Annotated in this window: 55 protein-coding genes and 7 tRNA genes (2 of these 62 cut by a window edge); 42 read left to right on the top strand and 20 right to left on the bottom strand. The window is 45.3% G+C overall.

Features of this window, described 5'->3' with window-relative positions; genetic code table 11:
• Window positions 1-377, bottom strand: partial view of a copper chaperone PCu(A)C gene (locus H7R39_RS02735; RefSeq protein ID WP_185897861.1) — the 5' portion only. 118 nt of this gene lie to the left of the window's left edge; 377 of the gene's 495 nt are visible here — the first part of the coding sequence; it begins with the start codon at window positions 375-377; the stop codon falls past the left edge of the window.
• A gap of 133 nt (window positions 378-510) precedes the next feature.
• On the opposite strand from H7R39_RS02735, the gene pgp2 reads away from it, so the two are divergent.
• From pgp2 to H7R39_RS02720, 3 genes are read left to right on the top strand one after another with little or no spacing between them, the layout of a single operon-like run.
• Window positions 511-1,446 (top strand): cell shape-determining L,D-carboxypeptidase Pgp2, encoded by a 936-nt coding sequence (gene pgp2 / locus H7R39_RS02730; protein WP_185897860.1) that lies wholly within the window; start codon window positions 511-513, stop codon window positions 1,444-1,446.
• Entirely contained in the window at window positions 1,447-1,689 is a 243-nt protein-coding gene (gene cmeU / locus H7R39_RS02725) for a CmeU family protein (protein ID WP_185897859.1), read from the top strand.
• Window positions 1,682-2,686, top strand: a complete 1,005-nt coding sequence (locus tag H7R39_RS02720; protein WP_185897858.1) for an alanine racemase — start codon at window positions 1,682-1,684, stop codon at window positions 2,684-2,686. The genes cmeU and H7R39_RS02720 overlap by 8 nt, the downstream gene beginning before the upstream one ends.
• A 509-nt stretch (window positions 2,687-3,195) precedes the next feature.
• Here the strand turns inward: H7R39_RS02720 and H7R39_RS02715 are convergent.
• The 7 genes from H7R39_RS02715 to ribA all read right to left on the bottom strand — a co-directional run bounded on the left by H7R39_RS02715 (window position 3,196) and on the right by ribA (window position 7,121).
• Window positions 3,196-4,032, bottom strand: a complete 837-nt coding sequence (locus tag H7R39_RS02715) for a TIGR01777 family oxidoreductase (protein WP_185897857.1) — start codon at window positions 4,030-4,032, stop codon at window positions 3,196-3,198.
• Between the two features lie 150 nt (window positions 4,033-4,182).
• Entirely contained in the window at window positions 4,183-5,058 is an 876-nt protein-coding gene (gene htpX, locus H7R39_RS02710) for a zinc metalloprotease HtpX (protein WP_185897856.1), read from the bottom strand.
• A gap of 23 nt (window positions 5,059-5,081) precedes the next feature.
• Window positions 5,082-5,417 carry a hypothetical protein gene (locus H7R39_RS02705; RefSeq protein WP_185897855.1) on the bottom strand — a complete coding sequence of 112 codons (336 nt, stop codon included), beginning with the start codon at window positions 5,415-5,417 and terminating at the stop codon, window positions 5,082-5,084.
• Window positions 5,414-5,791, bottom strand: coding sequence for a hypothetical protein (locus H7R39_RS02700; RefSeq protein WP_185897854.1), 378 nt, complete (start codon window positions 5,789-5,791; stop codon window positions 5,414-5,416). Before H7R39_RS02700 ends, H7R39_RS02705 begins: the two co-directional genes overlap by 4 nt.
• A complete protein-coding gene (locus H7R39_RS02695) occupies window positions 5,788-6,012 on the bottom strand; it encodes a PP0621 family protein (protein WP_185897853.1) in 225 nt (74 codons plus the stop codon). Before H7R39_RS02695 ends, H7R39_RS02700 begins: the two co-directional genes overlap by 4 nt.
• A complete protein-coding gene (rsmG, locus tag H7R39_RS02690) occupies window positions 6,002-6,559 on the bottom strand; it encodes a 16S rRNA (guanine(527)-N(7))-methyltransferase RsmG (protein WP_185897852.1) in 558 nt (185 codons plus the stop codon). The genes H7R39_RS02695 and rsmG overlap by 11 nt, the downstream gene beginning before the upstream one ends.
• Entirely contained in the window at window positions 6,549-7,121 is a 573-nt protein-coding gene (ribA, locus tag H7R39_RS02685) for a GTP cyclohydrolase II (protein WP_185897851.1), read from the bottom strand. Before ribA ends, rsmG begins: the two co-directional genes overlap by 11 nt.
• Window positions 7,122-7,182: 61 nt before the next feature.
• On the opposite strand from ribA, the gene hemB reads away from it, so the two are divergent.
• The 32 genes from hemB to H7R39_RS02525 all read left to right on the top strand — a co-directional run bounded on the left by hemB (window position 7,183) and on the right by H7R39_RS02525 (window position 40,704).
• On the top strand, window positions 7,183-8,154 hold the full coding sequence (hemB, locus tag H7R39_RS02680) for a porphobilinogen synthase (protein ID WP_185897850.1): 972 nt from the start codon (window positions 7,183-7,185) through the stop codon (window positions 8,152-8,154).
• Between the two features lie 193 nt (window positions 8,155-8,347).
• A complete protein-coding gene (gene argF, locus H7R39_RS02675; RefSeq protein ID WP_185897849.1) occupies window positions 8,348-9,277 on the top strand; it encodes an ornithine carbamoyltransferase in 930 nt (309 codons plus the stop codon).
• Window positions 9,278-9,290: 13 nt separating this feature from the next.
• A complete protein-coding gene (locus tag H7R39_RS02670) occupies window positions 9,291-9,782 on the top strand; it encodes a DUF2603 domain-containing protein (RefSeq protein ID WP_185897848.1) in 492 nt (163 codons plus the stop codon).
• Window positions 9,779-11,140, top strand: coding sequence for an oxygen-independent coproporphyrinogen III oxidase (gene hemN / locus H7R39_RS02665; protein ID WP_185897847.1), 1,362 nt, complete (start codon window positions 9,779-9,781; stop codon window positions 11,138-11,140). Before H7R39_RS02670 ends, hemN begins: the two co-directional genes overlap by 4 nt.
• A 9-nt stretch (window positions 11,141-11,149) precedes the next feature.
• Window positions 11,150-12,403, top strand: coding sequence for a (Fe-S)-binding protein (locus H7R39_RS02660; RefSeq protein WP_185897846.1), 1,254 nt, complete (start codon window positions 11,150-11,152; stop codon window positions 12,401-12,403).
• Window positions 12,404-12,487: 84 nt separating this feature from the next.
• On the top strand, window positions 12,488-14,230 hold the full coding sequence (locus H7R39_RS02655) for a TolC family protein (protein ID WP_185897845.1): 1,743 nt from the start codon (window positions 12,488-12,490) through the stop codon (window positions 14,228-14,230).
• Between the two features lie 27 nt (window positions 14,231-14,257).
• On the top strand, window positions 14,258-14,923 hold the full coding sequence (locus H7R39_RS02650; protein WP_004322117.1) for a transglutaminase-like cysteine peptidase: 666 nt from the start codon (window positions 14,258-14,260) through the stop codon (window positions 14,921-14,923).
• The gene (locus H7R39_RS02645; protein WP_185897844.1) at window positions 14,924-16,855 is read left to right on the top strand and encodes a bifunctional diguanylate cyclase/phosphodiesterase; all 1,932 of its coding nucleotides are present in this window, start codon (window positions 14,924-14,926) and stop codon (window positions 16,853-16,855) included. It begins immediately after the preceding gene.
• Between the two features lie 3 nt (window positions 16,856-16,858).
• On the top strand, window positions 16,859-18,988 hold the full coding sequence (locus tag H7R39_RS02640) for a type I secretion system permease/ATPase (RefSeq protein WP_122861855.1): 2,130 nt from the start codon (window positions 16,859-16,861) through the stop codon (window positions 18,986-18,988).
• A 5-nt stretch (window positions 18,989-18,993) separates the two neighbouring features.
• Window positions 18,994-20,403 (top strand): HlyD family type I secretion periplasmic adaptor subunit, encoded by a 1,410-nt coding sequence (locus tag H7R39_RS02635; RefSeq protein ID WP_122861856.1) that lies wholly within the window; start codon window positions 18,994-18,996, stop codon window positions 20,401-20,403.
• Between the two features lie 10 nt (window positions 20,404-20,413).
• Complete coding sequence (locus H7R39_RS02630; protein WP_185897843.1) at window positions 20,414-21,022, top strand: response regulator transcription factor; 609 nt, start codon at window positions 20,414-20,416, stop codon at window positions 21,020-21,022.
• Between the two features lie 64 nt (window positions 21,023-21,086).
• A tRNA-Thr gene (locus H7R39_RS02625) sits at window positions 21,087-21,162 on the top strand.
• 56 nt (window positions 21,163-21,218) lie between these two features.
• A tRNA-Tyr gene (locus tag H7R39_RS02620) sits at window positions 21,219-21,303 on the top strand.
• Between the two features lie 8 nt (window positions 21,304-21,311).
• Window positions 21,312-21,388: transfer RNA gene (locus H7R39_RS02615), tRNA-Gly, on the top strand.
• Window positions 21,389-21,521: 133 nt separating this feature from the next.
• Window positions 21,522-21,596: transfer RNA gene (locus tag H7R39_RS02610), tRNA-Thr, on the top strand.
• 63 nt (window positions 21,597-21,659) lie between these two features.
• Window positions 21,660-22,859, top strand: coding sequence for an elongation factor Tu (gene tuf / locus H7R39_RS02605; protein ID WP_002947618.1), 1,200 nt, complete (start codon window positions 21,660-21,662; stop codon window positions 22,857-22,859).
• Between the two features lie 53 nt (window positions 22,860-22,912).
• Complete coding sequence (rpmG, locus tag H7R39_RS02600) at window positions 22,913-23,083, top strand: 50S ribosomal protein L33 (RefSeq protein WP_004322121.1); 171 nt, start codon at window positions 22,913-22,915, stop codon at window positions 23,081-23,083.
• Window positions 23,084-23,091: 8 nt separating this feature from the next.
• A tRNA-Trp gene (locus H7R39_RS02595) sits at window positions 23,092-23,167 on the top strand.
• Between the two features lie 14 nt (window positions 23,168-23,181).
• Window positions 23,182-23,361 (top strand): preprotein translocase subunit SecE, encoded by a 180-nt coding sequence (gene secE / locus H7R39_RS02590; protein WP_185897842.1) that lies wholly within the window; start codon window positions 23,182-23,184, stop codon window positions 23,359-23,361.
• Window positions 23,362-23,367: 6 nt separating this feature from the next.
• Window positions 23,368-23,901, top strand: coding sequence for a transcription termination/antitermination protein NusG (nusG, locus tag H7R39_RS02585; protein WP_100067254.1), 534 nt, complete (start codon window positions 23,368-23,370; stop codon window positions 23,899-23,901).
• Between the two features lie 10 nt (window positions 23,902-23,911).
• Window positions 23,912-24,337, top strand: a complete 426-nt coding sequence (gene rplK, locus H7R39_RS02580; RefSeq protein WP_004322124.1) for a 50S ribosomal protein L11 — start codon at window positions 23,912-23,914, stop codon at window positions 24,335-24,337.
• 122 nt (window positions 24,338-24,459) lie between these two features.
• Entirely contained in the window at window positions 24,460-25,164 is a 705-nt protein-coding gene (gene rplA, locus H7R39_RS02575; RefSeq protein ID WP_185897841.1) for a 50S ribosomal protein L1, read from the top strand.
• 110 nt (window positions 25,165-25,274) lie between these two features.
• Window positions 25,275-25,757: a 50S ribosomal protein L10 gene (gene rplJ, locus H7R39_RS02570; protein WP_185897840.1), complete on the top strand. Its 483-nt coding sequence runs from the start codon at window positions 25,275-25,277 to the stop codon at window positions 25,755-25,757.
• 16 nt (window positions 25,758-25,773) lie between these two features.
• Entirely contained in the window at window positions 25,774-26,151 is a 378-nt protein-coding gene (rplL, locus tag H7R39_RS02565; protein WP_002947609.1) for a 50S ribosomal protein L7/L12, read from the top strand.
• Between the two features lie 109 nt (window positions 26,152-26,260).
• Window positions 26,261-30,397 (top strand): DNA-directed RNA polymerase subunit beta, encoded by a 4,137-nt coding sequence (gene rpoB, locus H7R39_RS02560; protein WP_185897839.1) that lies wholly within the window; start codon window positions 26,261-26,263, stop codon window positions 30,395-30,397.
• Window positions 30,390-34,898, top strand: coding sequence for a DNA-directed RNA polymerase subunit beta' (gene rpoC / locus H7R39_RS02555; protein ID WP_185897838.1), 4,509 nt, complete (start codon window positions 30,390-30,392; stop codon window positions 34,896-34,898). Before rpoB ends, rpoC begins: the two co-directional genes overlap by 8 nt.
• A 106-nt stretch (window positions 34,899-35,004) precedes the next feature.
• The gene (locus H7R39_RS02550; RefSeq protein ID WP_185897837.1) at window positions 35,005-35,394 is read left to right on the top strand and encodes a DoxX family protein; all 390 of its coding nucleotides are present in this window, start codon (window positions 35,005-35,007) and stop codon (window positions 35,392-35,394) included.
• A 99-nt stretch (window positions 35,395-35,493) separates the two neighbouring features.
• Window positions 35,494-35,901, top strand: a complete 408-nt coding sequence (gene rpsL, locus H7R39_RS02545; RefSeq protein WP_004322129.1) for a 30S ribosomal protein S12 — start codon at window positions 35,494-35,496, stop codon at window positions 35,899-35,901.
• Between the two features lie 75 nt (window positions 35,902-35,976).
• Entirely contained in the window at window positions 35,977-36,447 is a 471-nt protein-coding gene (rpsG, locus tag H7R39_RS02540) for a 30S ribosomal protein S7 (RefSeq protein ID WP_002947591.1), read from the top strand.
• Window positions 36,448-36,459: 12 nt separating this feature from the next.
• Entirely contained in the window at window positions 36,460-38,538 is a 2,079-nt protein-coding gene (fusA, locus tag H7R39_RS02535) for an elongation factor G (protein WP_004322130.1), read from the top strand.
• A 102-nt stretch (window positions 38,539-38,640) separates the two neighbouring features.
• Window positions 38,641-38,717, top strand: a tRNA-Arg gene (locus H7R39_RS02530).
• Window positions 38,718-39,147: 430 nt separating this feature from the next.
• Window positions 39,148-40,704, top strand: a complete 1,557-nt coding sequence (locus tag H7R39_RS02525) for a flavocytochrome c (RefSeq protein WP_185897836.1) — start codon at window positions 39,148-39,150, stop codon at window positions 40,702-40,704.
• An 82-nt stretch (window positions 40,705-40,786) separates the two neighbouring features.
• On the opposite strand, the gene H7R39_RS02520 is transcribed toward H7R39_RS02525, so the two are convergent.
• Window positions 40,787-40,954: a hypothetical protein gene (locus H7R39_RS02520; protein WP_185897835.1), complete on the bottom strand. Its 168-nt coding sequence runs from the start codon at window positions 40,952-40,954 to the stop codon at window positions 40,787-40,789.
• A 399-nt stretch (window positions 40,955-41,353) separates the two neighbouring features.
• On the opposite strand from H7R39_RS02520, the gene H7R39_RS02515 reads away from it, so the two are divergent.
• From H7R39_RS02515 to H7R39_RS02500, 4 genes are all read left to right on the top strand, one after another.
• Window positions 41,354-41,794 carry a cytochrome c3 family protein gene (locus H7R39_RS02515; protein ID WP_185897834.1) on the top strand — a complete coding sequence of 147 codons (441 nt, stop codon included), beginning with the start codon at window positions 41,354-41,356 and terminating at the stop codon, window positions 41,792-41,794.
• Window positions 41,791-42,462 (top strand): cytochrome c3 family protein, encoded by a 672-nt coding sequence (locus tag H7R39_RS02510; protein WP_185898476.1) that lies wholly within the window; start codon window positions 41,791-41,793, stop codon window positions 42,460-42,462. The genes H7R39_RS02515 and H7R39_RS02510 overlap by 4 nt, the downstream gene beginning before the upstream one ends.
• Before the next feature lie 236 nt (window positions 42,463-42,698).
• Window positions 42,699-44,093, top strand: coding sequence for a hypothetical protein (locus H7R39_RS02505; protein WP_185897833.1), 1,395 nt, complete (start codon window positions 42,699-42,701; stop codon window positions 44,091-44,093).
• Window position 44,094: 1 nt separating this feature from the next.
• A complete protein-coding gene (locus H7R39_RS02500) occupies window positions 44,095-44,676 on the top strand; it encodes a hypothetical protein (protein WP_185897832.1) in 582 nt (193 codons plus the stop codon).
• Window positions 44,677-44,954: 278 nt separating this feature from the next.
• Here H7R39_RS02500 and ppk2 read toward each other — a convergent pair whose 3' ends face one another.
• Together ppk2 and H7R39_RS02490 are read right to left on the bottom strand one after the other, a co-directional pair.
• Window positions 44,955-45,764 (bottom strand): polyphosphate kinase 2, encoded by an 810-nt coding sequence (gene ppk2, locus H7R39_RS02495; protein WP_185897831.1) that lies wholly within the window; start codon window positions 45,762-45,764, stop codon window positions 44,955-44,957.
• A gap of 8 nt (window positions 45,765-45,772) precedes the next feature.
• The gene (locus H7R39_RS02490; protein WP_185897830.1) at window positions 45,773-47,782 is read right to left on the bottom strand and encodes a DUF4214 domain-containing protein; all 2,010 of its coding nucleotides are present in this window, start codon (window positions 47,780-47,782) and stop codon (window positions 45,773-45,775) included.
• Window positions 47,783-47,945: 163 nt separating this feature from the next.
• Between H7R39_RS02490 and dsbD the strand changes: the two genes are divergently transcribed.
• The gene (dsbD, locus tag H7R39_RS02485; RefSeq protein WP_185897829.1) at window positions 47,946-49,823 is read left to right on the top strand and encodes a protein-disulfide reductase DsbD; all 1,878 of its coding nucleotides are present in this window, start codon (window positions 47,946-47,948) and stop codon (window positions 49,821-49,823) included.
• Window positions 49,824-49,914: 91 nt separating this feature from the next.
• Window positions 49,915-49,988, top strand: a tRNA-Gln gene (locus tag H7R39_RS02480).
• A gap of 140 nt (window positions 49,989-50,128) precedes the next feature.
• Here H7R39_RS02480 and H7R39_RS02475 read toward each other — a convergent pair.
• From H7R39_RS02475 to H7R39_RS02445, 7 genes are all read right to left on the bottom strand, one after another.
• Window positions 50,129-50,494, bottom strand: coding sequence for a nitrous oxide-stimulated promoter family protein (locus H7R39_RS02475; RefSeq protein ID WP_185897828.1), 366 nt, complete (start codon window positions 50,492-50,494; stop codon window positions 50,129-50,131).
• A gap of 46 nt (window positions 50,495-50,540) precedes the next feature.
• Complete coding sequence (gene kdsB / locus H7R39_RS02470; RefSeq protein ID WP_185897827.1) at window positions 50,541-51,260, bottom strand: 3-deoxy-manno-octulosonate cytidylyltransferase; 720 nt, start codon at window positions 51,258-51,260, stop codon at window positions 50,541-50,543.
• Complete coding sequence (gene thrC / locus H7R39_RS02465; protein WP_185897826.1) at window positions 51,257-52,717, bottom strand: threonine synthase; 1,461 nt, start codon at window positions 52,715-52,717, stop codon at window positions 51,257-51,259. The genes kdsB and thrC overlap by 4 nt, the downstream gene beginning before the upstream one ends.
• Entirely contained in the window at window positions 52,714-53,016 is a 303-nt protein-coding gene (cutA, locus tag H7R39_RS02460) for a divalent-cation tolerance protein CutA (RefSeq protein ID WP_122862224.1), read from the bottom strand. The genes thrC and cutA overlap by 4 nt, the downstream gene beginning before the upstream one ends.
• 26 nt (window positions 53,017-53,042) lie before the next feature.
• A complete protein-coding gene (locus H7R39_RS02455; protein ID WP_122862223.1) occupies window positions 53,043-53,957 on the bottom strand; it encodes a tetraacyldisaccharide 4'-kinase in 915 nt (304 codons plus the stop codon).
• Window positions 53,950-55,086 (bottom strand): DegT/DnrJ/EryC1/StrS family aminotransferase, encoded by a 1,137-nt coding sequence (locus H7R39_RS02450; protein WP_185897825.1) that lies wholly within the window; start codon window positions 55,084-55,086, stop codon window positions 53,950-53,952. Before H7R39_RS02450 ends, H7R39_RS02455 begins: the two co-directional genes overlap by 8 nt.
• 200 nt (window positions 55,087-55,286) lie before the next feature.
• The gene (locus H7R39_RS02445; RefSeq protein ID WP_185897824.1) at window positions 55,287-56,042 is read right to left on the bottom strand and encodes an NAD+ synthase; all 756 of its coding nucleotides are present in this window, start codon (window positions 56,040-56,042) and stop codon (window positions 55,287-55,289) included.
• A 118-nt stretch (window positions 56,043-56,160) separates the two neighbouring features.
• Between H7R39_RS02445 and H7R39_RS11180 the strand changes: the two genes are divergently transcribed.
• Window positions 56,161-56,784 (top strand): MBL fold metallo-hydrolase, encoded by a 624-nt coding sequence (locus H7R39_RS11180; protein ID WP_185897823.1) that lies wholly within the window; start codon window positions 56,161-56,163, stop codon window positions 56,782-56,784.
• 189 nt (window positions 56,785-56,973) lie between these two features.
• Here the strand turns inward: H7R39_RS11180 and H7R39_RS02435 are convergent, their stop codons facing one another.
• Entirely contained in the window at window positions 56,974-57,510 is a 537-nt protein-coding gene (locus H7R39_RS02435) for a PaaI family thioesterase (protein WP_185897822.1), read from the bottom strand.
• Between the two features lie 11 nt (window positions 57,511-57,521).
• Window positions 57,522-57,671: the final stretch of a tRNA 5-methoxyuridine(34)/uridine 5-oxyacetic acid(34) synthase CmoB gene (gene cmoB / locus H7R39_RS02430; RefSeq protein ID WP_185897821.1), read on the bottom strand. Its footprint extends 756 nt past the window's final position; the window shows 150 of its 906 coding nt (coding positions 757-906); its start codon lies beyond the right edge, outside the window — the gene reads right to left on this strand; it ends in the stop codon at window positions 57,522-57,524.

The raw sequence follows: 57,671 nt of genomic DNA, 5'->3' as shown, positions 1-57,671 counted from the left end.
TCAAACTCTAACGTAGCGTCTAGTTTGTCGCCCTCTTTGATCGGAGCTTTGATGTTCATCAGCATTACGTGCAGACCGCCCGGTTTTAGGCTCACGGCGCTTTCCGGCGCTACTTCGATGCTATCTATTTGCACCATCTTTTTCATACCGTCTACTTCTTTGTGCGTATGTATCTCGCCCGTAGCTGCCGCCGGAGAGCTAGCGCCGATTAGTTTTATAGGTTTGTTGGTGTAGTTTTTGATCTCAAAAAATAGAGCCGTATTTTTTGCGCCAGGTGGCGTAGCTTTGGCATAGATATCTGAAACCTCGACATCTGCGGCGTTTGCAAAGCCCAAAGAGGCGACTACTAGAGATAAAGCTAAAAATTTGCTTTTCATTTTTTTGCGTCCTTTTACGTGGAATTTTGATATTCGCTATTGTAACACAAAATAAAAGCTTTTTAAAATTTTTAAGAGAAAATGTAATATAATTCGATCCTTTATTACGAAAATACTCAACGTTAGGAAAATTTTGAAAAAACTACTCGGCTTACTTATTTTTTCTATCTTTTTTTCTCAAATTTTATCCACCAATGTTCTAGCGGACTCAAATTTGACGGGTACAAAATACTGGCTGGAAAAGCTAGGCGCAGCCGACGTTAGATACGGCTACTACGAGGCCAAGACTAAAATCATCGTCGTAAATAAAGCGCAAAAAACCCTGCAAAGCTTCGAGTATGCAGGCGGCGTGCTGGAGCAAATTTTTTCGCAAAGCGTGATAACGGGCAAAAGCGGGGATAAATTTAAAGAAGGCGACCTAAAAACGCCGGTCGGTGTTTACGACGTCACGGACAAATTTACGCCGCCCGATCCCTTTTACGGACCGCTTGCGATGTCGTTATCGTACCCAAACGCCCACGATAAGGCCGCACAAAAAACGGGCGGAGGCATCTGGATACACGGACTGCCGATGAAAGGCAAGCGCGAGGACGAAGTAAAAACGCGCGGCTGCGTGGCGTTTAACAACGATGCGCTGGTGAAATTCGGCCAACTGATCGGCAGCGAGGGCGTTGTGATAATCAGCGAAAGCCAGAAGGTAGACGCTAGCAAAGACGACGTCGCGCGCGTACTGGCGCATCTGCACGAGTGGCTGCAGGCGTGGCGAGATAACGAAACTAAAATTTACCTCGGCTTTTATGCGGACGAATTTGTAAAAATAGACGGCAAAAACGCGCTAACGAGAGCCAAATTTGCCGAAAATAAAAAGAGAATTTTCGCGCTAAATGAAAAAAAGAGCATAAAAGCTTCAAATTTTAGCGTGACGCCGTATCCAAACGTCAAAGGGCAAAATCTTTTTAGAGTGGTTTTTGACGAGGATTACGCCGCGCCTAGTCACGAATTTAAGGGACAAAAAGAACTCTACGTACGGCTAGATAAAGATAAATTTAAAATCTTAACGGAGAAGTAAATGCAAGAAAAAAAAGAAATAGTAAAAAATCAAATCGAGGAAATTTTAAAGGCGAGGGGCGAGTTTTTCGCCGAGCTAGACCGCCAAGTACCAAAGGTTGCTGGCACGGACGTGTTTGACTTCGCAGCGGTTAAAGAGGCCGATCTAAAGGCGCTTTACGCTAAATTTTACTCTTACGATTATAGTATTAGGAAGCTACTTCCTAACGTTTACGAGGCGTTTGGCGTAAACTTCAATGTCTGAACTCATTTTAAACAGATCCGCCTACATCCATAATCTAACTAAAATTTGCGCCAAAGTCGGCGGCAAAGATCGCGTGATTTTGGTGCTAAAAGACAATGCCTACGGGCATGGAGCGGCGCTTGTGGGGCGCGAGGCGGCAAGCTACGGTATTAAATTTTGCGCGGTCAAAAACGAAGCCGAGGCGCGCGAGCTAGAGCCCTTTTTCGAGCATATTCTTATCCTTTCGCACATCCCTACGGGCGGCGAAAGCGAGCGATTTATCTACGCGGTAAACGACATTTCGCTGATTGCTAAATTTAAAAAAGGCGCACGCGTGCATATCGCCGTCGATACGCTCATGCACCGAAACGGCGTCTCGGTGGGCGAAGTGCGCGCGGCATGCGAGTCTGCCTTGGCGCACGGACTGCAAATTTGCGGTGCATTTACACATTTTAGAAGCGCCGAGGAGCTTAGTAGCGATTATTTCGTACAGAGGCAAAATTTTGACGCGGTAAAAGCCGTAGTGCGCGAAATTTGCGGCGGTTCGAATTTGACCTTTCACTCGCACAACTCAGCTGCGACAGAGCGCTTCGGCGAACTAGCGGACGAGTGCGTGCGCGTGGGTATTGCAGCCTACGGATACGCGCAGTTTGACGAGAGTTTGGAGCTAAGGCGCGTGGCATCGCTTTGGGCACATAAAGTTAGCGGCAGAGTACTAAAAAAAGGGCAATGCGCTGGCTACGGCGCTAAATTTTGCGCGAGCGAGGATATGCAAATCGCCGTTTACGACCTGGGCTACGGCGACGGACTGCTGCGCTATGCGGGCGAGGGCGAGCTACGGACGGCGGGAGGACAGCGACTGCTTGGCAAAATGTCGATGGATAGCTTTTGCTGCGAAGACGCGGGCGATAAAATTTGCGTATTTGACGACGCTAGCGTTTGGGCGGATTTTTTCGGCACGATCAGTTATGATGTTTTGACTAAGCTCTCGCCTAGCATCTCGAGGCGGTTTGAGTAAAAATTCTTGTAAGTGCGCTTGATGCAGGTAGCAAACTCTGCGTGCAGAACTAGCGGCGAAAGCTAGCTTTCCGAATTTATTAGCTTAGTTTGCGATTTTTAAAAACGTAAATTTGCCGTCTGATTCAAATTTACGCCGAATTTTGCCTAATATCGGCTCGCGGTTTTGTAAATTTGAGACATCGTTCGGCAGTCGTAAAAATTTATCGCTTTTTTCTTGGGCGGATCGTGCTAATTTTGCCTAAGCGTCAGGTTCGCTAAATTTGTTTACTGATTTATAGCCTGCCATATCAGCGGGCAAAGCATTTTATGTTTTAGGGCATTATCGTATTTGCTCTTATGCCTCTACGTCGGTGTTTTTAAAAAATTCGGATTTGCGATAAAAACGGACGAGATTCTAGCCGCGGCTAAATTTTCGTAGATAGGTCAAATTTACACTGGGTTAGCGCGAGCCGCATTTTGCAAAAACCGAAGCGGAGTATTCGGCTAAGCAGGCAAAATTATTTAAATTTACTTCAAAATATCCCGAAGCGCGGTTGTTAGATCGATAAATTTAAAGCTAAATCCGCTCTCCATTAAGGCTTTGGGATAAACTTTTGCGCCCTCAAGCAGCACGACGGATCCCTCGCCCAGCATCAAATTTAGCACAAATTTAGGCACTTTAAAAAACGTCGGTCGCCCTAAAACCTCGCCTAAAATTTGAGTAAATTCGCCGTTTGTGCTAGGAGTCGGCGAAACGAGATTAAAAACGCCGCTTTGACGGTTTTGTAAGACAAATTTAAACGCTTCCATTAAATCCGTTACGCAAATCCAGCAAAACGCCTGCTCGCCGCTACTGATCTTGCCGCCAAGACCGAGCTTAAACGCCGGCAGCATCTTAGCCAGCGCGCCGCCTCGCCCCAACACCACGCCTAGGCGAAATATCGCCGTTTGCGTTCGCGCTTTAGCGGCTTCGCTCTCCCACTCGCATGCCAGCTCGCCCAAAAATCCGCGGTCAAATTTGACCGAGCTCTCGTCGTGACTGAGATTGTTTTCGTAGATGCCGATAGCCGAAGCGCTGATGAAAAATGGCGGATTTTCTAGCTCGTTTATCGCGCCGACTAGCGTGCGAGTCGTCTCTATCCTGCTTACGCGAAGGCGCTTTTTATAAGCCTCGCTCCACCTTGCGGCGATAGAAGCGCCGGCTAAATTTATAACCGCGTCGCAGCCTTTGATGAGGTCTTTGAGCGTGTCTTTGTCGTCGTAGGCGGCCCTTGGGATAGCTACTATCTCGTGCCCCTGGGCTCTAAAAAAGCGGCATAGTTCGCCGCCGATAAATCCGCTTGTGCCGTTTATGGCTATTTTCATATTTTTTGCCTTTTTGATAAAATTACTTTTACGCGGGCGGTCAAATTTGACGCGGCGCGGAGTTAAAATCGGCTTTAACTTAAAGCCCGAAGTCAAGCCGTTTTGCTTAAATTTGACGGCAAGACCTGCGCTTAAATTCGCCCGTCAAATTTACTTTCTAAAATACTCTTTCACGCCGTTTTCGCCTTCTAGTTGCGAGCGTAAATTTTCTAGCGCGGCGATGCGGTCTTGCGTGCTCGGGTGCGTGCGAAACAGCGAGCCTAGCGCGCTTTTTACGCCGCTAAAAGGGTTGATGATAAACATATGCGCGCTTTGTTCGTCGGCGTTTGCCATCACGCGTCCGCGCGCGTAGTCCTCGAGCTTGCGCAGTGCGCCGGCTAGGTGCTGAGGCTTGCCAGTTATCATCGCAGCGCCTCTATCTGCCTCAAACTCCCGCGCCCGAGAGATCGCCATGCGTATGATCGTGGCGGCTAGCGGCATGATGACGGCTAGAGCGATTAGCATCAGAGGATTTTGCTTGCCTTGACGATTCGCCGCGCCAAACTGCGCGAAATTCGCCAGTATCGCGATCGCGCCCGCAAACACCGCCGCGATAGAGCCTGTCAGGATGTCGTAGTGGCGCACGTGGCTTAGCTCGTGAGCGAGCACGCCCTCGATCTCGTCTTTATTTAGCAGATTTAGCAGCCCTTCGGTCACGGCTACTGCGGCGTGGCTCGGGTTACGACCCGTGGCGAAAGCGTTTGGAACGGCTTCGGGGATGATGTAGATCTTTGGCATCGGCAAATTTGCCTTCGCGCAAAGCTCGCGCACGATCTGATAAAGCCCCGTCGCGTGTGCTTCGTCTACGGGCACGGCTCGGTAGTGCTTTAACACGAGCGTATCCGAGAAAAAATATGAAAAGAAATTCATCCCAAGCGCAACTAAAAATGCCGTCAGCATGCCGCTAGTGCCGCCTATCGCGCCGCCCACGGCAATAAAAAGCAACATCAGCGCCGTCATCAAAAACGCGGTTTTAAAAAGTTCCATTTGTTTCCTTTGCTCGTAAAATTTTACGAAAATATTTCGCCGCCGTCTTTTATCTTTTTTATAAAGGCAAAAATATCTCGTTCCGCTAGGCGCATCGGAGCCGAGCCCAGCGCGCCTAGATCGTTAAAATAAATAGCATCGTCCGAGTTTAATTTTATGAAAAATCCAAGGTCGCCGTCTTGGCCTATCATATAAAAATCCGGCTCGTAAAGCGCTACTTCGTAGGTTTCGTTTCGCTCGGCTAGAGACGCGCGCCCGTATAGATAGGCGCCCGCTCCCGCCTCGTTAAAAATGTCTACGCACTCCTCGCCCTCGATACTTTCTAAAAATTTTAGATATAACGGCGGGAAATTTATCATCGTTTATCCTTGCCTATTACGGCGTTTTTAAATATTGCGACGTCCGCGCCAGTCTCGCTAAGCGCGGCTAGCTCGTTTTCACCACCGATAACGACGCAAATTTGAGCGTCAAATAGATAATCTTGCGCTAGCTTCGCCGCCTTGATCGCAAGCTCGCGGGGCACGATGATAAATTTCGCTCCGGCTGCGTTTGCGACGATGACTTCGTTTAGATTTTCAGCTTCGACGCTAAAATTTGCACCTAGCTCCTGCACTTGCTTTATCGCAGCTGCGTCAAATTTAAACAAATTTTGCTTGCCCGCTTCGATCTGCCGAGCACTTTCGCGCCAAAATAGCGGCTCATATGGCACCAGTTCGTGACCGATTAGTTTCATTTTCTATCCTTTATGCAGTCCTCGCAGATATACCCGCCGCCGCTTATTACGGCGTCTTTAGCCTCTATAAAGGTGCCGCATTTTTTGCATTCGACGAAATTTTCGGCATCTTTGTCCTCTTTTTTTGCGCCGCTTTTTACGCCTCTTTTGATGCGGGTTTTAAAAAATATCAAATAAATCGCGATTAAAACCGCCAAAAAAGCCAAAATTTTAAATAACATCGCCGCCCTTTATAAGTACGTAATTTCTATTGCCGCGCCCGTAAATTTGAGCCTTGAGCCCCTCTAGCTCGCTTTGCACGCTGCTTCCTTTGTAGAGTAAAATTTGAGTTTGCGCGTCAAAAAAGCCGTTGCAAATCTCAAGTAAATCTTTCGTTTTCATCAGCGCGCGGCTCGTGATCAGCTGCGCCGTAAATGGTTCGCCGTCCTGGATCTTGCAAGATTTTACGCGGACGTTTGCTAAATTTAGTTCGGCCTTGACGTAGCTTAGAAACGCTGATTTTTTTGGACTGGGCTCAAAGAGATGCCACTCGCACTCCCTTAAAATCATCGCGAGAAATATCGCGGGAAAGCCCGCTCCGCTACCCACATCGATCGCCGTTTTAGCGTCCAAAATTTGCGGGAAAATTTTAAGCGGAGCTATGCTGTCAGCGATCTGCTCGTTTAAATTTTTATAGTTGGTGAGGCTGTGCACGCGGTTAAATTTAGCCAAAATCTCGCTAAATTTCGCCGTTTGTGCGTCAAAATCCCTCGGCAGGTCAATTTTCATCTAGCATATGTCCCATCTGCTCTTTTTTTACGCGCAGGTAGTTTTCGTTAAATTTGTTCGCGTGTATCACGATCGGCACGCGAGAGACGATCTGCACGCATTTTAGCCCGGACAGTTTTTTGGGATTATTGGTTAGCAAATTTATCTTTTCGATGCCGAAGTGCTTCAAGATAAAATCCACGATCTCATACGTTCGCTCGTCGGCCTTAAAGCCTAGCTGGTGGTTTGCCTCGATGGTATCGAGGCCCTCATCTTGCAGGTGGTAGGCGTTTACTTTGTTTAGCAGACCGATATTTCGCCCCTCTTGGCGTAGATAGATCACCATGCCGCCGTGCTCTTCGATGTATTTTAGGCTGGCTTCCAGCTGATCGCGGCAGTCGCATTTTAGGCTGCCGATCGCATCGCCCGTTAGGCACTCGGAGTGGATTCGGACGTTTACGACCTCGCCGAAAGGTTTTTTGTAAATCGTCAAATGTTCCTTCTCGCCCTCCTTAAATGCCTTTATCTCAAATATCCCGAAACGAGAGGGTAAATTTGCCGTATTTGAAAGCTCGATATTCATAAAATTTTAACTCCTATTATGTTACACTAAGCGTAAATTGTAGCGAAGTAAAAGGAAAATTATGTTTAAACGTTTTAGAAGGCTCAGGATAAATCCCGCGATCAGGGAGATGGTGCGCGAAACTAGCGTTTGCGCGAGCGATTTTATCTACCCGCTTTTCGTCGTCGAAGGCAAGGGCGTGAAAAAAGAGATAAGCTCGATGCCGGGCGTCTTTCAGATGAGTTTGGACGAAATTTTAAAAGAGTGCGAAATCGTACAAAATTTGGGCATAAAAGCGGTAATTTTGTTTGGAATCCCTAGCCTAAAAGATAGCGTAGGCAGCGATGCTCTAAGCGACGATGGCATCATAGCGACGGCGCTTCGGGCGATAAAGGATAAATTTGCCGACCTAGTCGTGATAACCGATCTTTGCTTTTGCGAGTACACCGATCACGGCCACTGCGGCATCCTAGATCACGTCCATCAGACCGTCGATAACGACGCGACGCTGGAGATCTCCGCTAAACAAGCGCTGATCCACGCTAGAAACGGAGCCGATATGATCGCTCCAAGCGGCATGATGGACGGCATCATCGCTACCTTGCGCGGAGCGCTGGATTTGAGCGGATACGAAAATTTGCCGATTATGGCGTATTCGACCAAGTTTGCCTCTGCATACTACGGACCGTTTCGCGACGTCGCAGAAAGCGCGCCGAGCTTTGGCGATAGAAAGAGCTATCAGATGGATAGCGCAAACCGCCTAGAAGCCGTGAGCGAGAGCCTGGAGGATGAGGCACAGGGAGCCGATATCTTGATGGTAAAGCCCGCCCTTGCGTATCTAGATATCATCCGCGATCTGCGCGAGGCGACGAGACTGCCGATCTGCGCGTATAACGTGAGCGGCGAATATGCCCTGCTAAAAGCTGCGGCAAAAGCGGGCGTCATCGACTATGAGCGCGTGATGATGGAGACGCTCGTAGGGTTTAAGAGGGCGGGGGCGGATATGATAATAAGCTATCATGCTAAAGAGGCTGCTCAAATTTTAAGGGGATAGCGGCTCGTCTTGTGAGCGTCTTTAAATGAGTTTCTGCTTCACTTGCGTTTCGCAGCTGCAAGCAGAGGAAATTTTAAGTCTGCGATAGGCTACATGCCTTATCTTGACTTAAAATTTCTGCACAACATTTAAATCCATCTCACAATACTTCGCCTTAAAAATTTGTGGGCAAATTTGGGAATAAGGGGGCAAAATGCGGCACTTTTTGACGTTAAACGATTTTAGCAAAGACGAAATCATCGAAATTTTAAATTTGGGTTTGCAGATAAAAAAAGAGGCAAAGGCGCGAGATTTTAAGCCGTACTTAAAAGATCAAAAACTGGCGATGATATTTGAGAAAAGCTCGACCAGAACGCGCGTTAGCTTTGATGTAGGGATGAACGAGCTTGGCGGACACGCGCTGTTTCTTAGCTCGAGCGACATCCAGATCGGGCGCGGCGAGCCTATAAAAGACACCGCGCGCGTGATCTCGCGAATGTGCGATCTCATCATGGCTCGCGTTAATCGCCACGAGACGTTAGAAGAGCTTGCTAAATTTAGCCGCGTACCCGTAATAAACGGCCTTAGCGATAAATTTCACCCCGCACAGCTGATGGCCGATCTCATGACGGCGGTCGAATGCGGGCTAAAAATAGATGAGATAAAAGCGGCGTTCGTGGGCGACGGCAACAACATGGCTCACTCGTGGCTGATGCTAGCTAGCAAGCTAGGTTTTGAGCTAAGGATCGCTATGCCAAAGGGCTACGAACCGGACGCCGAGGTCGTAAATTTAGCGATGAAAAACGCTCAAATTTCGGGAGCTAAAATTTATCTAACTCAGGACGTAAAAGAAGCCGTCTCGGGCGCTAACCTCGTCACTACAGACACTTGGGTCTCGATGGGGCAGGAGGCGGAAAAAGAAAAGCGCCTGAGAGACTTCGCCGGATTTTGCGTGGATGAAAATTTGATGAGTTTAGCCGCGCCCGGCGCTATATTTTTGCACTGCTTACCGGCTTACCGCGGATACGAGGTGAGCGAGGCGGTGTTTGAAGCGCACGCGGATGAGATTTTTGCCGAGGCGGAAAATCGCCTGCACGCGCAAAAAGGCGTGATGGTTTGGCTGGATAGGCAGCGAAACGGGTAAGTTAAGGAACTAAATGAAAGAAAAAAATCTACAAAAAACATACGAAAAAATCAACGAAATTTCGGGCGAGCTCGGGATAAAAGAGGGCGAGAAAACGATATTTGAGATCGTGCCGACGAGCGATCCTAATCAAATGAGCCTTAGCCTAAAAAGCGGCTCGTGGGACGGAGTGGAGCCTTGGTCCGGCATTGACGAAAATCAAAATTTACACACGATGGTTTCGTTAAAATCGCTCTCGCAGCTCATCGAAGCCTACCGCAACGTCCAAAAGGAAAATTTCGAGCTAAGGCTTGAAAAGACGATCTGGCAAAACGTGCCGATAGATTTCGCCGACGTTTGGGTCGTGGCGATGGACGAGATACGCAAGATCGCCGCAAAAAATAAAAATAAAAAAAGCATCGACGTAAATTTGGAAAAACTGGTAAAAGGTATCAAAAAGCAGTATCCGAATTTGTTCGTCGATATGGAAAATATAATGAAAAACGCGAGGAATAAAACGCTATGATAGATTTTGACGCTTACGTGAAGTATTCGCGCCCGGGGCCGCGATACACGAGCTATCCGACCGCACCCGAGTTTAGCGATAAATTTAGCTACGAGGACTACCTGCGGGAGCTAAAAACCCGCGACGCCTCGCGCCCGCTTTCGCTTTATTTGCACTTGCCGTTTTGCCGCAGCGCCTGTTATTTTTGCGGTTGCAACGTGATATATACGAGCAAAGAGGATCGCAAAACGCGCTATATGCAGTATCTGCAAAAAGAGCTCGATCTGCTGGCGGCAAATCTCGACACGAGCGCGCCTGTGCTGCAAATGCACTTTGGCGGCGGCACTCCGACATTCTACGGTGCGGATCAGCTTGATGAAATCATAAAAATGATAAAGGCTAAATTTAAAAATTTCTCGCCCGAGGCTGAAATCAGCTGCGAAATCGACCCGAGATTTTTGACCCGCGAGCAGCTTGACGTGCTCGTCTCTCACGGCTTTAACCGTATCAGCTACGGCGTGCAGGACTTTGACGAGCGCGTGCAAAAAGAGATCCACCGCATCCAGCCCTACGAGATCACCAAAAACGCCGTAGATATGGCGCGCGCTAAGGGCATAAACTCGATAAATACGGACCTGATCTACGGCCTGCCGTATCAGACGCTAGATAGCTTTAAAGCGACGCTGGATAAGTCTCTGACGCTGTCTCCGGACCGCCTAGCGGTGTTTAACTACGCGCACGTGCCGTGGATAAAAAAATCTATGCGTAAATTTGACGAAGCCACGCTACCTAGCCCTAAAACCAAGCTTGAAATTTTAAAATACACGGCCGAGTTTTTCATCAAAAACGGCTACAAAATGATCGGCATGGATCATTTTGCAAAGCCCGGCGACGAGCTTTTCGGCGCGCTTGCTAATGGTACGCTCCATCGCAACTTCCAAGGCTACACGACCAAGGGCGGAGCCGATCTCATCGGCATAGGGCTAACTAGTATCGGCGAGGGGCAAAGATACTACGCGCAAAATTTCAAGGACATGGACGAATACGAAAAGGCCCTAGATAGCGGCGTTTTACCGTATTGCAAGGGTATCTATCTAAACGATGACGATCTAATCAGAAAAGCCGTGATAATGAGCCTGATGAGTAACTTTGCGCTTGATATCAAGGCTGTCGAGGATAAATTTGACATCAAATTTTTCGAGTATTTTAAGGATGATTTAATCGAGCTTGAAAATTTGAGCGAATTCGTAACCGTAACGCCTGAAAAAATCAGCGTAAACGAGACCGGCACGCTGATCATCCGCAATATCGCGATGTGTTTTGACGCGTATTTGAAAAAAATACCAGAAAATTTACGCCGATTTTCAAAAACGGTTTGATGGGCGGACATGTTTAAATTTAGCGAAATTTCAGATAAATGCGTAAAATGCGGCAAATGCATCCAGGTCTGTACGATCCACAAGATAAACTCCGACGAGACGACCTCTCCGCGCGGCTTTTTAGACCTAGTAGGGGCTTACGAGCGCGGCGAGCTAAAGCTTGATAAAAGCGCGAAAAATATCTTTGAGAGCTGCTTTTTGTGCACGAACTGCGTCGATGTCTGTCCAAACTCCTTGCGCGTGGATACGGCGATAGAAAACGTCCGTCGCGACATCGCCGATAAATTTGGCATCGCGTGGTATAAAAAGGCGTTTTTTTGGCTACTGCGCCACCGTGCGGTTATGGACTTTTGCGCGAGGCTAGGCTACGTGTTTCAAAGTTGCGCGTTTAAGATCCGTGAAGGCGCGATGAGTCCGAGGTTTAGCCTGCCGATGGTGAAAAAAGAGCGGCTTTTGCCCACTGCTAGCAAAAAGAGCTTTTTAAACTCGCACGCCGAGTTTATCGATAACGGCGGCGATAAAACTATCGGAGTTTTTATCGGCTGTATGGGAAACTACGCATATACGGGTATTGGCGAGGCTTTGGTTAAGGTCGCGCGCGAGCTTGGGTTAAATTTAAATTTGATGAAAAAGCAGGCCTGTTGCGGCGCGCCAGCGTATTTTACGGGGGATTTTGCGACGGTCGAGGTTTTGGCAAAGCGAAATATCGAGTATTTTGAAAAAATGTTGGGCGAACTAGACGCCATCATCGTGCCCGAGGCGACTTGTTCGGCGATGATAAAGATCGACTACGAGCACTTTTTTCATGGCGACGAACAGTGGCGAGAGCGCGCAAAAGCGGTGAGTAAGAAGATATTTTTAGCGACGGAGTATTTTGAAAAATTTACGAATTTGGCTGAAATTTTGGCAAGAAAGGGCAAAAACTTAGCCTCCGTGACCTATCACGACCCTTGTCACGCTAGAAAAATGCAAGGCGTCTTTAAAGAGCCTCGCAAACTGCTCGCTCAAAACTACGAGATAACAGAGATGAGCGATCCAAACGAGTGCTGCGGTTTTGGCGGAGTGACTATGCAGTCTGAAAAATATCACCTAAGCCGCGCGGCCGGACAAAGAAAATCAGAGATGATAAAAAACTCTGGCGCAAAGATCGTAAGCGCGGAGTGTAGCGCCTGTAAAATGCAGATTTCAAATGCACTACACATCGGTGGTTCTGATGTAAAATTTGAGAACCCGATAGAGTTAATCGCAAAAGCGCTTTTGTAAATTTATAACTTTTTTATTTTTTATAATATATAATCGCGGGTTAATGTATTAGCGTTAATTTAAAATAAATTACAAAGGATTTCTATGAGAAAAGCAGCAGCGATTAGCTTTTTAGTTTGCGGTTTGTTGTTCGCAAATGACGAATATAACGTATTTGTGGGCAGCTTCGGCGACGACGTAAAAGAAGAAGCGATAGAGAACGCCAGAGCTAGCGTAGAGCGCAAGGTGGGCGACTTTGACGGGGTGGAAAAAGTAGTAAGCGGAACTTTCGGTAAATACCGCGCCGTAGCCGTTAGAACCAAGTCTTTAGATAAAGACAGTATTAAAAATTTAACCGCTAAAATCAAGGCGGCAGGATACGTAGACGCTTATAGCGCAGTCGCTAAAGATTCTGTTTCTTCAGGCGATGAAACGCAAAATTTTGGCGAAAGCAAAGATGCCGCTAAAGCTCCAAAGCCGGGTCTAAGAAAAAAACAAGATTTGACGTTTAAAGAAGCGCCGGAGCCGATGGGAGCTGCCTATCTTGAAAACGGTGCGCAAGAGAGCGGTCAAGTGAGCCTAAATACGGCGGTTAAAAATTTGCTTCTTGAAAACCCGGGCCTAAAAGAGACCGAATATGCCTATATGCAAGTCGGAAAAGACCTAAATATCGCTAATAACGCGTACTATCCGACATTTGATATCGGCGGAACTTACGGCTACAGAAAAGAAAAAATAGATAACGGCATAACCGTACAAAAAGGTAGCGGCAAAAGGCTTACGGCAAATGCGACGCTAACGGAAAATTTATACAACGGCGGAGCCGATAAAAATAGAATGATCTCTCAAAGCCATAGGATGGATGCTGCCGCTTACAGCGTAGCGCAAAAAGCCGACAGACTTACGCTTGAGTTTGCAAACGCATATATCACCGTGCTTCAAACTAAAGAGTTGCTAGAGATCGCACAATCAAACGTAAAAACTCACGAGGAAATTTACTCTCAAATCAAAGATAGAACAAGCTCGGGCTTTGCTAGGGGCTCTGAGGAGAGACAGGCCGGCTCTCGCCTCACGCTAGCTCAGGCAAATTTGATCTCTCGCGAAAACAACTACAACGACGCTCTAAGCACCTTTGAGAAACTTTACGGTAAAGGAATCGCGGCGGAAAATTTGGTCGCTCCAAGCTTTGAGTTGCCGCTACCGGGAAGCGAAAGCGCGGTATATAACATCGCTATGAAATGTAACCCGAGCGTTCTTTTGCAAGATGCAAACATAAAAATGAATCAATCGGTCGTTAATGAGAAAAACGCTGCTTTTAGACCGAAGGTGGATCTCGAAGCCAGCGCAAATCACGAGAGAAACGATGTATTTTACGACGATTATAAAGATACCTCTTACGACGTTTTGCTAAGATTAAAATATAATCTTTACAACAAAAACTCAGACAAGCTAGAGAAAGAAAAGGCCGTCCTAGCCGTTACCGAGTCATCTCACGGGCTTGAGAGAGTAAAAAGAGAGCTTTCAGAGAGTCTAAAATTTTCATGGCAGACTTACGTGCTAAATCAAAAAAGGCTTGAGTATCTAAACGAGCACGTAAAATACGCAAAAGAGACGCTTGATGCGTATAGGGACGAGTTTAGGATCGGCAGACGCGATCTTATAAATTTGCTTGACGCCGAGAGCGAATACAACAACGCTTTGGTTGAGATCGTAAATACTCAAAAAGAGCTTTTATACGCTAAATTTAGGCTTCTTGATAATATGGGCATGATCACCGATAGCTTCGAGCCTGGATTTGCTAAAAAATATATCCAAGGCGCGTGCTCGATAGCCGAGGATCTAAGATAGTCTTAGACTAAAATTTAGATAAATTTTATGAAATTTGGCATAAGCGCGGGCAAATACAGGAGGGCGTTTTTAGCGAGCGCCCTTTTTGTGTTCGCGATTTTTGCGGGAGGCGAGTTTATAAAAGCCTCCACCTACGACAAGATCGCTAAAGTTTACGGCCAAAACGCCAAAAAAAGAGTGGTTGCCTTAAACGAGCTCATGGTGAGCTTAAAGGACGCCACGGAGCAAGAAAAGCTCGTAAAAGTAAATGATTTTTTTAACCGCTTACAGTGGAAAGACGACAGGGAAGTTTGGGGACAAAAAGACTACTGGGCTACGAGAATGGAGTTTTTGGGCAAGGGCGCCGGGGATTGCGAGGATTTCGTTACGGCGAAGTACTTCACCCTAAAGCAGCTCGGCGTTTCCACGCAAAAGCTTTATTTCACTTACGTAAAGGCGCTTGATTACAACCAAGCGCACATGGTTTTATCTTATTATGATAGCCCAAAGTCCATACCGCTAGTTTTAGACAATATCAACCCAAACATCAAAATAGCTACGCAAAGAAAAGATTTAGCGCCCGTTTATAGTTTTAACGGCGATTCGCTATTTTTATCAAAACAAGAAGGCTTGGGGCAGGCCATCCCCGGCGGAAACAAAAAACAAAATCCAAAATGGCTAAATTTAGTCGACAGAATGAAAGAGGACGGATAGATGACGCTTTTAAAACAAATAATGCTGGCGATAATTTCCTTTATGTTGGTTATTTTCGTAGCCGTCGGGATTTTAAATTTTACGACGACGAACGACTATATTTCCGCTCAGCTAGGCACTAACGCCAAGCACACGGCAAATTCGCTAGGTCTTGCCATAGCGTCGGTAGCAAATCCAAATGATTTATCCGGCATTGAAACGATGATAAATTCGGTATTTGACAGCGGATACTACTCGATGATAAAGCTAGCCGGAGTAGACGGCGAGACGCTGATAGAAAACTCGCAGCCTCTAGTGGTAAATAGCGTTCCCGAGTGGTTCGTAAAAAACGTAAAACTAGAAGCTCCGGTGGCGCAAAGCGAGATAATGCTCGGCTGGAGTAAATTCGGCACTATTTACGTGCAAAGCAACACCGGTATCGCTTATTACGAGCTTTACAACATAGTTAAAAAAGTTTTTTTTGTACTTTTCGTGATGTCGCTATCGGCTCTGCTTATTAGCTATTTTGGCGTAAAGATAATTTTTATCCCGCTCAAAAAGGTTCAAAAGCAAGCCGAGGCCATACTGCAAAATAGTTTTATTTTGCAGGAAAAAATTCCTTTTACGCTAGATATTAGGCAGGTCGTCCTTGCGATGAACGTGATGATAACGCGCGTTAAGGACGTGTTTGAGCAAAGCGCCAAGACGCTAAGCAAATATGAAGAGCTACTTTATAAAGACGAAGAAACCGTACTTTTTAACAGAAGATATTTGCAAAATAACTTTAAAGATTACATCTCGAGCGAGGAGTATTCAAGCGGCGCCGCATCGATGATAACTTGCAAAGATTTGCGAGATCTAAAACAAGAGATCGGCTTTAATGCGCAGCAAAAGCTTATAAAAACCATCGCGTCTATAATATCCCAAAACGCCATAGGTATGCTGAGGGCTAGGCTAAACGACGATGACTTTATGATCGTAGCCGCAAATTTAACTACGCAAAACGTCAAAGCCATAACCGATAAAATTTTACTAACGATACAAGAAGAATTTATCAAATTTAACGTAGATATGGACAAGCATCCGGTCTTTGCCGCGATCGTGCCTTACGGACCGAAAACTCCGCTAAAAGACGTGCTCATAACGGCCGACATCACGCTAGCAAGAGCTAAAGAGGGCTCAAATTTCTCCTCCCTGATCTATAAGAGCGACAAAGAGATCATGCTAGGAAAAGAGGAGTATAAAGAGCTCATCGAAACCTCTCTTAAAAACCGTATGTTTAAATTTGCGGGACAAAAAGTGGCGTCAAATTTTGCTGAGATAGCGCACTGCGAGCTGTTTATCAGGCTCGTCGACGGCGATGGTAGATGGCAGACGGCGAGCTACTTTATGCCGATGGTAAACGAGCTAAAGATGGCGGTAGATATCGACCTTTACGTTTTAAACAAATTTGCCGATATGCTAAGAGACGGTAAGCTTAAAACTATGCAATACGCGCTAAATTTGGGCAAGGATATCTTAAACTCTACTCAGCACTTTACCGAGCTTGAAAATGCGCTCAAAAAGATAAGACGATACGCGCCCGCTAAAATTTTCATCGAGATCCCGAACAAAGACGACATCGACGTGGCGGTTCTTGACGGACTTCACCAGAGATTGCGCGCTCTTGGTTTTGGCTTTGGACTAGATCACTTCGGATTTGACGCGAAAAGTATCGAAAGGCTTAATGCCGTTAGTCCTGATTACGTCAAAATCCCGGTGGCAAATTTAATAGACTTTTTAGGCGAGAGAACGTCCGAGCAAAGAAGCTCGTTTGAAGCGATGATGAGAAGCAAGGGCGTAAAAATCATAGCCATGGGCGTAGAAAACGAAGAGCAAGAAAAGAGACTGCATACCCTAGAAATCGACTATTTGCAGGGTATTTTCATATCTCAAATAGAAAATATCGGATAAAAAATGCAAGAAAAGAAAAACGACGAACTGCTTGATTGTTTGGTGATATTTACCAAGCTGCACAACAACCCATACACCGCCGATGCGCTGGTGGCCGGGCTACCGACGAACGAAAACGAAGATATCGAGCTTTTTTCGCTTAGTGGCTCGAAATCGCTTTTTACCAGAGCGGCGGCTAGAGCGGGGTTTGTTTCAAGTTTGGTAAATAAACGGGTCGAGGATATCTCGCCCTTGGTGCTGCCTTGCATCCTGCTTTTGCGCGGCAAAAAGGCTTGTATATTAGAGAGTTTTGAAGGCAAAACGCACGCTAAAATCATAACTCCCGATATGCCAAACGGCTCAAATTTGATAGAAATCGAAAAGCTAAAAGAGGAGTATCTGGGCTATAGCTACCTGCTAAAGCGCGAATTTATCCCCGAGGATAACAAGCCGAATTTGATAGATACCAAAACTAGCCACTGGTTTTGGGGTACGCTAAAGCGCTCGAGAAAAATTTACATCGACGTTATCGTAGCTAGTATAGTGATAAATTTATTCGTTTTAGCCAGTCCGCTTTTTACGATGAACGTTTACGACCGAGTCGTGCCGAATAACGCCGTAGAGACGCTTTGGGTGCTAGCTCTTGGCGTGGGCGTGGTTTATCTTATCGATCTGTTTTTAAAATTTATACGCACGTATTTTTTAGACGTCGCTGGCAAGAAAAGCGACATCATCATGAGCTCGTTACTTTTTGAGCGCGTGATGGATATAAAGCTCTCCGTTAAGCCAAAATCGGTCGGCTCGTTTGCTAATAACCTTCGCGAATTCGACACGGTTAGAAATTTTTTCACTTCAAGCACTTTGGCCGTTCTCATCGACCTTCCGTTTGCGATTCTGTTTTTGCTGATTACTTATTTTATCGCGAGCTATTTGGTGGTTGTGCCGCTGTTTTTTATGGCGGCCGTGCTTTGCTACACGCTTTTTATTAAAAATCCGCTCCAAACCAGCATAAAAAGTACTTTTGAGGCTAGCGCGAAGAAAAACGGAATTTTGATCGAGACACTAAACGGCCTTGAGACGATAAAAACCATGGGCGCGACCGGAAACGTACAGTGGAACTGGGAAGAGGCCACCGGCGAGATAGCAAACAAAAGCATAAAATCAAAGCTAATCTCGGCGTCGATAAATACGGTTACGTCGTTTTTCGTGCAGTTAAATACGGTCGGAATCATCGTCTTTGGCGTCTATATGATACAAGACACTAAGCTCACGATGGGCGGACTCATCGCGGCCGTGATGCTTAGCTCGCGCGCTATCGCTCCGATGGGGCAGTTTGCGAGCCTGCTGGCAAACTACGAGCAGACGAAAACCGCCTACGAAAGCCTAAAAAAGATAATGGAGATGCCCGTCGAGCGTCCAGAGGGTAAAAAATTCGTCCGCAGAAATACCTTTAACGGCAAGATCGAGTTTAAAAACGTATGCTTTACTTATCCTGAAAGCACCAAAGCCTCGCTAGATAGGGTAAATTTTACTATAAACGCAGGCGAAAAGGTGGGCATCATCGGCAGAAACGGCTCTGGAAAAACAACTATCGAAAAGCTTATTTTGGGGCTTTATTCGCCGACTGAGGGCTCGATCCTGATAGACGGCATCGATATAAATCAAATCGATCCGGCCGACTTGCGCCGAAATATCGGCTACGTCCCGCAAGACGTGGTTTTATTTAAAGGCACGGTAAGAGGCAACATCGTCTACAAAGCCCCGCACGTCGATGATATGCAGATTATCCGCGCGGCAAAGGTTAGCGGCGTAGACGAATACGTAGACGCGCATCCGCTAGGCTTTGATATGCCGGTACATGAACGTGGCGAGGGCATAAGCGGCGGACAGCGCCAAGCTATCGCCGTAGCGCGCGCATTTTTGCTGGATAGTCCGATTATATTGCTCGACGAGCCGACTAATTCCCTTGATAGCAGCGTGGAAAATAAGCTAAAAAACAATCTCAAATTTAACACGAAAGATAAAACTATGCTGCTTATCACGCACAAAACGTCTCTGCTCGAGCTAGTAGATAGACTCATCGTCGTCGATAACGGCAAGATATTGCTAGATGGGCCGAGAGATGAAATTTTAGCTAAGCTTGGCGGAAAGTAGCGAGCATGGATAAGAAAAATTTAGAAATACAAGAAAATATCGGGCAAAATTTAGAAGCTTCGACTCAAAATATAAAAAAGATCATCCAGTCTAAAAACTACGACGCAAACGATCTTCGCTTTATGTCGAGCTTGTCGGAGGCGGTGCTGGCTAAGGCGCCGTCGGGATCTAGGAAAATTTTATACATCGTCGCCATAACCGTTTTTTGGCTAGTGGTTTGGGCGTCGTTTGCGCAGATAGACGAGATCACCCGCGGCAACGGCAAGATAATCCCGTCCGGCAAAAATCAGATCGTGCAAAATTTAGAAGGCGGCATAATCGAGGAAATTTACGTCCGCGCGGGCGATGAAGTAAAGAAAAATCAAATTTTGTTAAAAATCGACGACAAGAGCTTTTCTAGCGTCTACGGCGAGTCCAAATTTAGACTAAACGAGCTTCAGGCAAAATACTTGCGCCTTTACGCCGAGTCAAACGACGAGGAATTTGATGCTAAAGAGACGGGAGATAAGGACTACGACCGATTCGTCGGATTTGAAAAGAGTCTTTACGATACGAACAAAGCAAGGCTAAGGGAGCAAATCGGCATCCTAGAGGAGCAAATAAAACAGCGCCAAAGCGAGCTAAGGGAGCTTGAGAGCAAGATCGACCAGACTCAAAGCAGCTACAATCTACTACAAAAAGAGAAGCAGATAACCGAGCCGTTATTTAGAAAAGGGCTTGTGAGCGAGGTTGAGTACTTGCAACTCCAAAGACGCGTAAACGATCTAAGGGGCGAGCTAAGCGCAGCGAAACTCTCTATCCCTAGAGTACAGTCCACGATAAAAGAGGTGGAAAATAAAATAACCGAAGCCAAGCTTGCCTTTCAAAATAGCGCAAAGAAAGAATTTAACGAAGTTTCGGCTGAAATTTCTAGGCTAAATGAAAGCCAGGTAAATTTGAGCGACAAAGTAGAAAGAACGCTCGTACGCTCGCCGGTGGACGGCATAGTGAGCAAACTGATGGTAAATACCGTCTCTGGCGTCATAAAGCCCGGCATGGATATCGCCGAGATCGTCCCTGTCGAGGATAGCTTGATAGCCGAGGTAAAGGTAAAGCCTGCGGACGTGGCGTTTTTGCGACAAGGACTAAAAGCGATGGTTAAGCTTACCGCTTACGACTTTGCGATATACGGCGGACTAGAGGGCGAAGTGACGCAAATTTCGGCCGACACGGAAACAAACGAAAAAACTGGCGAGAGCTACTATCTAGTCAGGATAACGACCGAGAAAAACTACCTAGGAAGCGAAGATAGACCGCTTCGCATCAAGGTGGGCATGATAGCTAGCGCCGACATTATAACCGGTAAAAAAACGGTACTTGATTATTTACTAAAACCGATATTAAAAGCTAAACAAAACGCTTTGAGAGAACGATAGGAGCGCGGATATGAGAATTTTGGCGTATTCAGGAAATGCAGCCGTAATAAACGAAATAAAAGATAAGCTGGTCGGACGCGACGTCGTGGTCACGCAGGAAAAAGATAAATTTTTAGAGCTTGCTTACGATAAGAACCACGACGTAGTTTGCGTGGATATTTGGGATGCCGACAAAGAAGCAAGAGAGCTTTTGAGCGCTGAGGAGGGCATTAAAATTTTGATACTTTCTCATGAGCCTAAATTTAACGAAGGTAGAGAGTTTTTGCACCTTGGTGCAAAGGGCTATGCAAACGCGCGTATGCTTGAGGTGCATTTTCAAGATGCACTCGAAGCGATCAAAAGGGGCGAGGTTTGGCTCTATCCGGAATTTATACAAAATATGATACAAATGATGACGAAGGAAATTTTGCCATCAAATTCGTCAAATTTACTAGAAAAGCTAACAAGTAAGGAAAAAGAGATAGCGGAACTAGTCTATAAAGGGCTAACAAATCAAGAAATCGCTGAGATTTTGCAAATAACCGTAAGGACGGTAAAAGCGCATGTAGGCACTATTTTTGAAAAAACGGGAGCGAAAGATAGGATAAATTTGATTTTATTGATGCAAAAAATGGAATAATTTTCTTAAAAACCTTGACTTTGAAAAGAAATTGGGCTATAATCCAACTTTCATAAATCAGGATGCTGGTGTAGCTCAGTTGGTAGAGCTACTGCCTTGTAAGCAGTGGGTCGGCGGTTCAAGTCCGTTCACCAGCTCCATTTCATAACAGTGTTTGACCAGAAATACCATTGCAAAGCATTTATTTTTAAAATAGGGTGAGATACTCAAGTGGCCAACGAGGGCAGACTGTAAATCTGCTGACTATGTCTTCCGTGGTTCGAATCCACGTCTCACCACCATGCTACGCGCGGGAGTAGCTCAGTTGGCTAGAGCATCAGCCTTCCAAGCTGAGGGTCGCGGGTTCGAGCCCCGTTTCCCGCTCCAGATTTTGGAACTAAACTGGGAGCTGTAAGATGATAAAAATATTAAATTTTATACATTTTCTACGGCACACCTTTTTAATTTCATTTAGTTGTTTATGCTTTTCAAAAATTCTCTAACGCCAAGCGTTTATAGCGCTCATATGGCTCAGAGGTAGAGCACTTCCTTGGTAAGGAAGAGGTCGCGGGTTCAAGTCCCGCTATGAGCTCCACGGATTTTAGAGAAGTAAAATTAAGCATAAATTTGAATTGCAAATATCATTACGGAGGAAGAGATGGCAAAAGAAAAATTTTCACGTAACAAGCCACACGTAAACATCGGTACTATCGGTCACGTTGACCATGGTAAAACAACTTTGACAGCTGCAATTTCTGCTGTTCTTTCAAGAAAAGGTCTTGCTGAGTTAAAAGACTATGATAATATCGACAATGCTCCAGAGGAAAAAGAGCGCGGTATTACCATCGCTACTTCTCACATCGAGTACGAGACTGAAAATCGCCACTATGCTCACGTTGACTGCCCAGGCCACGCCGACTATGTTAAAAACATGATTACCGGTGCGGCTCAAATGGACGGTGCTATCCTGGTTGTTTCTGCTGCTGACGGCCCAATGCCTCAAACCAGAGAGCACATCTTGCTATCTCGCCAAGTAGGCGTTCCATATATCGTTGTTTTCATGAACAAAGCTGATATGGTTGACGATGCTGAGCTTCTTGAACTAGTTGAGATGGAAATTCGCGAGCTTCTAAACGAGTACGACTTCCCTGGTGACGATACTCCAATCGTAGCAGGCTCGGCTCTACAAGCTCTTAATGAGGCTAAGGCTGGAACAGACGGCGAATGGTCTGCAAAGGTTCTTGAGCTTATGGCTAGAGTTGATGAGTATATTCCAACTCCAGTACGCGCAACAGATAAAGATTTCTTGATGCCTATTGAGGACGTTTTCTCTATTTCTGGTCGCGGTACGGTTGTTACCGGTAGAATTGAAAAAGGTGTGGTAAAAGTCGGCGATACCATCGAAATCGTAGGTATTAGACCAACTCAAACTACTACAGTTACCGGCGTCGAGATGTTTAGAAAAGAAATGGACCAAGGTGAAGCAGGCGATAACGTAGGCGTTCTTCTAAGAGGCACAAAAAAAGAAGATGTTGAGCGCGGTATGGTTCTTTGCAAACCTAAATCAATTACTCCTCACACTAAATTTGAGGGCGAAGTTTATATTTTAACAAAAGAAGAAGGTGGACGCCACACTCCATTCTTTAATAACTATAGACCGCAATTCTATGTAAGAACGACTGATGTTACAGGTTCTATCACTCTTCCAGAAGGAACAGAGATGGTTATGCCTGGTGACAACTTAAAGATAACTGTTGAGCTTATTGCGCCAGTTGCTCTTGAAGAGGGAACTCGCTTTGCGATCCGCGAAGGCGGCAGAACTGTTGGTTCAGGCGTTGTTTCTAAGATTCTAGCATAAACTAATTTGTAATTTTTAGCGGAGATTCTTCTCCGCTTTTTTGAAGGGAATTTATGGCAAAAGGTAATAGAATAAAAGTCGGTCTTAAATGTTCTGAATCAGGTGATATAAATTACACTACAGTAAAAAACAGCAAGACAACAACTGAAAAATTAGAACTAAAAAAATATTGCCCAAGATTAAAAAAACATACTGTTCATAAAGAAGTTAAGTTAAAGAGCTAAGGCTTTCTAGGGCAATAGCTCCAACGGTAGAGCGCTGGATTCCAAATCCAATGGTTGGGGGTTCGAATCCCTCTTGCCCTGCCATCAAAAGGTTAAAAATGGAAAAAATAATAAATTATATAAAGCTTTCTCGCGCTGAGATTGGAAAGGTAATTTTTCCCGTCAAAGAGCAAATAAGAAATGCTTTTATAACAGTTTTTGCCGTAGTGGCTATTGTTTCGCTCTTTTTAGCTCTTGTTGATGCAATTATGTCTTTTTCTCTTTCAAAGCTGATTTAAGGTTGAATTATGGCACATAAATGGTATGCAATTCAAACTTATGCCGGTAGTGAAATGAGTGTAAAAAGAGCTATTGAAAATCTGGTTAGAGATAATCACATTGAAGAACAACTAAAAGAGATAATAGTTCCTACTGAAGATGTAATAGAAATCAAAAACGGTAAGAAAAAAATAAACGAAAGAAGTCTTTATCCGGGATATGCTTTTGCGCATCTTGATTTGGATACAGCTCTTTGGCACAAAATTCAGTCTCTTCCTAAGGTCGGTAGATTTATAGGCGAGGCAAAAAAACCTACGCCGTTAAGCGAAAAAGATATAAATTTAATTTTAGAAAAAGTCCAAAAGCGAGCTGCTCCTAAACCAAAAATTTTCTTTGATAATGGAGAAAATGTTCGTATTACAGAAGGACCTTTCGCGAATTTTACCGGTATAGTAGAAGAGTACGATATGATACATGGAAAACTAAGACTAAATGTTTCGATATTTGGCAGAAGTACTCCAGTTGAGATTTTATATTCACAAGTCGAGAAGATAGTATAAGGAGAAGTTTATGGCTAAAAAAGTTATAGGCGAAATTAAATTACATATTGCTGCCGCAAAAGCAAACCCAAGCCCTCCGGTAGGTCCGGCACTTGGTCAGCAAGGCGTTAATATTATGGAATTTTGTAAAGCATTTAACGAAAGAACAAAAGATATGGCTGGCTTTAGGGTTCCAGTTGTTATTACTGTTTATGCAGATAGAAGCTTTACATTTATCACAAAACAGCCGCCTGCTACGGATTTGATTAAAAAAGCTGCAGGCATAGAAAAAGGTTCGGATAATCCGTTAAAAAACAAAGTAGCTAAGCTTACAAAAGCTCAGGTGCTTGAAATAGTTGAGAAAAAAATTGCCGACTTAAATACTAAAGATAGAGAGCAAGCAGCTAAAATTATTGCTGGCTCAGCTCGTTCAATAGGAATTACGGTAGTAGATTAATCCTTTTACCACATAAGGATTTTTTTAAAGTTAAATTTATAAACACGCGTTAATATTTTATGACGCGTGTGTTTTAAATTTGGCAATGTGGAAGCATAAAATTTAAAAATGCGGAGAAATTAATGTCAAAAAAAACTACAAAAAGATTTGGTAAGCTACTTGAAAAAGTTGATACCACTAAAACTTACTCTTTAGCAGAAGCTATCGATACTGTAAAATTACTAAAAAGCGCTAAATTTGACGAAACAGTCGAAATAGCATTAAAACTTAACGTCGATCCAAGACATGCAGATCAAATGGTTAGAGGCTCAGTTGTCCTTCCTGCGGGAACCGGCAAAACCGTTCGCGTAGCAGTTATAGCAAAGGATGCGAAAGCCGACGAAGCAAAAGCTGCCGGTGCTGATATAGTCGGTAGCGATGAACTTGTCGAAGATATCCAAAAGGGAATTATGAATTTTGACGTTCTTATTGCCACTCCAAATTTAATGGGCTTGGTTGGTAAAGTAGGACGAATTTTGGGGCCAAAAGGTCTTATGCCAAACCCAAAAACAGGCACTGTTACTATGGATGTAGCTCAGGCGGTTAATAACGCAAAAAGTGGTCAAGTTAATTTCCGCGTAGATAAGCAAGGAAATATACACGCCGGCCTTGGTAAAGTTAGCTTTTCAAAAGAGCAGTTAAACGATAATATTTCAACCCTTATCAAGGCAGTAAATAGACAAAAACCTGCGGCAGCAAAAGGTAGATATATTAAGAGCGCCGCTTTATCATTAACTATGAGCCCTTCTGTTCTGCTTGAGACTCAAGAGCTTATGGATCTACGCTAATTTTTAGCTAATAAATTTTTATCTTAGATTGGAGATAGCAGAGGCTTTTGCTTAATCGTGCTTTTATGCCGCTCTGCTTGAAATCACTAGTCGGAAAGGAGAAAAACTAGATGACGAGAAACGAAAAATCTGAAATAATCAGCAAACTTGAAGCCGAATTTAAAGAAAATGAAGCGATTATAGTTTGCGATTATCGCGGTCTTAGCACTAAAAAGCTAGAGGCTTTGAGAGATGCGGCTAGAATTTTAAACGTAAAAGTTCAAATCGTAAAAAATACTCTTGCAAACATCGCTCTTAATAATATCGAAAAATCCGGTATGGTTTTGAAAGATACGAATATATTTATCTGGGGCGATCAGCTTTCAGCTACTAAAGTTGCGGCTAAATTTGAAGAAACAAATAGCGAGCTATTTAAAATCAAAACCGCTCATATCGATGGCGAGGTTGCAAGCGTCGAGAAGGTCAAGGCTCTATCTAAGATGCCTAGCCGTGATGAGTTGCTTGCGATGCTTTTGCAAGTTTGGAACGCGCCTATCCAAAATTTCACTATTGGACTAAATGCGCTTAAAGAAAAAAAAGAAAAATCAGCATAATATAAAAGGATAAAAAATGGCAATTACTAAAGAGGACGTATTAGAATTTATCTCTAATCTTTCAGTATTAGAGCTAAGCGAACTAGTAAAAGAATTTGAAGAGAAATTCGGCGTAAGCGCTGCTCCGGTAATGGTAGCAGGCGGCGCAGCAGCAGGCGGCGCAGCCGATGCGGCTGAAGAGAAAACAGAATTTAACGTTGTTCTAGTCGACGGCGGCGACAAGAAAATTAACGTTATTAAAGTTGTTCGCGCTCTTACAGGCCTTGGCCTCAAAGAGGCTAAAGACGCAGTTGAGCAAACTCCTTCTGTTATCAAAGAGGGCGTTAGCAAAGACGAGGCTGAAGCAGCTAAAAAAGAGCTTGAAGAAGCTGGCGCTAAAGTCGAACTTAAATAATTTCACTTATTTTTACAAAGGAGGCGACGCCTCCTTATTTAATTTTTACAAAGATGCCGCAGACGTGCGGTTATTTACTTTCTTTCAAACTTATACCATGAGGTAGAATATGCTAAATAGTTTATACTCAGGAAATCGTCTTAGAGTTGATTTTTCAAATGTTACCAAAGAGATTGATGTTCCTAACCTGCTACAATTACAAAAAAAGAGTTTTGACCAGTTTTTAAACGTAGATAAAAATCAAGGCGAAAGCGGTATAGAAAAAGTTTTCAAATCAATATTTCCTATACATGATCCGCAAAACCGCTTAAGCTTGGAATACGTAAGCTCTGAAATCGGAAAACCAAAATATACGATCAGAGAGTGCATGGAGCGCGGGCTTACTTATTCTGTAAATTTAAAAATGAAAATAAGGTTGATCGTTCACGAAAGAGATGAAAAAACAGGTGAGAAGATCGGCATAAAAGATATAAAAGAGCAAGAAATTTTCGTTCGCGAAATTCCTTTGATGACGGATAGAATTTCGTTTATTATTAACGGCGTCGAGCGCGTCGTGGTTAATCAGCTTCACAGAAGTCCCGGCGTTATCTTTAAAGAAGAAGAAAGCCCGACGGTCGTAAATAAGCTTATTTATACGGCTCAAATCATTCCTGATCGCGGTAGCTGGCTATATTTTGAGTACGACACAAAAGACGTACTTTACGTACGTATAAACAAGCGCAGAAAAGTACCTGTAACTATCCTATTCAGAGCGCTTGGATACAAAAAACAAGATATTATTAAACTATTTTATCCGATACAAACGCTAACGATAAAAAATAACAAATTTTTGACTCCGTTTAATCCGGATGACTATCAGGGTAGAGTCGAATACGACATAAAAGACGAAGAGGGCAACGTTTTGCACGAGGCCGGCAAAAGACTAACCAAGAAAAAGGCCGACAAGATTATTGCCGACGGCGTCAAATTTGTCGAGTATCCGACTGAAATTTTGGTAAATAGGTTTTTGGCTCACCCGGTTATTGACAAAAACAGCGGCGAGGTGCTTTATGATACTCTTGCACAGCTTGATGAAAATAAATTGGTTAAAATTTTGGCTGATCAAGAGAGTATCGAGATAGCAAACGACCTAGCTGCAGGCGTGGATGATGCGATCATAAATTCGTTTATCGCCGATAACGAGACGCTAAAACTACTACGTCAAACCGAAAACGTCGACGATGAAAACGATCTTGCAGCAATAAGAATTTATAAAGTTATGCGTCCAGGCGAACCGGTTGTTAAAGACGCTGCTCGCGCTTTCGTAAACGATCTATTTTTTAACCCTGAAAGATATGATTTGACGGGTGTCGGTCGTATGAAAATGAACCACAAGCTAGCGCTTGAGGTGCCTGAATACGTAACGGTTTTGACCAATGAAGACATTATAAAAACGGCAAAATATTTGATAAAGGTCAAAAACGGGCAAGGACATATTGACGATCGCGATCATCTCGGCAACCGTCGTATACGCTCTATCGGCGAGCTTTTGGCAAACGAGCTTCACCTGGGCTTTGTAAAAATGCAAAAGGCTATCAGGGATAAATTTACGACACTGGGTAATACCGAAGAGATTATGCCTTACGATTTGGTTAATCCAAAAATGATAACCACGACGATAATGGAATTTTTCACCGGCGGTCAGTTGAGCCAGTTTATGGATCAGACCAACCCGCTTAGCGAAGTTACTCATAAACGCAGACTTTCGGCACTTGGCGAAGGTGGTCTTGTTAAAGATAGAGCCGGCTTTGAGGTGCGCGACGTTCACCCGACTCACTACGGTAGAATTTGTCCGGTAGAGACTCCGGAGGGTCAAAATATCGGTCTTATCAACACCCTTTCTACTTATGCAAAGGTAAATAATCTAGGCTTTGTTGAAGCTCCGTATAAAAAAGTCGTAGATGGCAAGGTAACCGATGAGATCGTTTATCTAACGGCGACTCAAGAGGAAAATTTGGTCATCGCTCCAGCTTCGACGGTGCTTGACGAGAGCGGCTATATAGTAGAGGATTTGATCGAAGCTAGACAAGACGGCGAGATGATACTAGCTAAACGCGAGGACGTTAAACTCATCGACCTTTGCTCCGGCATGATAGCTGGAGTTGCGGCATCGCTTATTCCGTTTTTGGAACACGACGACGCAAACCGCGCCCTAATGGGATCAAACATGCAACGCCAAGCGGTACCGCTACTTCGCTCATCCGCTCCTATCGTAGGTACGGGTATGGAGAGCACCGTAGCTCGCGACGCATGGGAGGCGATCAAGGCCAGACGCGCGGGAGTGGTTGAAAAGGTGGACAATAAAAATATCTTTATCCTCGGCGAAGACGAGGCTGGTCCGTATATCGATCACTACTCTATGGAGAAAAATTTAAGAACCAACCAAAATACGACCTTTTCTCAGCATCCTATCGTTAAAAAAGGTGAAAGCGTAGCGGCTGGACAGATCATAGCCGACGGTCCGTCTATGGAGCGCGGCGAGCTGGCTATCGGTAAAAACGCCCTTATAGCTTTCATGCCGTGGAACGGTTATAACTACGAGGACGCGATAGTAATTAGCGAAAAAATGATCCGAGAGGATGCATTTACGAGCGTGCACATTTACGAAAAAGAGATCGAAGCGCGCGAGCTAAAAGACGGCGTTGAGGAGATTACTAAAGACATCCCGAATATCAAAGAGGAAGATCTGCTTCATCTTGATGATAGCGGTATAATAAAAATCGGCACGCAGGTAAAACCCGGCATGATTCTAGTCGGTAAGGTTTCTCCAAAAGGCGAGGTTAAGCCGACGCCTGAGGAGCGCTTGCTTCGCGCGATTTTTGGAGAAAAAGCCGGTCACGTGGTAAATAAATCCCTTTACGCGACGGCCTCTATGGAAGGCGTCGTCGTAGACGTTAAAATTTTTACTAAAAAAGGCCACGAAAAAGATAATCGCTCAAATAAAGTTTATGAAGAAGAAAAAGCGGCTTTTGAAAAAGAACACCATGATAGACTCTTGATGCTAGACCGCGAAGAGATGCTAAAAGTGGGCGCTCTGCTTTGCAAAACGCCTTTAAGCTCGGCTCAAACTATCGGTAAAAAAACCTATAAAAAAGGCGAAAAGATCGATAAAGAGGAGTTTGAAAACATCAACCGCTTTACTCTAAGCGCGATCGTTAAAGGCTTTTCAAAAGACGTTCAAAAATCATACGATGACATAAAAAATCATTTCCAAAACGAGAAGAAAAAGCTCAAAGAAGAGCATGACGCGAAGATGGAAATTTTAGAAAAAGACGACATCTTGCCAAGCGGCGTAGTTAAGCTCGTCAAAGTCTACATTGCGACCAAGCGCAAGCTAAAAGTAGGCGATAAGATGGCGGGCCGCCACGGAAACAAAGGTATCGTCTCAAACATCGTCCCAGAAGTCGATATGCCGTATCTACCGAGCGGTCAGCCGGTCGATATCGTGTTAAATCCGTTAGGCGTTCCTAGTCGTATGAATATCGGTCAAATTTTAGAAAGCCACTTGGGGCTTGTCGGCTACCGCTTGGGCGAGCAGATAAATCAAATTTTCCAAGAGAAAAAAGGCGAGTGGATAAAAGAGCTACGAGCTAAAATGATCGAGATAGCTTCGGCATCTAAATTTATGGATGCTAAAAAGACTCTAGGCAAAATGAGCGAAGAGCAGCTTTTGGATTACGCTAGAGATTGGGCTAACGGCGTCAAATTTGCCACGCCTATATTTGAGGGCGTAAGGGTTGATGAGCTAATGAAACTATTTGAGCTAGCTAAGATCGATATGGACGGCAAGACCGAGCTTTACGACGGACGCACGGGCTCAAAGATCAAAGAACGCGTAAACGTCGGATGTATGTATATGCTAAAGCTTCACCACCTAGTCGACGAAAAAGTCCACGCTAGAAGTACGGGACCGTACAGCCTTGTTACTCAGCAGCCGGTCGGCGGTAAGGCGCTATTTGGCGGACAAAGATTCGGAGAGATGGAGGTTTGGGCGCTTGAGGCATACGGCGCGGCTCATACGCTTCGCGAGATGCTAACGGTCAAATCAGACGACGTCGAGGGACGCTTGTCTGCGTATAAAGCCCTAACTAGAGGCGAGAATGTGCCTGAAACTGGTATTCCTGAGACATTTTTCGTTCTAACAAACGAGCTAAAATCATTGGCGCTTGATGTCGAGATATACGATGAGGATGAAAATAATGAGTGAGTTAAAACCTATTGAGATAAAAGAAGAACGCAGACCGCGCGATTTTGAAGCGTTTCAGCTTCGTTTGGCTAGCCCTGAGAGGATAAAGTCATGGAGCCATGGCGAGGTTAAAAAACCCGAAACCATAAACTACCGCACGCTAAAACCTGAGCGCGACGGTCTATTTTGCGCTAAGATTTTCGGTCCGATCCGCGACTACGAGTGCCTTTGCGGTAAGTATAAAAAAATGCGTTACAAAGGCATCAAGTGCGAAAAATGCGGCGTCGAGGTAACTAGCTCAAAGGTGCGCCGCTCTAGAATGGGCCACATCGAGCTCGTGACTCCGGTTGCGCATATCTGGTACGTAAATTCGCTCCCAAGCCGCATAGGAACGCTACTTGGCATAAAGATGAAAGATCTTGAGCGCGTGCTTTACTACGAGGCGTATATCGTCGAGAGCGTAGGCGACGCCTTTTACGATACCGAAAGTAGCAAAAAGGTAGAAATTTTCGACGTTTTAAACGAAGAGCAATATGTCTCTTTGGCTTCTCGCTTTGAAGAGAGCGGATTTAGAGCTAGGATGGGCGGCGAAGTTATCCGCGATTTACTAGCAAATATCGATTTGGTCGAGCTTTTAAATACCCTAAAAGATGAGATCAGCGCGACAAATTCTGAAGCCAAGAAAAAAACCATAGTAAAAAGACTAAAAGTCGTTGAGAGCTTTTTAAATTCCGGTAACCGTCCTGAGTGGATGATGATTACGAATTTGCCGGTCCTTCCACCGGATCTTCGCCCGCTTGTCAGCCTTGACGGCGGCAAATTTGCGGTTTCTGACGTAAATGATTTGTATCGCCGCGTTATAAATAGAAACGCGCGTTTAAAACGCCTTATGGAGCTTGACGCGCCTGAGATTATTATAAGAAACGAAAAGCGTATGCTTCAAGAATCCGTCGATGCGTTATTTGACAACGGACGACGCGCAAATGCTGTAAAAGGCGCAAACAAACGCCCTCTAAAATCGCTTTCTGAGATCATTAAAGGTAAGCAAGGTCGCTTCCGCCAAAATTTGCTCGGTAAGCGCGTGGATTTTTCCGGTCGTTCCGTTATCGTCGTCGGACCAAAACTACGCATGGATCAGTGCGGACTACCGAAAAGAATGGCTCTTGAGCTGTTTAAGCCGCATTTGCTAGCTCGCCTCGAGGAGAAGGGCTATGCTACGACGGTAAAACAAGCTAAGAAAATGATCGAGGATAAGACGAACGAGGTTTGGGAGTGCCTAGAGGAGGTCGTTAAAGATCACCCGGTCATGCTAAACCGCGCTCCGACGCTTCACAAACTATCTATCCAGGCGTTTCACCCGGTGCTTGTCGAAGGCAAGGCTATCCAGCTACATCCACTAGTTTGCGCCGCATTTAACGCGGACTTCGACGGCGACCAGATGGCCGTTCACGTTCCGCTATCTCAGGAAGCTATCGCAGAGTGCAAAATTTTGATGCTTAGCTCGATGAATATCTTGCTTCCTGCAAGCGGTAAGGCTATCACGGTTCCTAGCCAGGATATGGTTTTGGGAATTTACTACCTAAGCCTAGAAAAGACCGATAGCAAGGGAGCGAACAAAATTTTCGCATCCGTAGATGAAGTAATGATTGCCGAGGAAGCGCACTGCCTAGAAGTGCACTCGAAAATCAAAACGATGATCGACGGCAAGACGCTGTTTACGACTGCGGGTCGCTTGATCATTCGCTCGATTCTGCCTGATTTTGTTCCTGAAAATATGTGGAACAGGGTTATGAAGAAAAAAGATATCGCAAATTTGGTTGATTACGTTTATAAAAACGGCGGCCTTGAGGTAACGGCGGGATTTTTGGATAAGCTCAAAAATTTGGGCTTCCGCTATGCGACAAAAGCCGGCATCTCGATCTCTATTGCTGACATCATCGTGCCTGACAGCAAACAAAAATATATCAACGAAGCCAAGAAAAAAGTCCGCGAGATACAAAATCAGTACGGCGCGGGCTTGTTAACAGACTCCGAGAGATACAATAAAATCATTGACATTTGGACAGATACGAATAACGTCGTCGCGGGTGAGATGATGAAGCTTATCCAGGGGGACAAGGGCGGGTTTAACTCGATTTATATGATGGCCGATAGCGGCGCGAGAGGTTCTGCGGCGCAAATTCGCCAGCTAGCCGGTATGCGCGGTCTTATGGCGAAGCCTGATGGCTCGATCATCGAGACGCCGATCATATCAAACTTCCGCGAAGGTCTAAACGTTCTTGAGTACTTTAACTCAACCCACGGTGCCAGAAAAGGTCTTGCGGATACCGCGCTAAAAACGGCGAATGCCGGATACCTAACCAGGAAGCTAATCGACGTCGCGCAAAACGTGAAAGTCACTATGCACGACTGCGGTACTCACGAGGGCGTTGAGATCACCGAGATCACCGATAACGGCGAGCTTATCGAGAGCTTGGAAGAGAGAATTTTAGGCCGAGTGCTAGCCGACGACGTGATCGATCCGATAGCAAACGAGGTGCTATTTAGCGAAGGTACGCTAATAGACGAAGAAAAAGCCAAAGCGATAACCGAAGCGGGTATAAAATCGGTAAGCATCAGGACTCCAATAACTTGTAAAGCCGCAAAAGGCGTTTGCGCGAAATGCTACGGCGTGAATTTGGGCGAAGGAAAGCTGGTAAAACCGGGCGAAGCCGTCGGCATCATCTCGGCTCAGTCTATCGGCGAACCTGGCACTCAGCTAACGCTAAGAACCTTCCACATCGGCGGTACGGCATCGACTGAGCAGCAAGACTACCAAGTCGTCGCGCAAAAAGAGGGCTTTATAAGATACTACAATCTAAACGTTTACGAAAACGGCGGCAAGAGAATCGTAGCAAATCGCAGAAACTCGGCCGTCTTGCTCGTCGAGCCTAAGATCAAAGCTCCGTTTGACGGAAAGATCGAGATCGAGATCGCTCACGAGGACGTAAACATCATCGTAAAAGGTAAAAAAGAAGAGGTAAAATATACTCTAAGAAGAGGCGATCTGGCCAAACCTAACGAGCTAGCTGGCGTTAGCGGTAAGGTTGAGGGTAAAATTTACATCCCTTATGCCGATGGCGACATTGTTAAAGAGAATGAAAGTATCGCAGAAGTCATCAAAGAGGGCTGGAACGTACCGAAACGTATCCCGTTTGCTAGCGAGATAAAGGTAGAAGACGGCGAGCCGATCGCTAAGAAAATCCTTGCGGGCGCAAACGGCGTGCTTAAATTTTATATCCTAAAGGGCGATTATTTAGAGCGCTTAAGAAATATCAAAAAGGGTCACGTCGTAACTGAAAAAGGATTATTTGTCGTAGTTGCCGATGAGGACGACAGAGAAGCGGTTCGCTACTATATCCCGCGAAACTCTATCATCAAAGCAAACGATAGCGACATCGTGGATAGCAAAGCGGTCATCTCTGAGCCTGAGAGCCAAGAAAAAACCGTCATAGCAGAGTGGGATCCGTACTCTACGCCGATCATCGCCGAGGCTGCAGGTAGAGTGACATATGAGGATATCGAGCCTGGTTATAGCGCCGCAGAGCAGTATGACGAGGCGACCGGCCAGAGCCGTTTGGTTATCAACGAGTATCTGCCTTCTGGCATCAAGCCTACGATCGTGATCAGTACCGATGAAGGCAAAATGATCCGCTATCAGCTAGAGCCAAAAACCGCGATATTCGTAGCCAACGACGAAGTAGTGAAGCAAGCCGACATCCTGGCCAAGACGCCTAAAGCCGTCGCGAAGTCGAAAGACATCACGGGCGGTTTGCCGCGCGTTTCCGAGCTATTTGAGGCTAGACGTCCGAAAAATACGGCTATCATCGCTGAAATCGACGGCACCGTAAGGTTTGAAAAGCCGCTTCGATCTAAAGAGCGCATCGTGATCGAGGCTGACGACGGCGCAACTGCCGAGTATTTGATAGACAAAACTCGTCAAATTCAAGTTCGCGACGGCGAATTTATCCATGCGGGCGAAAAACTAACCGACGGTTTAATTTCCAGCCATGACGTTTTAAGGGTTCTGGGCGAAAAGGCATTACATTACTATTTGATTAGCGAAATCCAACAAGTTTATCGCTCTCAGGGCGTCGCAATTGCGGACAAACACATTGAGATTATCGTTTCTCAGATGCTTCGTCAAGTAAAAATCGTAGATAGCGGCGATACGAATTTCATTACCGGAGATATGATTTCTCGCGCTAGATTTAAAGAAGAGAACGAAAGAATTATGAAAATAGGCGGACAACCAGCGATTGCCGAACCTATTTTGCTAGGCGTTACTCGCGCGGCTATCGGAAGCGACAGCGTAATCTCTGCCGCATCGTTCCAAGAGACGACCAAGGTTCTAACCGAGGCTTCTATCGCAGCCAAGATCGACCACCTCGAGGATTTAAAAGAAAACGTCATTCTGGGACGCATGATCCCTGTCGGAACGGGTCTTTATCAAGATCAAAAGATCAAGCTAAAACAAAACTAAAATTTAACTCCGCAAGCCTCGCCAAATTCGGCGGGGCTTAAATTTGCCTCGCTTTAAAACTAATCAGATAAAATCCATCCTTTAAATTTGAAAATTCGGAGTAAAAATGAAAAATTTCGATTTGGGAATTTTATTTGCGAGGCTAGGGCTTGGCGTCTGCCTTTTTATGCACGGCTTTGCAAAAATTTTATACGGCATAGGCGGCGTAAAAAGTATTTTAACAAAAGCCGGCTTATCTGAGATTGTGGCTTACGGCTCCTATATAGGCGAGGTTGTTGCGCCGCTAATGATAATTCTAGGGATATTTTCAAGGATCGGAGCATTGCTCGTTATCGGTACGAGCCTAACGATAATGTACGCCTACCACGGACTTGGAAATTTACTTGAGCTTACAAACGTCGGCGGCTTTAAGGCCGAAATTTTATATCTTTACATCGCTTTATCGCTTTGCATTATCTTTAGCGGAAGCGGAAAGTACGCGATTAGAAAAGATTAGCAGGATAAAACTCGGCCTTAAAGATGAAATTTACCTTATATTAAGGCAAATTTAAATAAAATCAAGTCTTTTTAATAAATTTAGTCGAAAGGAATTACTGTGCCAACCATTAATCAATTGGTCAGAAAAGAGCGCAAGAAAGTGACTTTTAAGTCAAAATCTCCAGCGCTAAAAGAGTGTCCTCAAAGAAGAGGAGTTTGCACCAGGGTCTATACTACGACTCCTAAAAAACCAAACTCGGCTTTGAGAAAAGTTGCCAAAGTGAGGCTTACAAGCGGATTTGAAGTGATCAGCTATATCGGCGGTGAAGGCCACAACCTACAAGAACACAGCATCGTGCTAGTGCGCGGCGGTCGTGTTAAGGATTTACCGGGCGTTAAATACCACATCGTACGCGGCGCTCTTGATACGGCAGGCGTTGCGAAAAGAACCGTTTCTCGCTCAAAATACGGCGCTAAACGTCCAAAACCTGGTCAAGCGGCAGCCGCAGCAGGTAAAAAGAAATAAAAATTTAGGTTCGCAGACCATGCCATTAGCGGCATAGGTTTGAGTAAAATTTATAAAATTTGAAGGAATAATCAAATGAGAAGAAGAAAAGCTCCCGTCAGGGAAGTAATGCCGGATCCAATTTACGGCAATAAGGTAATCACTAAATTTATTAACTCTCTTATGTACGACGGCAAAAAAAGCGTCGCTACCGAGATCATGTACGGCGCTATCAAAGCTATCGAGAAAAAAAGCGGCGACGTAAAAGGTATAGATGTATTTAACGATGCTATCGAAAACATTAAACCTCTTATGGAGGTTAAATCTCGTCGCGTCGGCGGCGCTACCTACCAAGTACCGGTAGAGGTTCGCCCGGCTCGCCAACAAGCTCTTGCTATCCGCTGGATCATCGGTTTTGCTAGAAAAAGAAGCGAAAGAACCATGATCGATAAGCTAGCTAACGAGCTACTTGATGCGGCAAATTCAAAAGGCGCGTCTTTCAAGAAGAAGGAAGACACCTACAAAATGGCAGAAGCTAACAAAGCGTTTGCTCACTACCGCTGGTAAGAGGAGGCTAGTATGGCAGATAGAAAAACCCCTTTACATATGGTTAGAAACATCGGTATAGCTGCTCACATCGATGCCGGTAAAACTACGACCAGCGAAAGAATTTTGTTCTTTACGGGTATGAGCCACAAGATAGGCGAGGTTCACGACGGCGCTGCTACGATGGACTGGATGGAGCAAGAAAAAGAGCGCGGCATCACGATTACGTCTGCGGCGACAACTTGCTTTTGGAAAGATCACCAGATAAATTTGATCGACACTCCGGGCCACGTCGACTTTACTATCGAAGTCGAGCGTTCTATGCGCGTTCTTGACGGTGCTGTTTCGGTATTTTGCTCAGTCGGCGGCGTCCAGCCTCAGTCTGAGACCGTTTGGAGACAGGCAAATAAATATCACGTTCCAAGAATCGTTTTTGTAAATAAAATGGACAGAATCGGCGCAAATTTCTTTAACGTCGAGTCTCAAATCAGAAACCGCCTAAAAGCAAATCCTGTGCCTATTCAAATTCCTATCGGTGCAGAGGATAACTTTAGAGGCGTGGTCGATCTTGTTAAGATGAAAGCTTACGTTTGGGAAGACGACAAAAAGCCGACTGACTATAAAGAGATAGAAATCCCTGCAGAGGTAAAAGAAAAAGCTGAAGAGTACCGCACTAAGTTAATCGAAGCGGTTTCTGAAACCGATGATAGCTTGATGGAGAAATTTTTCTCAGGCGAGGAGCTAAGCGAAGAAGAGATCAAAAAAGGTATCAAAGCGGGTTGCTTAAGAATGACGATAACTCCTATGCTTTGCGGAACGGCATTTAAAAATAAAGGCATCCAGCCCCTACTTGACGCGGTCGTAGCATATTTGCCTGCACCGGATGAGATCGAGGCGATTAAGGGCGTTTATGAAGACGGTAGCGAAGTAACGGTAGAAAGCACCGATAACGGCGAATTTGCAGCTCTTGCGTTTAAGATTATGACCGACCCGTTTGTCGGACAGCTTACATTTATCCGTGTTTATCGCGGTAGCCTTGAGAGCGGTAGCTATGCTTACAATACTGTTCAGGATAATAAAGAAAGAATCGGTCGCTTGCTAAAAATGCACTCAAACAAACGCGAGGAAATTTCGGTTCTTCACGCGGGCGAGATCGGCGCGGTCGTAGGTCTAAAAAATACCCTAACCGGCGATACGCTCGCGAGCGAAAAAGACAAGGTTATCCTTGAGAAGATGGACTTCCCTGAGCCGGTTATCAGCGTTGCCGTCGAACCAAAAACTAAAGCCGACCAAGAAAAAATGGCTATCGCGCTTCAAAAACTAGCTCAAGAAGACCCAAGCTTTAGAGTGGGCACCGACGAAGAGAGCGGTCAAACCATCATCAGCGGTATGGGCGAGCTTCATCTTGAGATCATCGTAGATAGAATGCTACGCGAGTTTAAAGTCGATGCCGAAGTAGGTCAACCGCAAGTCGCATACCGCGAGACTATCCGCAAAACAGTCGAACAAGAGTATAAATACGCCAAGCAATCAGGCGGTCGCGGTCAGTACGGACACGTATTCTTGCGCCTTGAGCCGCTACCTGCGGCTAGCGGATTTGAGTTCGTTAACGATATTAAAGGCGGCGTGGTTCCTAAAGAATATATCCCTGCAGTTGAAAAAGGCTGCAAAGAAGCGCTTCAAAACGGCGTGCTTGCCGGCTATCCGGTCGAGGACGTTAAAGTTACCCTATTTGACGGTAGCTACCACGAAGTCGACTCATCTGAAATGGCGTTTAAACTCGCTGCTTCTATGGGCTTCAAAGAGGGCGCTAGAAAGGCGGGTGCGGTTATCCTTGAGCCTATGATGAAGGTCGAGGTTGAGACGCCTGAGGATTATATGGGCGACGTTATCGGCGACTTAAACAAACGCCGCGGACAAGTAAACTCTATGGACGAGCGAAACGGAAGCAAGATCATCACGGCTTTCTGCCCGCTAGCTCAAATGTTTGGTTACTCTACGGATCTTCGCTCTATGACGCAAGGTCGCGCGACTTATTCTATGGAATTTGACCACTATGAGGAAGTTCCAAAGAACGTCAGCGAAGAGATTATAAAGAAAAGAAACGGCTAAGCCGAATTTGGCGGGGATGTAAATCCTCGCCTTTAAATTTAATTCCCATTTTATCCTTTGTGCTTAAAATGGCTTTCATTTTACAAATTTAACGTATTTTGTGTCCTCATAGCTCAGCTGGATAGAGCGCAGAATTCCTAATTCTGAGGCCACAGGTTCAAATCCTGTTGGGGACACCACCGAAAAATATTCTCAAATTTTTACTTTCTTTTTTTCTGATAAAATATTCGGCGCCCTCAAATTCCACCTACCCATTTCCAAAAAATTATAATTTATCCCAATCCCGCCAAAAAACACTCTTCTATCTCTAAATTCCCACGCCCCACCCCAAATTTAACCACATAAATTCGATTTTATTTTTGTTCTATCCCTATCGCGATATAGTCACGTTTTTAGGCTAAATAAATCTTTAAATATTACTAATAAATTATAAATTACACCTTCATTTAAGCTTATTCTTTAAAGTTAAGTCCTATAATAACACTAGATAAAATAAATTTAATCTAAGGAGGACGCCCGAAGACGCCAATAGTAATAAAAGGTATTTAGAGTATAGTCGTAAATTAAAGATTTACAGGTAGATAGCTAACGTAAATTTAAGGAGAAGCTATGAAAAACTCAAACGTTTCAAGAAGAGATTTTGTTAAGTTAAGTATGGTAGGCGCAGGAGCCTTGGCTCTAGGTGCGGTAAATGCGCAAGCAGCTGTTAACGCTAAAGACGTCAAATTTGACGAGGAGTGGGACGTAGTTATCGTGGGCTCTGGTTTTGCAGGACTTGCGGCCGGTATCACCGCAGCCGAAAAGGGCAACAAAGTCCTAATCCTAGAAAAGATGGGACGAGTCGGCGGTAACTCCGTAATTAACGGCGGCATATTTGCCGTTCCAAACAGCGACAAGCAAAAAGCCGAAGGCATCAAAGATAGTAACGAGCTATTTATCAAAGACTGCCTAAAAGCCGGCCGCGGCCTAAACCACGTAGATCTAATCGACACCATCGCTACTCGCGCGCAAGACGCATATAAACTAACTCTAAAATGCGGCGCTAAATACATAGATAAAGTTACCCACGCAGGCGGGCACAGCGTACCTAGATCGCTTCAGACCGCTAACGGCTCGGGATCTGGTATCGTTCAGCCGATGGTAGAACACTTTAAAAACCTACAAGGCTGCGAGCTAAGACAAAGAGCTAAATTTGACGAATTCGTCCTAGGCGAAGACGGCGGCGTAGACGGAGTGATCATTAGAGAGGATTATAAATTTGATCCAAAGAGCCAAAAAGACGACGCCGAAAACACTACGGGAACTAAAAAAGTTATAAAAGCTAAAAAAGGCGTAGTACTAGCCGCAGGAGGATTCTGCCGCGACGTATTCTTTAGACAAGTCCAAGATCCATCTATCCTACCTAGCACAGATAGCACCAACCACCCGGGCGCAACCGCAGGCGCTATGAAAGAGGCGTTTAGGATCGGCGCTACCCCTGTTCAGCTAAGCTGGATACAGTTTGGTCCATGGGCATGCCCTGACGAAAAAGGCTTTGGCGTTGGCTCTATGTTTAACGTAAACGGAAGCTTCCGCTATGGTATCTCAGTCGATCCAAGAACCGGCAAGCGCTATATGAACGAGCTAGCAGACCGCCGCACCCGCTCTCAAGCTATGTTTAAAGTAATCGACGCAAAAGCCGATATCTATCCTATCAACTTCTGCGATAGCGAGGGCGTAAAAAATATGGTCATACCTGAGCACTACACTAAACCGCTAGAATCTGGCGTACTAAAGAAATTTGAAACCCTAGACGAGCTAGCTGCGGCTTATAAAATCCCTGCCGCAGAGCTTAAAAAGACCGTCGAGAGATATAATAGCTTCGTTAAATCAGGCAAAGACGAGGATTTCGGTAAACCTATGGATAAAACCACTACAAACGGCGTAGATATCTCTAAACCGCCTTTCTACGCTATGCGCGGTACGCCAAAACTTCACCACACTATGGGCGGTATCGATATCAATACCAAAGCTCAGGTTATATCTCTACAAACAGAGATGCCGATCCCAAGATTATTTGCCGCAGGCGAGATCACCGGCGGCGTACACGGAGCTAGCCGCTTAGGTAGCGTAGCGATAGCTGACTGCTTAACGTTTGGTATGATTGCGGGAGAGAATATAGGCTAACCATAAAACGAAGTTCTCGCGAGTTTATACATCGTTTGATCTAAATTTTATCGCTAGATGAACGAAATGTTCTATCTGCGCTCTAAAATTTAGATCCGCCTCGCCCAAAGCTCGCGATAACTTGTTTTAAATTTGCATTTTTTGAGCGCTTTTCAGCTGCGCTTTGCTTACTGCTTTGCAAGAAACGAAGTTTGTCAAATTTAAACTTCTTCTGCTTGCAGCTGCGAGCTTGCGAAGCAGAAAACCCCAAAAATCGCCTCAAAATACTTGCAAATCTTATTTCGTATCGCAAGCCAAATTTAAGATTCAATTCGAGAATTCGGCTTGCGGTACTTTTAAATTTGATGGTAAATTTATAAAATTTACTTCCCAAACTGCGACGCTTTGCGTCAGCAAAGCAGTGTCGCCACCTTAAAAGCGTCGTAGGGGGAGGGGGATTAAAGGGGGTGGGGAGCGACTTCGCGTCTGCTTGCAGTTGCGAGCATGGCGAAGCAAAATTTAAGCCCCCACCCCCTTTACAACAAAGTAAAAAACAACCGTTTGAGGTTGTTTTTTACTTAAAGAGTTAAATTTAAAAACCAAATTTGCCCCTCAAATTTAACGACAAAGAGAACGCGTCTCTTTAAATCCACATAGAAAGGAAATTCGCATGAAACATAAAGCGTTTCTCGCCTTGTGCGCGTCTATGCTACTATGCTCTTTTGCATTTAGCGCAGAAGCCTTAGGTGCAAAGATAACGTCTTTAACTGATCTTAACGTCACCGACGAGCTGCGAGCCAAACACCCTTTAAAGCCTCACCACGAAAAGCTAAGCTTCACCTGTCTTGATTGTCACGAAGGACAAGGAAACGACGCTAGTAAATTTAAATCTATTGGCGATAAAGGCTGTATATCCTGTCACGGCGACAAGAAAAAGATAGCTAAAAGACTAGAATACATGGATCTGCTAAAAGCAAATCCCCACAACTCGGTTCACGACGGCCCTACGCTATACTGCGACGAGTGCCACAACGAGCATAAAAAATCAACCAATATGTGCACGGAGTGCCACGAACACGAAGTTCCGCAATGGATGGGGGTAACGCCATGAAAATTTCAAAGAAAGTACTAGCGCTTATTATATTAGTAAGCGGCATTATAGGATTTTTAGTCGTACTTCCCGTGCATTACGCCCTAGAAGAAACTAGCGGAGAGAAGTTTTGCGTAGTGTGCCACGAGATGGATCCTATGGTTATAGCTTATAGTAACGACGTTCACAGCGGCAAAGGCAAAAGCGGAGTAAGGGCTAAATGCGTAGACTGCCACATACCTCATGATAACCTAGCTAAATACGTCTTAGTTAAAGCCAGAAACGGACTAATGGAGGGATATATTCATTTCTTTAAAGATCCGGAGGCTATAGACTGGCATAAAAACAGAGAGAAAAGAGAGCACTTCGTATTTGATAACGGTTGCGTTAGCTGCCATACGAATTTGGTGGATAATAAGCTAACCTCAGCCCAAGCCCAAAAGATGCACGCTCACTATCAAAGCTTGCTAAATACGGATAAGCAACTAACCTGCGCTAGCTGTCACGCCGAGGTAGGCCACAGCGGGCTAAACAATATGCTAAACTACTGGAAGCCTGAATACAAAATCTACGAAAAGAAAGCCGCAATCAAAAAAGAAGAGATAAAGAAGGCATATTTTGGGGAGGATTATGTAGCACCTAAAGAGGTGAAGGGTGAAGATAAAGCGGACAAAAACGCGACTAAGTAAACTTTCCTAAATTTGATAGTCCAAGTAAATTTGGGCTATCAAATTTAACTCTACAGTGTATAAATTTAACTTCCAATACCTCTATACTGTCTAAATTTGATGCTTACAACACAGTAAATTTAATAACCGTTTAAAACAAATTTATGTATATTTTCTCTTTTACTAGCCGTCAAATTTGACGAAAATTTGAGCGTCAAATTTTGCAAATTTAAAACCAAAACCGCCGAAAGAGAAAAATGGATAGAAATTTTAATAAAGCAAGAAACCAAGGCATCCTCGGCGCAGTTTGCATCCTGTGTGCGAGCGCGAGTTTTCTAGCGAGCGATCAGAGCCTGTTTTGGATCGTTCGCACGCTAGCATGGCTGTTTGCACTGACGTTTTTCCACTACGCGCTCATCCGCGCGCAGGAGCTATCAAACTCAAACGTCTTTACCATCTTCAAATACGCCTACAACGGCTTTTTAGCAGTGATCCTCTGCACGGTCGCGCTCTACGTTTTTGACGAAAATTATCTCAGGCTCATCTCCCGCGTCATCATCCCGCTTGCAGTATTTGCTGTCTTGGTCGCGTGGGTCGTCATAAATCTCAAACTCGCAAAGGCCTCGGGCTACGCGCTTTTTGGCATTTACGCGTGGATGCTTGCCGCTAGCCTGGGCGCAAACTTCACCTACGGCATGCTAGAGGTCCTCTCGCCAGCTCTCATTGCCTCTATCGTCAAATTTGAACCTCTCGCAAATGCGCTCTTTGATCTAGCGACTTCGGGCGTATTGCTCGCGGCGTGGATCAGTGTGGAAAATTTCTCAAACGAGCAAAATGAAATCGAGATAAATTTGACCAACCAGTGCGGCGATAGGCTAAATTTAAACACGCAAAACGCAAACGAACCAAATTTTAGCAGCCGTAACGAGCTAGCAACGGAGCTCAAATTTGACGCCGATCAAAGCCAAGCAAATAAAATTCCGCCCCAAAAAGAAAACGCGCATGAAAATTCTAACGAACGAGAAACGCTAAAAGCAGCCAAAAGGCAGGGTATCATCTCGTGTCAGCTTATGCTAGCGACCGTTGCTGTATCGTTTTTTGCCAAGCTTTATCTGATATTTACGCAGCCGCACGACGAGTCGCAAGAGCAGCTAATAAAACTGCTTGAAGGCTCGGTAAATTTCGTGCTTTTTCTCGCCGCGGCCGTTTATATGTGGTACGCGCTTAAAAAACTAGAGGAAATTTACGACGCCGACGTGCTTAGCATCTATAAACAGATGATTTTTGGATCTATCGTATTTGCGGCAGTTGGTATAGCGTTTGGCTTTATACGCGGCATAGAGGACCGACCTACTACTGCTGGTACTGGGCTGGCGGGACTTTTTATACTAGCTATCACCATCTATCTTGCCGTCCTTTGGGCTAAGTTAAATTTCAGCCTTGCAAAGATTACGGAAAACAATCTTTTTAAGACTTACGTATTTTTCGCTATCACTAGCTTTATTATCGCCTTTGCGCTGCAGATAATGCTATCTATGGGCTATTTTACGGCGGTCTTTTCCATACTGCTTGCAGCGCTAGCCATCGCGATACTCTACGTGCTGCCGACTGCATTTTATCTATACGCCTGGACTATGATAAAGGAGGAGTAAAGTGGACGAAAACGAACAAAATTTCACCGAAGACAAAACTCAAATCATCGAAAAAGCAAAGCAGGAGGGGATAATTTCGGCTTGTTTTATGTCCTTTACGATTTTGGTGACTTATGTTGCGGACTTTTTCCCGGAACTTCAAGAAAAGCATAGCTGGACGGCGCTAAGCATACTTGCGCTCGTTTATCTTTATAAGGCGCTTAAAAAGCTCCAGCCCATGTGCGAGACTAATCTCATGCGGCCGTTTCACGCGTATTGGGTGCTAGGGATTGTTACGGCGGCAGCTCTGCTAGCCGGGATACTTTACAATCCTATTTTTACGCTTTTATTCCTCGTTTTGCTTGTAGTTACGCTGATTTTTTGGATGATTTTAAACTTTAGACTAGCGCGTATCACGCAAAATCCGCTGTTTAAATTTCACTCCATCATACTCATAGTCTCTGTCGCATCTAGCCTCACGGTACTTTTTCTAAAAGCAAATCCAGGCTCCGTGCTTTACTACGCGGATGCGGCTATAACGGCGACAGCTCAGGCTTTGCTAGTTGGCGCATGGTACGGCGTGGATGACCTGGAAGATATTTAGTCAAATTTGGCGCAAAATGCGCGAGTAACGTCTCTGCGCGGTTTAAATTTGATCTACCTAGTGGTGATGAATTTTGGCAAATTTGAGTTAAATTTTCATCCTGCTCGGCTTTGTTAAATTTGCAAAAGCGACCAGTAAATTTAAACAGATGAGTGCCTATTCCGCCATTCGTATCAAAAATGCGCGGGTTTGACCGCCTGCGTATAAATTTAACGGCCGAGTCAAATTTTAGCGAGGCCGTTTGCCGCGCCGCGCGTCAAATTTGACCCAAACTCGCCCTACCCGTTCATCTTGGATAGCTTCTCGTTTTTGAGATTTGCCTCCATCTGGCGTATCTCCTCCTCGCCGCTCCTTACGATACCTTCATCGCACTCAAAGTTTTTGGCGTCTATTTTTTTCGGGTAATCGACGTTTGCAAGGATATGCCTAAAAAGGTTTATGCGAGCCTGCTTTTTGCTATCTGAAACGATGATCGTCCACGGACAAAACGGCGTGTTTGAGGCTAGCAACATTGAGTATTTGGCGATGGTGTACTGATCCCAGAGCTCCTGGCTTTTCTCGTCTACGGGCGAAATTTTAAACTGCTTGAGCGGGTCGGTGAGGCGCTCTTTAAAGCGCTTTTTTTGCTCCTCTTTTGAAACCGAGAGGTAAAATTTAAAGAAAATAATGCCCGAGTTTTTGATCATCTCCTCAAATTTAGGCACCTCGCGCAAAAACTCCTTGTGCTCTTCTTGCGTGCAAAAGCCCATCACAGGCTCGACGCCAGCGCGGTTGTACCACGAGCGGTCAAAGATCACGATCTCGCCCGCACTCGGTAAATGCGCGACGTAACGCTGGAAATACCACTGCGAGCGCTCGACGTCGCTTGGCTTTTCAAGCGCCACGATACGGCATCCGCGCGGATTTAGGTGTTCGGTTAGACGCTTTATCGAGCCGCCCTTGCCCGCCGCGTCGCGCCCCTCGATGATGATGAGTACGCGCAGGCCCTGCTCTTTTACGTGGTTTTGAAATTTTAAAAGCTCGATTTGCAGCTTTCGAAGCTCGTGCTCGTAGTCGCATTCTCCGTTGTTTTTTTTATCTTTTGACATATTTTTCCCTAGTCTATTAAGATATTTTGTTCATTCAACTCGGCACCAATGCTTGCTCCATCTTTTTCGGCGGTTATCACTCCTATCAGCGAGATCTCGCTGCTTTCTAGTGTGCCGTTACCGTCCGCTACGATCTTATAAAGCTGGGTTATATCCTTGCCCTGTACGGCGACCACAGCCTTGGTGTCTTCTTGATTTGAAGTTGTATTTTTAAAAGCCTTTCCGCTTTCAGCGATAAGCTCTGCAAAATCTTTCCCGCCGTAGTCCTTGCCGGCTATATTTTCATCCATTTTTACACTGTAAATGTTACCGTTTTTGATCTCCTTGCCGGCATTTGCGGCGAGGCCTAAATTTTGCGCCTCTACCTTTTCGTTGATGCCTAAATTTTTAAAATTTATCTTATCATCGTTTGAAAAATCAGAAATCGTCAAATTTGAAGCATTTGCAGACAGACTAAAAATATCCTTAGCCTTGCTTGCAGCTACTGCTCCGGTGACGTCCAGCACCTGTAAACTATCGTTTGTATCGCTAAATTTATCTTTCAGAAGCGAATACTGAACCAAGCTCAAGTCTAAAACACCTTGCTCGTCGGTAATGTCGATACTATTTGCAGCTTTTAAGGTATTTAAGTCGCTTGAGTTTTCCAAAGCTGCTTTAAAATTTGCAATACTATCTTTCAGTAAAACATTCTCTTTTAACGCCAATGAATCTTTAAACATACCGAAATTTGCGATAGCCTTAGTTTCATCGCTAGCGCTCGTAAATTTACTTTTTAGACTCTTAAACTGTGAAATATTAATCTCAAATAAGCTATTTTCTTGATTTACATCTACGCTTTTTATACGCTCGCCTAAAAGCGCTAACACCTCTGCGACGCCTTTTTGCTGTAAATTTGCCGGCGTATCCAAGACTCTAAAATTTACGTTTTCAGGCAAGCCAAATTCATAAATTTTACTCGAATAATACGCCGTTACGAGCGTTTTCATATCCGTTAGCAGCTCGGAAATATTTTTATCGGCACCAAAGAGCATCGAGCTTTTATCTATCGTTAGCACGTCGCCTTCTTTTTTCTCTTTTAGGATACTCTGTACCGTGTACGATTTTAGCACTTCTTCACTCTTGGTAACGGGCTTTTTAAATGTATAAATTTCATTCGTAGGCAGTTTGACGCTTGAAATTTTAAGTTTTGCTAGACTTATATCGGCGACAACCTTTTTGCCGCCCTCGTCTTTGTAATATTTTCCATCGATGCCCTTATAAACAGCATAGTCTACGCCCTCAGCTTTCACGCCAACGTCACTACCGCTAACTAGCTTCATAAAGCCGTCATTATCGGTTATCTCGCGGTACATGAAATTTCCGTTTTTACCTAAATCTTCAAGCACTCGCTCGATTTGTTCTTGCGTCGTGCCTTCAAAGGCTCCGGCTATGATTTTGGCAAATTCCTGATTTTCAACAGTTTTGACATTATTTACTAGAGCTTGAGTCTTTATGGCGGTTGCCACCTCTGCAGCCGTACTGGTGTCGGTTATCTCTTTTAAGATATTGCTAAATGCTGCCAATTTCTGCTCTTGCGTACCTTTTTCGGGCAGTTTTTGCATTATCTTGGCGCCGACTTCGGCGACTTTTAGTTTGTTGAGGTATAAATTTTGCGCTCTAACCGCATCGGTATCGCTGTAGTTTCCATGTTCTGCAGCCTTTAAAAGCTCGCTTACGACAACCTCCCTAGAGTTGCCATTATACAAGCTTTTAGCCCAAAACGCTACACCTTCGGGATCTTTACTCTTATCTTTTGAAAATAAATTTGTATAAATGTGATTTATAAAATCCTCATTGCTCTCTTTGCCGCTAAAATACTCTTTTGAAGGTCCGGTAGCCAACATAGCTGCGGCCACATCCTTGATCTCAAGATTACTTTTATTAGCTACGTTTAGCCAATACTGCTGCCCATCCCCCTCGGCGATTCTATTAAAAAGCGTGATATATAGGGCATTTATGTCCTTACTAGTCAAAGCCATATCTTATCCTTTTTTTCGTTTATATTCAGCGCTATTATATATAATTTTAGTTGATTTTCCGATTTATTTTGTGAAAGTTAAGGCTGCAAGCGTGACAAATTTGCAATTTACTTAAACTTTATACTTTTTTTGTAAAATAAGACATAAATTTTTAAGGATTTTTATGTTTTTAAGATTAGTCACGCTTCTGCTTTTTTTAATAAATTTCGCCTTTGCCGAACCGCTTTCGGTCAAAGAAGCCTTCGGTCTCACCGCGCACGCCGACGAGCAAAACGTCGAGTTTAGATTTGCCCCGGCGCCAAATATCCATGTCTATAAAGACAGCCTAGCAGCGAGCCTAGGCGATAAAATTTTAAACTCGCATCTAAACTTCCCAAAAGGCGAAATTTACGACGAACGCGAAGTTTATACGGGTAAATTTAGCCTTTTCGTGCCGATAAATTTGCTAAAAGGGCTTAGCGGCGGCGAAAATTTCACTCTAAAGCTCGAATACCAAGGCTGCGCCAAAGACGGCATCTGCTACCAACCGCAAGTGCTCAAATTTAGCGTCAAAAAGGGTCTTGGCAGCTACTCCGTCGCGCAGATCATAGAGGCCGCCGAGCCTGATTTTGCAAGCTTGCAAGACCCGCTCTCCGAGCAAGACTCCATCGCCGCAAGCCTTAGCAGCGCAAATTTCCTCCTCTCGCTCGCCACGTTTTTTAGCTACGGACTGCTATTATCGCTCACGCCTTGCATCTTTCCGATGATTCCGATCCTCTCATCTATCATCGTCTCAAAACAAGCTAGCAGCTCGCAAGGCGGCAAAAACGGCGCCGTAAATTTAAGCGCGTCAGACGAAACCTCGGTCAAATTTGATAGCAGTAACCCGCACGCTAAAAACGTCAAAAGCAAAAACTCGCGCGCTACGAGCGGCTTTTTCCTCTCTCTTATCTACGTTTTTGCGATGGCGTGCGCCTACGCGGTCGCGGGAGTGGCGGCTAGCGTTTTTGGCTCGGGCGTACAAAGCGCACTGCAAACACCGGCCGTACTGATCGGCTTTAGCCTCGTTTTCGTCGCGCTCGCGCTTTCGATGTTCGGACTTTACGAGCTTCAGATGCCCCTTGCCATGCAAAACGCGCTTAGCAAAAAAGCCCAAAGCAAAGGTGGCATAATCGGCGTTTTTGCGATGGGATTTTTATCCGCGCTCATCGCTAGCCCTTGCGTCGCCGCACCGCTTGCGGGCGCGCTGCTTTATATCGCGCAGAGCGGAAACGCGCTTTTTGGCGGGCTTGCATTATTTACGATGGGGCTTGGCATGGGCGTGCCGCTATTGCTGATTGGTGCGAGCTCGGGTAAAATTTTGCCGCGACCGGGCGCATGGATGGATAAAATCAAGACGCTCTTTGGCTTTATCATGCTGATAATGGCGGTTTGGCTTAGCGCGCGCGTACTGGGTGCTATGGCAGAGCTGCTGCTTTACGGCGTCATCGGCGTGTTTGCGAGCGTATTTTTCGGAGCTTTTGATGCGACAAGTAGCGAGCTAAGCGGCGGCAAAAAACTACTAAAAGGTACGGCATTGCTAGCCTTTATCTACTCTGTTTTGCTCATCGTGGGCTCATTTTCGGGCGCCAAATCGGCGCTAAATCCACTCGAAGGCTTTAAAAGCACAAGCCCTGGCGTAAATTTAAGTAAAAATGAGCCAAATTTTATCGCCGTCTCAAATTTGACCGAACTAGAAAATGCGGTAAAAAGCTCGTCTAAGCCCGTGCTTATCGATTTTTACGCGACTTGGTGCGCTAGCTGCAACGAGCTTGACGAGATCACTTTTAAAGACGAAGCCGTGCTAAAAAAGCTAGAAAATTTCACTCTTTTGCGAGTGGATGTAACGAAAAATAGCAGTGACGACGCGCGGATAATGAAAAAATTCGGACTCATCGGACCGCCGGCGATCCTATTTTTTCGTGCAGGTAGCCACATGCAAGACGAGCTAAAAAACGCGCGCCTCATCGGCTTTTACCCGCCCGAAAAGTTTTTAGCGCATCTTGAAAAATTCGGGCTGTGAAATTTGAGCGGAGATTTTTACGGTTTTATTCTTAAAATTTGAGATAATTAAAGCTGATTTAAATTTCGCTCGCTATAATTTCGCCTATCGTTACCCTGTAGTTTAGTGGTAGAACTGCTGACTCTGGATCAGCTAACAGAGGTTCGAATCCTTTCAGGGTAACCACTTAATCCTTTTAAACCCCAAAATACGGCACTTTTGATAAATTTGTTATACGCTTATTGATTTTGTTAAAACTATACCGCTTGGCATAGTTAGGTTATTGCAGTATTAAAGCTCGGTGCGGCCCGAATCACCTATCAGACCTACTCCGGCGTTTTTGAAAATGTAAATATCTTTTTAAGTTTTACGAGTCCGAGCTTCACGCCGCTATACCTCATTATCTTTGCCATCTGCGTCCATCTAGGCTTTTCATAGCACGGATGCGGACACTTGCGGCAGCTTGGCTTAACATCGTGCGAACAGGCCAAAAGCCGCTCGTGAGCGTAGAAAAACAGCTGTTCACACTCGGTGCAAAGCTGCGTTCGTACGCTATTATTTAAATTTTCGCCCTTATATGTTAGCTCCAAATCTATCTCTCGCTTCGGCTCTAGTGCGTGTTTATCAGTGCAATAAGTCTGCAAAAATTTCGCCAAAGTCGTGACCTGTTCGGTAAATTTCTCATTCGTCATGCATTTTTCCTTTGGGCAAATTTACCAAATTTCTGGGGTTTCGGCGTTAATCTAACTCAATGCCAAATTTCGCTCGCGCCCTTTGCAGATCCTCCTCGCAGTCGATGCCTATACTCCCGCTTTGCACTTCGAGCATGAGAATTTTTTCTCCGTTTGATAGAGCGCGCAGTTGCTCGAGCTTTTCGGTATTTTCGAGCGTCGACGGTGCAAATGAGCAAAATCTTTTCAAATTTGCCGCGCTATAGCCGTAGATGCCCAGATGCGCCTTGTACGCGTCAAACGGTGCGCGGTCAAACGGGATGCGCGAGCGCGAAAAATAAAGCGCGTATCCCGCGTCGTCGGTCACTACCTTGACCAGGTTTTTATCGTCCGCTAGCTCGCTGCCGACAAATTTAAAACACGAAAACATAAACGCTCTCTCCGCGTTTTTCTCGCAAAATTCTCTAAATTTGACGATATTTTCAGGCTCGATAAAGGGCTCATCGGCCTGCACGTTTATGATGATCTCGCTATCTTTGACGCCGAGTATCGCTGCTGCTTCGTTGATGCGGTCGGTTCCGCTTTGATGCGCCTGGCTCGTCATCACGGCTTTAAAGCCGAATTTTTGCGCGATTTGCACTACACCCTCGTCGTCTGCGGCGATCACGACCTCGTCAGCCGCGCTCACCCTGCGCGCCGTAGCGACAAACATCGGCACGCCGTTTATTTCGCGTAAAATTTTATTAGGCATTCGCGTCGAAGCGAGCCTTGCAGGGATGATAATCATCGCTCGATCCAAGCTAAAATTTTAGCTTCTATATCGCTTTTTGCGGCGATTTCGTTATGCACGGCGGCTTTTGCAAATAGCGATCTTATCGCGACGGGCACTTCGTCGTCAAACTCCGCCGCCAAGGCCTCAAGCCCGCTTTTTTCGTCTTTTAGCGTTTCGTTTTTTAGCGCCTTAAACATACTCGGAGCAAATTTGACCCAGTGCGCGGTCGACGTTATCACGGCCGGGCGCGTTAAATTTGTCGCCGCTTTAAAACAAGTGGCCGTATGCGGATCGACTGCGACGCCTTTTGCCGCCCACTCTTTTATAAATTTCTCGCACTCCTCGTCGCTACAGAAATCAGCGTCAAAGTCCTCTTTTAGCGCGTTTAGTTCGCTGCTTGAAAGCTCGTAAAAACCATCGCTCGCGAGACTATCCATCAGCTCTTTGGTTCTCACGGCGCCGAATTTATCAAAAAGCAACCTCTCGACGTTTGATGAGACCAGGATATCCATCGCAGGGCTGATCGTCTTAACCAAACTTTTGCCGCGCAGATCGTATCGCCCCTGCGTAAAAAACTCGGTCAGGATGTTGTTTGCGTTTGAGACGATTTTGATTTTGCCGATTTTCGCGCCCATTTTTTTGGCGTAGTATGCGCCTAGTGCGTTGCCGAAGTTGCCGCTAGGCACGACGATGTCAAACTCGCCCTTTAGCTCGCCCGTTTTTAGCAGATAAACGTAGGCATAAACGTGATAGATGATCTGAAATAAAATTCGGCCGAAATTTACCGAATTTGCCGCCGAGAGCGATAGTCCGGCAGCGCTTAGGCGCTCTTTAAATTTCTCGCTAGCCAGCAGGCTTTTTAGCGCGCGCTGCGCATCGTCGAAGTTGCCCTCGATGCCGATTACTTTGAGGTTTTCGGCGTCAGCGTTTATCATTTGTAGGCGCTGTACCTCGCTCGTGCCGTCTTTTGGGTAGAGGCAGACGACTTTGACGCCCGGCGCGTTCGCGAATGTCTCTAGCGTCGCAGGTCCCGTGTCGCCGCTAGTCGCGCACATTATGAGGTATTTTTCGCCTCTTTTTGCGGCCAGCTCGCTAAGTAGCGCGCCAAACGGCTGTAGCGCCATATCCTTAAACGCGCGGGTAGGCCCGTGATAAAGCTCGTTTATGTAGAGGTTTTCGCCGATTTTTCGCACCTGCACGGGATTTTGCGGATCGTCAAATCTCTCGTACCGCTTCACCGCCCGCTCAAACATCGCCGCATCCGCGTCAAATCCAAATTTCTCTATGATCTTTAGAGCGATTTGCGCGTATGTTAAATTTACCGCCTCTGCAAAGAAATTTGCGTCCAGCTGCGGTAGCTGCGTCGGTGCGTATAGCCCGCCGTGAGCGGAGCTGGGGCTCAGTAGCGCCTGGCTAAATTCCACACTTTTTAGGCTCTCGCCCTCGCTTGCTCTAGTTTGAAATAGCTTCATTTACTTTCCTTTTTTATCCATTTTTTGTATTTTTTGCTAGCTTTATCCGCCTTAAAAGCGACTATCTCAGGCAGATCGTAGTCGTGATGTTTCGCGATAAATTTAGCGACTTTTTTAAATTTGACCGCGGTTTTTACGAGCAAAACCCGCTCCTTTTCATCCTTTATCTCGCCGTCCCAAAAATAAACGCTATTTGCCTTAAAAACGCTGATGCAAGCGGCAAATTTAGCTTTTACGAGCTTTTTGGCTAGAGTTTTAGCCGCGGCCTTATCGGCGCAAGAAGTTAGTACGAATTTCATTAAAGCGTCCTAAAATTTTTAGGAGATTATAGAATTTTCTCTTTGATAATTCGTTTAAATTTATCCGCCAGCGTCGTTTTTAGCGCGATAACGGAGAGCGGCAGGCCAAACTCCTCCATCTTTACGGCATCTTTTCGCGTAACCAAAAGGGAGGTCGCGCCGTAGCGGGTTAGGATTTCTACCAGCTCATCCCGCGAAAACGCGTAGTGATCGGGATATATCTCGCACCCGATGCAAAGGCTAAAATAAGGCTCCAGGCGCTGCGGATTTGCGATAGCGGTGACCAAAACCATCTTTGGAGTCGGGTTTAAAATTTCGCTTGTGCGAGTAAAATCCTCGCCCTCTTTTACGACGTAGTCGGCTTTGGCGTAAAATTTGCTCGGGTAGCGATACGCGCCGCTAGGTAGGACGAAATCAAAATAAGGCTTTGAGGACGGGCGGATTAGGACGTTAAATTTTTTGATGTGAAATTTGCCAAAGCCATCATCGAGCAACACGTACTTTGTGCCTAAATTTAGGGCTTCTTTTATCGCGACGTCGCGGTTTTCGCTCACGATGACGTTTGCGTTTTTTACGCTTTTTGCGTACTCCATCGCCTCGTCGCCGCTAGCCGTGACGCCTACCAAAATTTCGCCCGAGATCGCGACCTTGACGAGGCCGCTTGAAGCTCTGCCGTAGCCTCGCAAAATAACGCAACCGCCCTCAAATTCGTTTAAGATAGCAATACCAAGCGGCGTCTTTCCGCTACCGCCTAGGGTTAAATTCCCGATGCTGATAATCGGGATGCCAAAATCTAAAGCTTTGCTAAATTTCGCCTTTAAAATCACGCCCGCGCAGTAAAGCACGCTCAAGGGCAAAAGCGCTATAGCTAGGCACTTTTGCCACAGATTCGGAGCGTAAAAATACTCCTGCGCGAAGGCGTAAATTTTCCTTTTAAACACGCGTTTTGGCTATCTCTCGCACGCTCTCGCAGATATAGGCGACCTCTTCGTCGCTAAGCGCGTTGTAAACCGGCAGCGAAAGCACCTGCTGATATGTTTTTAGCGCATTCGGGAAGGAATTTACCTTAAGCCCGTATTTGCTTTTATAGTAGCTCAAAAGGTGCATCGGCTTATAGTGAAGCGCCGTGTGGATGCCGCGCTCTAGTAGTTCTTTGGCGAACCCGTCGCGGTTTTTATCGATCTTGATGATGTACTGGATGTAGACGTGATCGCGCTTTTTGATCGGTAGCGAGACGTGCGGGCAGTCTGCGAGCTCTTTGTCGTAGATGGCTGCGATCTGTCTGCGCCTAGCGATAAATTTATCCGTTTTTTCAAACTGAGCCACCGCATACGCCGCGCAAAGCCCGGTTAGATCATACTTCACGCCGATATCGACGACATCGTAGACGTAGCCTAGGTTGCCGTCTTTGTCTATGCCGCCTTTTATGATCGCGTGGTTTCGCAGTAGCCTAGCGCGCTCGGCGACCGCGTCGTCGTCGGTCAGCATAAAGCCGGCCGTCGCGATCGGGTTAGTTAGCTGCGAATGCACGTTAAAACAAGAGATGAGCGAGCGGCTATCGGAGCCGATTTTAACGCCGTTATAGGTTAAACCGATGGACTTGCCGGCGTCGTCTAGTACCTTTACGTCGTACTCCTGCGCGATAGCGTAAATCTCGTCCATATCAGAAGCCTGTCCCGCTACGTGGTTTACGAATATACCTTTTAGCTTTTTATGATTGTGCACTTTTAGCGTATTTCGTAGCGACTCGGCGTTCATGTTAAAGTCGTCTTCGTTGATGTCGACGAATATCGGCTCGGCATCAAAGTGTCTAATCGCCTGCGCCACGCTCGGAGTGGAGTTTACCGAGCAGATAATCTTGTCGCCGCGTTTTAGATCCATCGAGCAAAGCGCCAAATGATGGGCGGCGCTGTTGTTATTTGTAGTGATGGCGTGCTTTACGCCAAAATACTCCGTAAGCTCGGACTCAAGCCTCTCCACGATCGCCGATCCGTGGTCTTTTAGAGCCTCTTTGATGAGCGTGGTTTCGGCCTCGTCGATGGACGGTCGATAAAACGCTATCTCTTCCATTGTGCCTCCTTGTTTTTTATTTTTATCTTACCTTTTAAATTTCGTTTTTTAAATTTTACTTTAGAGCCGAATTTGCGGCAGTTTTATCTATTTTTTTACTTTCAGCAAAATCATCGCGACTCTACCGTCAAATTTCACCGTTTTTGACTTTCAAAACCTCAGCCAAATTTATCGCCGTAGCCGTAAATTTAGCTCAAATTTTACTCGCCGTTCACGCTAGCAATCGGCGGCAGCGAGAGTTTAAATTTATTTGCTCTCATTCTTGAAAACACCGTCGCAACGAGCTTTGGGTCAAATTCGCTCGCTAGCTCGGCCTCGCTTTTACTCTGCGCCAGACGCAAGACCTCATCCAGCCGCTCGTAGCTATAGCCTATATCAGCCTCGTCGCTTTGTCCTTGCCAAAGATCGGCGGACGGGGCTTTTACGATGATTTTTTCATCGATACCAAGCTCTTTAGCCAGCTCGTAAATTTCAGTCTTAAAGAGCTCGCCAATCGGATTTAGCGCGCACGCCATATCGCCGTAGATCGTGCCGTATCCAAGAAGGCGCTCACTTTTGTTGCTAGTGCCCACGACTAACGCATTTACCTTTGCCGAATAGTCGTAAAGCAGGCACATCCTCGCTCTTGCGCTTAGATTTCCCATGCGCAAATTTGACAGCGGCTCGCCGATTTGCGCGGTAAAGCTATCCAAAATCGGCTGGATTTCGATGATTTTATGCGTTATTTTTAGATCTTCGCAAAGCTTTAGCGCGTCGCTTAAATTTCGCTCGTTCGAGTACTTCGTCGGCATCAAAAGCGCATGCGTTTCAAAGCCCGTGCGCGCGCAAAGAGCGGCTACGACGGCAGAGTCTAGACCGCCGCTAACGCCCAAAACAAAGCCTTTTGCGCCGCTTTTTTCGAGGTAGCTCGCCAAAAACTCGGTTAGCTTTAGGCTGATTTGCGAATAATTTTTCATAACGATTATCACCGATAAATTTAAATTCCAAAATATTATACAATTTTTTTATAAAATTTAACTTTTAAGCTTAAAAAATATACAATTTATTTTAATTAAATTTTATAAAAGGACAAACGTGAAAATTTTTTCAAAACCATGCGGAGATTATCAAACCAACTGCTACGTAGTATCCAAAAATGGGCGCGAGATTATTATTGATCCAGGTCAAGATTCATATGACTTTGTCGTAAAAAATTCACACGCGCCGCTCACTATTTTAAACACTCACGGACACTCCGATCACGTTCTTGACAATGTTAGCTTAAAAAATTTTTTTAATATCCCGGTATATATCCATAATAGCGATAATTTCATGCTTCACGAAGACCTTTGGGACGCCGGACAGCAGCCGATGTATGATGCGATCTGCGTAGGCGGAGCGAAATTTGAGGACGTTAAATTTAACATAGAGGACTTTGAGATCGAGTTTATGCACTTTCCTGGGCATACGCCGGGATGCTGTATGGTGCGTGTTGACGACGTCATTTTTAGCGGAGATTTTTTATTTAGAGGCTCGATCGGACGCTATGATTTTCCGTTTTCAAATGCCGAGGATATGCGCCAAAGCTTGCTAAAATGCAAAAAAATGCAGGGAGATTTTATACTGTATCCAGGCCACGGCGACAAAACGACGCTAAAGGCCGAGCAGGCGAATTTGGACTTTTGGATAGATATGATAGGCAAAGAGATGAGATTTTAGCGGGTTAAATTTGAGCTTTTAAAGTTTCAAAATAACCGCGCCAAATTTTAAAAGGCAAATTTGACAGCAGTAAATTTATGCAGGTTTTGCCAAAATACCGCCGAAAAAGACGGCGATAAATAAAATTCAAACGCAAAAGCGGCGCTAAATTTACCGCGCCGCCCGGCGTGCTTTTAAATTTGATCGTTTTTATGCGTTTTGCTTTGCCTCTTCTTTGCGTTTTTCTTCGTTTCGTCTTTGCGCGGCTTGTTTTTGCAGGTTGGTTTTGTAAATTTTAAAGATATGATCCTCTAAAATCACGACCTGAAAAGTCCCCTCAAACACCTTTATGTCGTTCGTCGTACCAGTTACTCGCACCTCGCGCTTCTTGCTCTCGTTAAAGTGTGAGCGTGCGTCGAATTCGATCGCTTCGTTTAGCTTGGTTGGAGCGAAAAAATGTATCTTGGCGCCGATAACGACGCTAAAAGTCTCATTGACCGCCGCCATCGCCGCGTAGCTAGCCGCAGAGAAAACAAACCCGCTGTGTATAAGCCCCTCGCTATCGGCAACCATGTCGCTAGTGGCGAAAAAGCGCGTTTTAGCGTGATTTGGCTCGAGCTGCGTCACGGCGCCGCTAAGACCGATTTTTATATTCGGCGAGGTTTTTAGTTCGTTGCGAAACGGATTTTCGTCCTCTGGCAGAACAACCCCGTCGCTACTGTTGTCGTCGTAGATATTTTCGTCCATTTTTCACCTTTTTATACGCTTAGTTTTAGATAGACCCGTTTTGGCGCGGGATAGCCCTCGACCGTGCGCGCAGGGTCTGCGGGATCGAGGAAATCGCCCAAACTCTGACCCAAGATCCACTCGGTTTTTCGCTGCTCGCGCTCGTCCGTCGGCTTTGTGGC

This window comes from Campylobacter massiliensis (assembly GCF_014253065.1).
Lineage (GTDB): Bacteria > Campylobacterota > Campylobacteria > Campylobacterales > Campylobacteraceae > Campylobacter_A > Campylobacter_A massiliensis.
Note: the sequence above shows the minus strand (reverse complement) of the source record. Positions and strands in the feature narration are given on the sequence as shown.

Bases quoted from the DNA above. Each gene is read 5' to 3' on its own strand.
- cmeU (WP_185897859.1), top strand. From the start codon at position 1,447: ATGCAAGAAAAAAAAGAAATAGTAAAAAATCAAATCGAGGAAATTTTA.
- H7R39_RS02720 (WP_185897858.1), top strand. From the start codon at position 1,682: ATGTCTGAACTCATTTTAAACAGATCCGCCTACATCCATAATCTAACT.
- H7R39_RS02715 (WP_185897857.1), bottom strand. From the start codon at position 4,032: ATGAAAATAGCCATAAACGGCACAAGCGGATTTATCGGCGGCGAACTA.
- htpX (WP_185897856.1), bottom strand. From the start codon at position 5,058: ATGGAACTTTTTAAAACCGCGTTTTTGATGACGGCGCTGATGTTGCTT.
- H7R39_RS02705 (WP_185897855.1), bottom strand. From the start codon at position 5,417: ATGATAAATTTCCCGCCGTTATATCTAAAATTTTTAGAAAGTATCGAG.
- H7R39_RS02700 (WP_185897854.1), bottom strand. From the start codon at position 5,791: ATGAAACTAATCGGTCACGAACTGGTGCCATATGAGCCGCTATTTTGG.
- H7R39_RS02695 (WP_185897853.1), bottom strand. From the start codon at position 6,012: ATGTTATTTAAAATTTTGGCTTTTTTGGCGGTTTTAATCGCGATTTAT.
- rsmG (WP_185897852.1), bottom strand. From the start codon at position 6,559: ATGAAAATTGACCTGCCGAGGGATTTTGACGCACAAACGGCGAAATTT.
- ribA (WP_185897851.1), bottom strand. From the start codon at position 7,121: ATGAATATCGAGCTTTCAAATACGGCAAATTTACCCTCTCGTTTCGGG.
- hemB (WP_185897850.1), top strand. From the start codon at position 7,183: ATGTTTAAACGTTTTAGAAGGCTCAGGATAAATCCCGCGATCAGGGAG.
- argF (WP_185897849.1), top strand. From the start codon at position 8,348: ATGCGGCACTTTTTGACGTTAAACGATTTTAGCAAAGACGAAATCATC.
- H7R39_RS02670 (WP_185897848.1), top strand. From the start codon at position 9,291: ATGAAAGAAAAAAATCTACAAAAAACATACGAAAAAATCAACGAAATT.
- hemN (WP_185897847.1), top strand. From the start codon at position 9,779: ATGATAGATTTTGACGCTTACGTGAAGTATTCGCGCCCGGGGCCGCGA.
- H7R39_RS02660 (WP_185897846.1), top strand. From the start codon at position 11,150: ATGTTTAAATTTAGCGAAATTTCAGATAAATGCGTAAAATGCGGCAAA.
- H7R39_RS02655 (WP_185897845.1), top strand. From the start codon at position 12,488: ATGAGAAAAGCAGCAGCGATTAGCTTTTTAGTTTGCGGTTTGTTGTTC.
- H7R39_RS02650 (WP_004322117.1), top strand. From the start codon at position 14,258: ATGAAATTTGGCATAAGCGCGGGCAAATACAGGAGGGCGTTTTTAGCG.
- H7R39_RS02645 (WP_185897844.1), top strand. From the start codon at position 14,924: ATGACGCTTTTAAAACAAATAATGCTGGCGATAATTTCCTTTATGTTG.
- H7R39_RS02640 (WP_122861855.1), top strand. From the start codon at position 16,859: ATGCAAGAAAAGAAAAACGACGAACTGCTTGATTGTTTGGTGATATTT.
- H7R39_RS02635 (WP_122861856.1), top strand. From the start codon at position 18,994: ATGGATAAGAAAAATTTAGAAATACAAGAAAATATCGGGCAAAATTTA.
- H7R39_RS02630 (WP_185897843.1), top strand. From the start codon at position 20,414: ATGAGAATTTTGGCGTATTCAGGAAATGCAGCCGTAATAAACGAAATA.
- tuf (WP_002947618.1), top strand. From the start codon at position 21,660: ATGGCAAAAGAAAAATTTTCACGTAACAAGCCACACGTAAACATCGGT.
- rpmG (WP_004322121.1), top strand. From the start codon at position 22,913: ATGGCAAAAGGTAATAGAATAAAAGTCGGTCTTAAATGTTCTGAATCA.
- secE (WP_185897842.1), top strand. From the start codon at position 23,182: ATGGAAAAAATAATAAATTATATAAAGCTTTCTCGCGCTGAGATTGGA.
- rplK (WP_004322124.1), top strand. From the start codon at position 23,912: ATGGCTAAAAAAGTTATAGGCGAAATTAAATTACATATTGCTGCCGCA.
- rplA (WP_185897841.1), top strand. From the start codon at position 24,460: ATGTCAAAAAAAACTACAAAAAGATTTGGTAAGCTACTTGAAAAAGTT.
- rplJ (WP_185897840.1), top strand. From the start codon at position 25,275: ATGACGAGAAACGAAAAATCTGAAATAATCAGCAAACTTGAAGCCGAA.
- rplL (WP_002947609.1), top strand. From the start codon at position 25,774: ATGGCAATTACTAAAGAGGACGTATTAGAATTTATCTCTAATCTTTCA.
- rpoB (WP_185897839.1), top strand. From the start codon at position 26,261: ATGCTAAATAGTTTATACTCAGGAAATCGTCTTAGAGTTGATTTTTCA.
- rpoC (WP_185897838.1), top strand. From the start codon at position 30,390: ATGAGTGAGTTAAAACCTATTGAGATAAAAGAAGAACGCAGACCGCGC.
- H7R39_RS02550 (WP_185897837.1), top strand. From the start codon at position 35,005: ATGAAAAATTTCGATTTGGGAATTTTATTTGCGAGGCTAGGGCTTGGC.
- rpsG (WP_002947591.1), top strand. From the start codon at position 35,977: ATGAGAAGAAGAAAAGCTCCCGTCAGGGAAGTAATGCCGGATCCAATT.
- fusA (WP_004322130.1), top strand. From the start codon at position 36,460: ATGGCAGATAGAAAAACCCCTTTACATATGGTTAGAAACATCGGTATA.
- H7R39_RS02525 (WP_185897836.1), top strand. From the start codon at position 39,148: ATGAAAAACTCAAACGTTTCAAGAAGAGATTTTGTTAAGTTAAGTATG.
- H7R39_RS02515 (WP_185897834.1), top strand. From the start codon at position 41,354: ATGAAACATAAAGCGTTTCTCGCCTTGTGCGCGTCTATGCTACTATGC.
- H7R39_RS02510 (WP_185898476.1), top strand. From the start codon at position 41,791: ATGAAAATTTCAAAGAAAGTACTAGCGCTTATTATATTAGTAAGCGGC.
- H7R39_RS02505 (WP_185897833.1), top strand. From the start codon at position 42,699: ATGGATAGAAATTTTAATAAAGCAAGAAACCAAGGCATCCTCGGCGCA.
- ppk2 (WP_185897831.1), bottom strand. From the start codon at position 45,764: ATGTCAAAAGATAAAAAAAACAACGGAGAATGCGACTACGAGCACGAG.
- H7R39_RS02490 (WP_185897830.1), bottom strand. From the start codon at position 47,782: ATGGCTTTGACTAGTAAGGACATAAATGCCCTATATATCACGCTTTTT.
- dsbD (WP_185897829.1), top strand. From the start codon at position 47,946: ATGTTTTTAAGATTAGTCACGCTTCTGCTTTTTTTAATAAATTTCGCC.
- H7R39_RS02475 (WP_185897828.1), bottom strand. From the start codon at position 50,494: ATGACGAATGAGAAATTTACCGAACAGGTCACGACTTTGGCGAAATTT.
- kdsB (WP_185897827.1), bottom strand. From the start codon at position 51,260: ATGATTATCATCCCTGCAAGGCTCGCTTCGACGCGAATGCCTAATAAA.
- thrC (WP_185897826.1), bottom strand. From the start codon at position 52,717: ATGAAGCTATTTCAAACTAGAGCAAGCGAGGGCGAGAGCCTAAAAAGT.
- cutA (WP_122862224.1), bottom strand. From the start codon at position 53,016: ATGAAATTCGTACTAACTTCTTGCGCCGATAAGGCCGCGGCTAAAACT.
- H7R39_RS02450 (WP_185897825.1), bottom strand. From the start codon at position 55,086: ATGGAAGAGATAGCGTTTTATCGACCGTCCATCGACGAGGCCGAAACC.
- H7R39_RS02445 (WP_185897824.1), bottom strand. From the start codon at position 56,042: ATGAAAAATTATTCGCAAATCAGCCTAAAGCTAACCGAGTTTTTGGCG.
- H7R39_RS02435 (WP_185897822.1), bottom strand. From the start codon at position 57,510: ATGGACGAAAATATCTACGACGACAACAGTAGCGACGGGGTTGTTCTG.